This is a genomic window from Ruegeria sp. C8 (genome assembly GCF_056537565.1).
In genome coordinates, this window is record NZ_JBQFRV010000023.1 from 1 (window position 1) to 57671 (window position 57671).

General features: G+C 53.0%; 38 protein-coding genes (1 of these 38 running past the window's edge). 6 read left to right on the plus strand and 32 right to left on the minus strand.

Features of this window, described 5'->3' with window-relative positions:
* The first annotated feature begins 109 nt into the window (after positions 1-109).
* Entirely contained in the window at positions 110-2809 is a 2700-nt protein-coding gene (locus ACR0KL_RS20960) for a PA14 domain-containing protein (protein ID WP_480555557.1), read from the plus strand.
* Positions 2810-2963: 154 nt separating this feature from the next.
* Here ACR0KL_RS20960 and ACR0KL_RS20965 read toward each other — a convergent pair whose 3' ends face one another.
* The 17 genes from ACR0KL_RS20965 to ACR0KL_RS21045 all read right to left on the minus strand — a co-directional run bounded on the left by ACR0KL_RS20965 (position 2964) and on the right by ACR0KL_RS21045 (position 24458).
* The gene (locus tag ACR0KL_RS20965) at positions 2964-3743 is read right to left on the minus strand and encodes an SDR family oxidoreductase (protein WP_170681476.1); all 780 of its coding nucleotides are present in this window, start codon (positions 3741-3743) and stop codon (positions 2964-2966) included.
* Positions 3736-5304, minus strand: a complete 1569-nt coding sequence (locus ACR0KL_RS20970; RefSeq protein WP_480777466.1) for a GMC oxidoreductase — start codon at positions 5302-5304, stop codon at positions 3736-3738. Before ACR0KL_RS20970 ends, ACR0KL_RS20965 begins: the two co-directional genes overlap by 8 nt.
* 321 nt (positions 5305-5625) lie before the next feature.
* Positions 5626-7092: a hypothetical protein gene (locus tag ACR0KL_RS20975; RefSeq protein ID WP_170681479.1), complete on the minus strand. Its 1467-nt coding sequence runs from the start codon at positions 7090-7092 to the stop codon at positions 5626-5628.
* A 145-nt stretch (positions 7093-7237) separates the two neighbouring features.
* Complete coding sequence (locus ACR0KL_RS20980) at positions 7238-8443, minus strand: glycosyltransferase family 4 protein (RefSeq protein WP_170681481.1); 1206 nt, start codon at positions 8441-8443, stop codon at positions 7238-7240.
* Positions 8444-8519: 76 nt separating this feature from the next.
* Complete coding sequence (locus ACR0KL_RS20985) at positions 8520-9416, minus strand: hypothetical protein (RefSeq protein WP_170644073.1); 897 nt, start codon at positions 9414-9416, stop codon at positions 8520-8522.
* A gap of 63 nt (positions 9417-9479) precedes the next feature.
* On the minus strand, positions 9480-10331 hold the full coding sequence (locus ACR0KL_RS20990; protein ID WP_170681483.1) for a CpsD/CapB family tyrosine-protein kinase: 852 nt from the start codon (positions 10329-10331) through the stop codon (positions 9480-9482).
* A 14-nt stretch (positions 10332-10345) separates the two neighbouring features.
* Entirely contained in the window at positions 10346-11905 is a 1560-nt protein-coding gene (locus ACR0KL_RS20995) for a GumC domain-containing protein (RefSeq protein ID WP_170681485.1), read from the minus strand.
* On the minus strand, positions 11902-12912 hold the full coding sequence (locus ACR0KL_RS21000) for an ExeA family protein (protein ID WP_480555553.1): 1011 nt from the start codon (positions 12910-12912) through the stop codon (positions 11902-11904). Before ACR0KL_RS21000 ends, ACR0KL_RS20995 begins: the two co-directional genes overlap by 4 nt.
* Before the next feature lie 335 nt (positions 12913-13247).
* Complete coding sequence (locus ACR0KL_RS21005; protein WP_170681487.1) at positions 13248-14552, minus strand: glycosyltransferase family 4 protein; 1305 nt, start codon at positions 14550-14552, stop codon at positions 13248-13250.
* A complete protein-coding gene (locus ACR0KL_RS21010; RefSeq protein ID WP_170681489.1) occupies positions 14549-15595 on the minus strand; it encodes a glycosyltransferase in 1047 nt (348 codons plus the stop codon). Before ACR0KL_RS21010 ends, ACR0KL_RS21005 begins: the two co-directional genes overlap by 4 nt.
* 7 nt (positions 15596-15602) lie before the next feature.
* Entirely contained in the window at positions 15603-16949 is a 1347-nt protein-coding gene (locus ACR0KL_RS21015; RefSeq protein ID WP_480777467.1) for an oligosaccharide flippase family protein, read from the minus strand.
* Positions 16950-16960: 11 nt separating this feature from the next.
* Entirely contained in the window at positions 16961-19066 is a 2106-nt protein-coding gene (locus tag ACR0KL_RS21020) for an NAD-dependent epimerase/dehydratase family protein (protein ID WP_170681493.1), read from the minus strand.
* A 17-nt stretch (positions 19067-19083) separates the two neighbouring features.
* On the minus strand, positions 19084-20064 hold the full coding sequence (locus ACR0KL_RS21025) for a glycosyltransferase (RefSeq protein WP_170667801.1): 981 nt from the start codon (positions 20062-20064) through the stop codon (positions 19084-19086).
* A gap of 102 nt (positions 20065-20166) precedes the next feature.
* Positions 20167-21423: a glycosyltransferase family 4 protein gene (locus tag ACR0KL_RS21030; protein WP_170667800.1), complete on the minus strand. Its 1257-nt coding sequence runs from the start codon at positions 21421-21423 to the stop codon at positions 20167-20169.
* Positions 21420-22391, minus strand: coding sequence for an NAD-dependent epimerase/dehydratase family protein (locus tag ACR0KL_RS21035; RefSeq protein ID WP_170667799.1), 972 nt, complete (start codon positions 22389-22391; stop codon positions 21420-21422). Before ACR0KL_RS21035 ends, ACR0KL_RS21030 begins: the two co-directional genes overlap by 4 nt.
* Complete coding sequence (locus ACR0KL_RS21040; RefSeq protein ID WP_170681494.1) at positions 22379-23500, minus strand: Gfo/Idh/MocA family protein; 1122 nt, start codon at positions 23498-23500, stop codon at positions 22379-22381. Before ACR0KL_RS21040 ends, ACR0KL_RS21035 begins: the two co-directional genes overlap by 13 nt.
* Positions 23501-23600: 100 nt before the next feature.
* A complete protein-coding gene (locus ACR0KL_RS21045; RefSeq protein ID WP_480555548.1) occupies positions 23601-24458 on the minus strand; it encodes a glycosyltransferase family 2 protein in 858 nt (285 codons plus the stop codon).
* A gap of 162 nt (positions 24459-24620) precedes the next feature.
* Between ACR0KL_RS21045 and ACR0KL_RS21050 the strand changes: the two genes are divergently transcribed.
* Both ACR0KL_RS21050 and epsE read left to right on the plus strand, forming a co-directional pair.
* The gene (locus tag ACR0KL_RS21050) at positions 24621-25409 is read left to right on the plus strand and encodes a WecB/TagA/CpsF family glycosyltransferase (protein WP_480555545.1); all 789 of its coding nucleotides are present in this window, start codon (positions 24621-24623) and stop codon (positions 25407-25409) included.
* An 86-nt stretch (positions 25410-25495) separates the two neighbouring features.
* The gene (gene epsE, locus ACR0KL_RS21055) at positions 25496-26713 is read left to right on the plus strand and encodes an exopolysaccharide biosynthesis GT4 family glycosyltransferase EpsE (protein ID WP_170681496.1); all 1218 of its coding nucleotides are present in this window, start codon (positions 25496-25498) and stop codon (positions 26711-26713) included.
* Between the two features lie 142 nt (positions 26714-26855).
* On the opposite strand, the gene ACR0KL_RS21060 is transcribed toward epsE, so the two are convergent.
* The 13 genes from ACR0KL_RS21060 to ACR0KL_RS21120 form a co-directional block, all read right to left on the minus strand.
* The gene (locus ACR0KL_RS21060; protein ID WP_480555543.1) at positions 26856-27734 is read right to left on the minus strand and encodes a 2OG-Fe(II) oxygenase; all 879 of its coding nucleotides are present in this window, start codon (positions 27732-27734) and stop codon (positions 26856-26858) included.
* A gap of 161 nt (positions 27735-27895) precedes the next feature.
* Positions 27896-29989, minus strand: coding sequence for an autotransporter domain-containing protein (locus ACR0KL_RS21065; RefSeq protein ID WP_170681500.1), 2094 nt, complete (start codon positions 29987-29989; stop codon positions 27896-27898).
* Between the two features lie 95 nt (positions 29990-30084).
* The gene (locus ACR0KL_RS21070) at positions 30085-31020 is read right to left on the minus strand and encodes a hypothetical protein (RefSeq protein ID WP_170681502.1); all 936 of its coding nucleotides are present in this window, start codon (positions 31018-31020) and stop codon (positions 30085-30087) included.
* Between the two features lie 66 nt (positions 31021-31086).
* Entirely contained in the window at positions 31087-35706 is a 4620-nt protein-coding gene (locus ACR0KL_RS21075; RefSeq protein WP_480777468.1) for a MupA/Atu3671 family FMN-dependent luciferase-like monooxygenase, read from the minus strand.
* Positions 35707-35708: 2 nt separating this feature from the next.
* Positions 35709-36719 carry a glycosyltransferase family 2 protein gene (locus tag ACR0KL_RS21080; protein WP_170681506.1) on the minus strand — a complete coding sequence of 337 codons (1011 nt, stop codon included), beginning with the start codon at positions 36717-36719 and terminating at the stop codon, positions 35709-35711.
* A 2-nt stretch (positions 36720-36721) separates the two neighbouring features.
* The gene (locus ACR0KL_RS21085; RefSeq protein WP_170681508.1) at positions 36722-43159 is read right to left on the minus strand and encodes a type I polyketide synthase; all 6438 of its coding nucleotides are present in this window, start codon (positions 43157-43159) and stop codon (positions 36722-36724) included.
* Between the two features lie 363 nt (positions 43160-43522).
* Positions 43523-44215, minus strand: a complete 693-nt coding sequence (locus ACR0KL_RS21090) for a sugar transferase (protein WP_170644103.1) — start codon at positions 44213-44215, stop codon at positions 43523-43525.
* A 445-nt stretch (positions 44216-44660) separates the two neighbouring features.
* Positions 44661-45530, minus strand: coding sequence for a glucose-1-phosphate thymidylyltransferase RfbA (gene rfbA, locus ACR0KL_RS21095; RefSeq protein ID WP_170556555.1), 870 nt, complete (start codon positions 45528-45530; stop codon positions 44661-44663).
* Positions 45531-46403 (minus strand): dTDP-4-dehydrorhamnose reductase, encoded by an 873-nt coding sequence (rfbD, locus tag ACR0KL_RS21100; RefSeq protein ID WP_170681510.1) that lies wholly within the window; start codon positions 46401-46403, stop codon positions 45531-45533.
* Positions 46400-47440 carry a dTDP-glucose 4,6-dehydratase gene (gene rfbB, locus ACR0KL_RS21105; RefSeq protein WP_170681512.1) on the minus strand — a complete coding sequence of 347 codons (1041 nt, stop codon included), beginning with the start codon at positions 47438-47440 and terminating at the stop codon, positions 46400-46402. Before rfbB ends, rfbD begins: the two co-directional genes overlap by 4 nt.
* Entirely contained in the window at positions 47437-48006 is a 570-nt protein-coding gene (gene rfbC / locus ACR0KL_RS21110; RefSeq protein ID WP_170644134.1) for a dTDP-4-dehydrorhamnose 3,5-epimerase, read from the minus strand. Before rfbC ends, rfbB begins: the two co-directional genes overlap by 4 nt.
* A gap of 963 nt (positions 48007-48969) precedes the next feature.
* Positions 48970-50997, minus strand: coding sequence for an acyltransferase family protein (locus ACR0KL_RS21115; RefSeq protein WP_170681514.1), 2028 nt, complete (start codon positions 50995-50997; stop codon positions 48970-48972).
* Between the two features lie 16 nt (positions 50998-51013).
* A complete protein-coding gene (locus ACR0KL_RS21120; RefSeq protein ID WP_480777469.1) occupies positions 51014-52897 on the minus strand; it encodes an ArnT family glycosyltransferase in 1884 nt (627 codons plus the stop codon).
* On the opposite strand from ACR0KL_RS21120, the gene ACR0KL_RS21125 reads away from it, so the two are divergent.
* The 3 genes from ACR0KL_RS21125 (at position 52874) to ACR0KL_RS21135 (ending at position 56030) form a co-directional block, all read left to right on the plus strand.
* Positions 52874-54349 carry a UbiA family prenyltransferase gene (locus tag ACR0KL_RS21125; RefSeq protein WP_480777470.1) on the plus strand — a complete coding sequence of 492 codons (1476 nt, stop codon included), beginning with the start codon at positions 52874-52876 and terminating at the stop codon, positions 54347-54349. The genes ACR0KL_RS21120 and ACR0KL_RS21125 overlap by 24 nt on opposite strands.
* Entirely contained in the window at positions 54346-54714 is a 369-nt protein-coding gene (locus ACR0KL_RS21130) for an EamA family transporter (RefSeq protein WP_170681527.1), read from the plus strand. Before ACR0KL_RS21125 ends, ACR0KL_RS21130 begins: the two co-directional genes overlap by 4 nt.
* A gap of 230 nt (positions 54715-54944) precedes the next feature.
* Positions 54945-56030: an acyltransferase family protein gene (locus tag ACR0KL_RS21135; RefSeq protein ID WP_170681529.1), complete on the plus strand. Its 1086-nt coding sequence runs from the start codon at positions 54945-54947 to the stop codon at positions 56028-56030.
* Positions 56031-56414: 384 nt separating this feature from the next.
* Here the strand turns inward: ACR0KL_RS21135 and ACR0KL_RS21140 are convergent, their stop codons facing one another.
* Both ACR0KL_RS21140 and ACR0KL_RS21145 read right to left on the minus strand, forming a co-directional pair.
* Entirely contained in the window at positions 56415-57440 is a 1026-nt protein-coding gene (locus tag ACR0KL_RS21140; protein WP_170681531.1) for a ParB N-terminal domain-containing protein, read from the minus strand.
* Positions 57441-57559: 119 nt separating this feature from the next.
* Positions 57560-57671, minus strand: the 3' end of a protein-coding gene (locus ACR0KL_RS21145) for an AAA family ATPase (protein ID WP_480555537.1). Its footprint extends 1328 nt past the window's final position; 112 of the gene's 1440 nt are visible here — the last part of the coding sequence; its start codon lies off the right edge, out of view; it ends in the stop codon at positions 57560-57562.

Sequence of the window (57671 nt, forward strand, 5' to 3'; positions counted from 1 at the left end):
GGGTGATACCGGCGGTGACACGGGGACCGGGGACAGCGGGTCGGGTGATACCGGCGGTGACACGGGGACCGGGGACAGCGGGTCGGGTGATGCCTGGACAAGTGGACTGATGGCTCAATACTTTAGTTTGTCCCATGGCGTCTCGCGGCTTTCAGATATTGATTTTGATGCGCAACCTTCCGCAACAGAAAGCGTTGACAGATTGGCGACACGATACGCTGAAGGTAGTTTCTGGAGAGGGGGGGCTACAGATAATTTTGCCGCGCGCTATACCGGCAATCTGAATGTTGCCACGGCGGGCCTCTATACATTCTTCCTGACCTCGGATGATGGTTCCGCACTTTATCTCAACGGCGAGCCGGTGATCGACAATGACGGTCTGCACGGCGATGTCGAACAGCGCGTTACGCTGGAGTTGGATTCCGGATCGCATGATATTGAAATTCGCTATTTCGAGCGGGATGGAGATGCGTCCTTACAGTTGGAATGGTCCGGTCCGGACAGCAGTGACCAGCGTCAGGTCATCGAAGGTGAGGCGTTTAGTCATAACGATGCTGGTGGGAGTGCCAACTCGGGTGAGACCGGGGGTGGCGGAGACACAGGATCAGGCGACGCCGGTGATAATACTGATGGTGCCGACACAGGGTCAGGCGATGCCGGTGATAATACTGATGGTGCCGACACAGGGTCAGGCGATGCCGGTGATAATACTGATGGTGGCGACACAGGGTCAGGCGACGCCGGTGATAATACTGATGGTGGCGACACCGGTGGTCTCGCGGGCAGCACTGGTTCTATTTCCGACCCGTCGATCGGAGTCGGATTGACAGGGATTATCGATTGGTCAACCGAGAACCCTTTCATTGATGTATTTAAAACGGCTCGAGAATGGATAGGGCATGAGCCAGATCGGTGGGGAGGGGTCGAATATCAAGAGCTTTTGGATGCCGGTGTTTTGGATGAGAATGGTTGGCCTATGGAAATCCCAAGCGGTGTCGACCGGATCGGAACACATATTTTGTCGGTCCAGCCGGCTGAGGCGACATCACTGGCTGGGCGCTACCGGCTAACTTACGATGGCGAAGGCGAAATCGCCATTAACGGTGCGCGTAATATCGAATATGGAAACGGCGAAATCTGGTTTGAATATATTCCGGGCGAGTTTGAAACTGTTGGTATAGATATCTTGCGGACCGGTTCGGATGGTAACCACATCCGGAATATTTCGGTCGTTCACGAGGACAATATTTCAGCGTTCGAAGCTGGGGAAATTTTCAACCCTGACTTTGTGGAGTTGATTGAGGATATGCGGTCCCTGCGCTTCATGGACTGGATGAATACCAACAATTCCACTCAGTCGGAATGGGCGGACAGACCAGAGGTAGACAGTTTCAGCTGGACCGGAGGGGCCGGGGGTGTTCCGGTCGAAGTTATGGTGGAACTGGCCAATCTGACCGGCACCGATCCATGGTTTAATATCCCTCATCTTGCAACGCCCGAATATGTAGCAAACTTTGCCACATATGTTCGTGACAATCTTGATCCGCAATTGAAGGCACATTTCGAATATTCGAATGAGGTCTGGAACTGGATGTTCGAACAGACTCAATGGGCGAATGAAATGGGGCAAGAGCTTTGGCCAGGGCAGCAAGATGCGTGGCTACAGTACTATGCGTTGAGATCTGTGGAAATGGCAGAGGTCTTGGACCAGGTTTATGGGGCAGATGCAGACGGACGTCTTGTTAAAGTGATTGCGACGCAAACCGGATGGCCTGGCCTGGAAGAACCGATCCTGAATGCGGCTCAATGGCTTGCAAGCGATGCTGATCAAGATCGGGCACCTCATACCTATTTTGATGCTTATGCAGTAACGGGTTATTTTGGTGGTTCATTGGGCAATGAGAAAGCAGCAACCGTCAGGGAGTGGGTTGTCGAGTCAATCAGCCGTGCAACGGCGGATGCTGATGCGCTTGGTCTGACCGGCGCCGAGCGCTCTGCCTATCTTCTAGAGAACCAGTATAACTATGCAATGGAACTGGTGGTTCAGGAGCTTCGTGATGGCTCGATAACGGGCGATCCCTATGGGTCACTTCAGGAATTGTTCGGAGAGTTCGCTTATCACGCGCAAGTCGCTGAAGCCCATGGAATGACCATGGTAATGTACGAAGGTGGCACGCATGTTGTCAGCGGATTCGAGTGGGTGAATGATCAAGTTCTGAGCGAGTTTTTCCAACACCTTAACTACTCCGACGAAATGGGCATGCTCTACATGGAACTGCTTGAGGGATGGAGAGATGCGGGCGGAACGATGTTCAATGCTTTCGTTGCTGTTTCGGGCCCCTCGCAATGGGGCAGCTGGGGCGCGCTCCGCCACCTCGATGATGAAACATCTCGTTGGGATGCCCTTGTCGAGTTTAACGCGCAGAATCCTGCGTGGTGGGAAGTGCGGGCAGAAGGGACATTCTCGGATGCTGTGGCCTCAGAGGAGAGCATGGCGTATGATGCTGAAGGGTCCGACCCTGAACAGCTAACAGCAAATGATGACACCGCGACCACTATTACAGATCAGGCGGTATTAATTGATGTTCTTGCAAATGATGACAACCCGTTTGATGTTCCTATGGACCTGATCGAACTGGGCACCCCCAGCAACGGTACTGTGCTCATTCAGGACGACGACACGGTCCTTTACACTCCGGATTCCGAATTTCTGGGAACAGACAGTTTCGACTATTGGATTTCGGATGATCAGGGAACCGTTTCACAAGCGACAGTCACGGTTACGGTAGAAGAAACCTGGGATTTATAGCAAACCCCTCTGTACGTGGCATGCCTTCCATACCGTATCAAGTTCCGCTTGATGCGGTATGATCACAGAACGCTAAAGCTTTTGGTAGTCGAGCAGGCCAATGAACTAGGCTGTTCCGAGCTCACAGGAGGAGTTCTTCAAGCACCCACGGGTATTAGGTGGATGTTTCAGGCGCTATGACGCGCGGCCTAGGTCTTTTGAAGAGTAGTAGGTCTTTTAGACTTTGTCGAAGGGACCGCGGCGGTAATATTTCTTGGTTTCGCTCAAATATTGTTCCCATGAGACTTCTATCGTGGGTCAAGGCGAGATGTGTTCCCCAGATGGCCGCGTCGTCAGGGGAAATCCCGGTGGGAGCACCCATATCAGTTGCAAGTATGCCGGGCATCCATGTACTGATGATAATATCGGGGTAGCGGTCACTGAGATCAGCGATTAATGCTTCGCTGAAGATACGTTGTGCTCCTTTTGAAACACTGTAGGCGCTACGTGTTGGCTGTGGTGCATCTCCAGCAAAACTCGACACATTGAGGATACGGCCAAACCCTGTTTGCACCATGCTCTCAAGAACAGCGCGGGTTACTGTAACAGTACCGCCTAAATTTATAGATACCGTTTCTGCAAAGCTATCTGCTGTCTCATCCAGAAAATCTCTTTGGGGATTAACCGCAGCATTGTTTACGAGAACGGTGATTGTACCCAGAGTTGCGTTGATGTCGGACACAACCTCGCATACTCTTTTATTATCTGTGATATCAGCATGATACGGATAAAACATGCGTGACCCGGCTAAGTGCCGTGTTTGCTCAAGGGTTTCAATCCGTCGGCCAAGACCAGCGACGCGGATACCGCTTTGACATAGTCGCAACGCTAATGCTTGACCCAGGCCGGAACCGGCTCCGGTTACAACTGCAACCCCTTCCTTCAAATCAGCCATGTGTTTCCTCGCCAAAGCTTTTTAGAATGCTGTCGGCAACACGCAAGGCGTTTGAGGCGATCAACAGACTGGGATTCACGCCGGTGGATGTTGGCATGAAGGACGCATCAATCACATAGAGGTTCTTGATATTATGTACTTGGCAGTTCTTGTTAAGAACACTTTTTCTTGGGTCATTTCCGAAACAGAGAGTGCCTGTAGGGTGCCCATAGTTTAACTCGGGCCGTGGGTTTAAGAAGAGAGTGTGCAAACCCTTCATTTTCTTAGATATCTTCTTCCTAAATCTTTTCCGCCGCGCCAGAAGCTCTGGTGAAAAATTATATTGGAACCTCACAACATCTGGGTCAGATGCCTTGAGAATTCTATTTTCCGGATATGGATAATCTTCAAGTGAACCCACAAATATTTGGGCGCTACCAAGCATTTTTATTAGCACTGCAGCTGGTATTCGATTGAATTGACGCAAGACAGGAACAAAGCGTAAGAAAGAACGGTCATACATCTGATTGAGGGCATGAACGATCTCACCATAAGATGCGGTGGTTCCAAGTGCTTGTACAAGCCCATAATGCTCGGCATCAAAAGTATAAAAATCCCGCACTGTTATGGTCTTGGTTGTTGCTTGCGTGTGGCTTGGCAGCCAGAGAGCGAATACCTCATTGAGGTGGAACATCAGATTTCGTCCGACGAGGTCATTTTCGTTGGCGCATCCGTTTGGCCAGTATTCTGAAGCTGACTGCAAAAGCACATGGGGGGATCTTAGCGCCCCTGCGGACAGGATGTAACGGTGTGCCCTGAAGGTCAGCACCTCTCCGTACCTTCGGGTCTCAAGTTCCGAAACGCTGCTGCGGGTGCCTCTTATTCTGGTTACATCGCAATTGTCCAGAAGAGCCGCGCGACCTGTTGACAGGGCGGGTTCCACCCCTGCAGAGCGCCCGTCTTGTTTGCAATTATAGGGGCATTTTGAGCCGAAGCAATTCTTGCAGTCTGAAATTGCCTTTACTGCAGTGTGGCTCCGGTATGGATGCAATCCGGCCTCTTGCAAAGAGGTTATGATTTCCCGCTCGACGTCAGTATCCTGCGGTGTAGGACGCAAGTTGACAGGTTCAGATGCCAACGGATTTTGCTGACCGAACACACTGTAGAGCGACCGCGTCTTGTCAAAATACGGCTTAAAGTCGTCGAAACACACCGGCCATCCACCCGTCGGGTGTGGTATTTCATCAACGTCGTCTAGATCGTGTCTTTCAGGCTGTTCAAAAGCTGCGGCATAGAAATTTGATGAGCCTCCAACGCCAGACCCTAACGGACCAAAAAACTCGACTGATGTGTTGTCTACGACGGCTTGAAAAGGCTTTGGCCAATAACCGCGCACCTCTCGAGCTGCTGGATCGGAAAGCGCGTAGGAAAAGGATTGTTGTTCGGCCCCTGAACCCTTTCGGCCTTTTTCGAGAAAAAGTACTGACAAGCCCGCCTCCGACAAAGCTCGTCCGATCGTTCCGCCACCGATGCCCGTCCCTATGACAATCACATCCCAAATTTTCTCGGTGAGCTCTTTCATGCGGCCTCTTTGGAGATTGAGAGACAACTTCTAGCGAAATACATCACGGCGTAAACTATGATGGGGTGGAGGGGAAAACAAAACCGTCTCTGCACCTTCGTAACCATCAGCTTTCCTGATTTCTTAGCGACAGCGACTTCTGACGAGGGCGGAGGAAACTGCGACATGGGAAACTCTGACTTATATTAGCTTTTGCCCTCAATACTTTAACAGATTGCTCCAAAAATGTACGATTTTCAAAAGCCTACTGTGCGTAGAGCTTGGATCTGATGAAGCACTCAGCAGGCTGGGAGAAAATAGAAACTCTTAACTCTGCATTCTCTAACTTCGACGTGTCCGTGTTATTGGCGTTCTCGGTTTTGGCTGTATCTTCTCTGGCAACACTTTCTCTTGAGAAGGGTTATTGTACAGGTTTTTTCTGCAGTATCCGATGAGAGCGCCAGAGATTAGGTACATGACAGGACTCAAAGCAGCATTTGGAATGGAATCGATGAGATTTGCTGCCAAAACGAGCGACAAACCGACCGTGGCAATCGGTAGCGGAGTCTTTTTGCGCCGAGCGTACAGAGTCAAAATCGGAAACGCGAGTAAGCCAAACAGGGAAAGGTATCCCATCCAGCCAAAGGCGCTGATCGTTATTATCCAAATACCATCAGAAACTGACAGGTTCTGACCTGTTTGCGGATCATATACTGCGCCACGGCTCCACAGTCCCCACCCAGCCACAGGTTTTTCCATGGCTCTTTCTAAAAGGGAGTCCTCCATATCGACACGATATTCAAGTGAGCGTGAGCGTTCCTCATTAATCTTGGCCGCGGTCTCTACGAAAAACCGGGTAGGAACAATATCGTGATGGCGCAGTAGTGGATAGCTTACCAATAGAATTGAAGCCAAAGCTGGTATTATTAAAGCTCTTTTTACTCCAAAAAAAGAAATGAAAAATACCGTAAATACTGCAATAATAAAGGCGCCAAAGTTCTTGGATAGAAAAAGAATTATAAGAAGGTAAGTGGTTGCGTAGAAATACAGTATGCCATTTTTTGATTTCCCATATTCCTTCCATAGAACAGCTGAAGCGATGGTTGCTTTACATAGAAATATTCCGACCCACAATCCGTGCAGAAGGAATACAATTGGCCTATACCCCCCATTTCGAATGTGCTGTTGAAAGCTATGTGGGAAATACCCATAAACCCATCTGTTTAACTGCGGGCTTAAACGAACTTCCAGCAAGACTAATGCGGAATATAAAAGGGCCGCAATGCATAGTGCTTTTAAGAGAGCAATATGACTTTCCGGTGTTGCTAAATATTTATCAGCAAGTAACAAGGGGAGTATTGTGAATAGTAGTAGTCCACACAATCCAATAGCGTCATAAAAGCTTTGACCGGGTATATATGTCGGACCAACAATGATCGGTTCAAAGTTGGTTACTACAGTCACAAACGGGGTAATGAATAGAAAAAATAAGAGAGATCTATATACTAGATTCGCGCGGTTCGCTTTTGGCTTCTCTGATATGGCTACTTTTCTTGCCGATTGTTTTCTACGCTTGTCAAAGAACAAGCATGCAAAGAAGCAGGCTAGGCTTGGGATTGTGGTTTTGTCCAATATAGGAATAAGAGGCATATCCAACCCGAGCCTACTTGGGAGCAATAGGTAGCCAGTCAAAATAGAGCTAATAATAGCGGTTTGAATTTGCAATTGCTTAAAAAGAATAAATACAATGACCGGCCATCCGAATAGTGCGAGATAGGCTAGAAGATTTGGCGTAATATCATCAAACATTCTTTTATGCTTTTACTGTGCCCGGCTTGCTCTCTTCATATCATACGCTTGTGGATAGAGTTGCTCTCATGCTACGTATGCGCTGATTTGCTTTACCATCAATTTTTCTGTTGTAGCACTCGACTGTTTTCCTTCACATTTTCGGCTAGATCACCCCATCAAAACCCTTTTTCGTTACGCCACGAGCTGCGATTATCGAGGCAATCTGTTTTCCCCATGCGTCCCAATTTAGCCTCTCTTCATACTCTCGTCTGGTTGATTTGCGCAATTCCCGGTATGAGGCCGGGTCGTTAACATATGTTAGGATAACGTCTGAAAAGTCCTCGGAATCGGATCCTTCAGCTAAGGCATGTCCGTTAACGCCATCTCGTACAGGTACGCCTCCCACGCGCAAACAAAGTGATGGTAGAGCATAGGCAGACGCCTCGCAGAAGGCGAAGCCGTAGCTTTCAAATGACGGTTGAAGCAAAAAATGCGCTTGCTGCAAAGTCTTCTCAAACTGCTTGAATTGCTCGGGGTCATTTTTGTTGAGATGCCCATATAACTTGACGTGTTCATTTATGTGCTCTTCTGGCGGCGTTGTGCCAATGACTTCCAGTCTGGCATCAATGCCTCTGGCGCGCAAAGCCATCATTGTTTCAAAAGCAAGTTGCCCGCCTTTCGCTTTCCAGTCCCGGCCAATCAATAGCAACTTGACAGGCCCAGTTGACGAAAACTCAGATACATCACTTTCATATCTGGTTGGCGTGGTATTCGCGCCCCAAGGTACCATGACAGATTGAGGAGGAGCCAGACCATAACGAGCATCAGCGATAGACTTCATCCACTGTGAAGGCCAAAGTAGAAGATCCATTGAATTAAAGACTTTCCTTTCAGCCCTATAAAATAAGGGGTCCAGATAGCGGGACAGTCCAAAATAGCTGCCAAAAGCTTGCCCAATCTCGGACTCTCTATACGTCGTCATCGTGGCGTCTGATGTATAAACTCTAAATACATCGGATGAACTGACTACATTTGCTAGTGAATGAAACGAATACGCCCCAAATAACAGGTCATATTTTTTCTGCCTGAGCTGTCTGTTTATGCCGATTGCAATAATGCGCGAAAGCAGCACATGTACACGCCATTTCAAACGGATGTTTAGGGCTTCGGGTAAAGCCTCGATCAAACGATAAATCGGCTTCGCCAATCCCCAGTCGTTGTTCAAGATGTGAACTTCACCTACATGCGTTTCCAATGCTTTGAATATCTGAGCGTTACCACCTGAATAGACATTTTTGTCCAAGGGCGATCTATCGCATAGATAGGCTATTTGCAGACGTTGTGGCATTGATAAGGCGTCTATTTCCATTTTTTGATCAAAATTGACCCAAGGAAACACCACCTTTCGACTTATCGGCTAAGGTGGTATTCCCATCTGTTTCTGGCTACAAACCGTATTCGGCAAGTAAGTCTGGTATTGTATTGGCGATTTCAGAATATGCTTTTGCGACAACAGGATGCACCGATTGAGGAGCGACAAACTCTGATGGCAGCGGACTGTCGAAAATAGCCGCGTAGGTGATCATTGCCGCAAGGAAATACAGTGTAGGCGTGCCATGCGGGGCGTCATCTAGGTAGAGATCTTGAGGAGTTAGCTGATCCAGTGGCGTGCTTGTCAGCAATTGTGAAAGGACTGTCGCCACCGGGATAAGTTCGACAGTATGCTCTTTTGGTAAACCGTCGATATAATCAACGTACCAGTCATGGTATGCGCCGGCATTGTATGAGTAGTACTCTTCCATACCGCTTGGTCCGGGAGGGAAGCCGTTGCCGAACCCGGCAAGTTCCGCCCATCCTTCATAAATATAGAATTTGGCAGTGGGGCGCGCCTTTGCAACCAGCCCCATGAGCTTTCCGGTTGCCTCTACCGGGGATGTCTTTTCTCCGTCGTCCACATAAAGTGCATCTGGGGACTGCCATTGGATGAAATTGGCCGGAACAATGATGATCTTATTGATACCGGATCTGGAAAACCGGGTCTGCTCACTGTCCCAACCCGATCTAACAGCCTTGAAAGACCAGTTTGGAATGGGTTCGGGATTGGATGCAAAATTTCGGAGGAATCCCCATTCACCGTCCAGAGTAAAGCGCTGGCCTTGTTGGCTGGCCAATAAGGCCAGCCAATGCGGAACCGTGGTGGTATCGCTGTCGCTCAGATGATGAAAGAGGCTGTTTCCGAAAACATAGATTTTCTGCTGTTGTGCCTGCACCGATAAGGCCGGCACAAAGCTTAGGAAAGCGCCAAGGAAAACCACTCGTTTGATGATCTGTAAGATAAACACTCTGAACTCCACAGTAAGGTTTATTGACCTTGCCAATCGTATAACGCGCGACTTCTGCAAGGATTAGTAACCGTAGCTATCCTCTCGATTAAGATACCTACATTTGTTAAGAACAACCCCCATCAGGTTACTGCGCGTCTCAATCTCCTGCTTGCATTTTTCAAGCTCTTCCAACGTGGTGTTCTCGGCGGCTGCCACCAGCAACACCCCATCAATCTGATCGAGGAAAGCGAATGTATCATCGCATGCAAGCATTGGTGGCGTATCAAACAATATGACATTCGGCATATAGCGCGCTTCTAGATCGTCGATGACATGCGCGGCGCCTTTTTCTTGTAAAAGCTCGGCAGGGCTTTCCGCTGGCTGGCGCGTTACAGCAAAAATTAGCTTCTCATCGTAGCACACCATATGTTCTTCCGGCGCGCTATTGCCTCTGAGCGCATCGGGAAAGTTCAGTTGCTGAGCAAGCCCTAGTGCTTGGGCAATGGAGGGCTTGCGCATATCCAGATCCACCACCAATGTCCTGAGGTCGCGCTGGCGCGCTAATGCAAAGGCCAGATTCATGCAAAGGGTTGTTTTTCCGCAGGCACTGCCTGGTGAAGTGATCGCGATGCGGCTCCATTTGTTGGCGCGCATTTGGTGCAACATACGTGTTCGCAATGCATCAAAAGGCGCAGTAGCTCCTCCCGCTTGATCCGTAACAATCTGGGCGTTGCGCAGGGTTTTGGGCTGTAGGTGTAGTTTTGGTAGCTCTCTCCAGAAATGCTTGCTCCCTTCGGTCTCCCGAGCCGGAGTGGCTTGCGGTACTCCGGTTGCAAGTGCCGTAGCTTTTTCGGAAACGAAATCCTGCTGCTCGGGAGAACTCTGTTCTCTGGCTTTGCGGGCTTTCTGAATGGCTGACTGAATACGCTCCATATCAGTACTCTCTTTTACCCAGCTTCAAAGCGGCCAAGGATCTCTCCAAATCCTAACTTTTCCACCAAACCATCGGCTATCAGATTAAATGGCATATAATGCAGGTGGATCAAATAAAGGCTACCGCACGCAATAACCCCCATAACAACAAACAATAGTGCTACTTTGCTACGTCGTAGAGCGGCTTGCTTCGGTGTCTCCATGTAGGGGACTGCGCCGAACACCTGTAGACCCAGCTGTGATGCCACATCCGAAGGCCGCCGAATTGTGCTGTTCAGCAGTTCCATGAGCAGAAATATCCCGCCAGCCAACCCCAAGCCACCGGCCAACCCTGCGGCGACAATGAGTTTGCGCTTTGGTTCTGCTGGGCTTGTTGGCACAATGGCTTGTTCGGCCACCGATATTCTTTGCCCACGTGACTGTGCTTCAATCTGATCTCCAGTACGTGCATCTGCGAGGCTCGCAGTGGCTTGGGTATATTGTAACCGTAAATTCTCGTAGTCGCGTTCCAATGTGCCTAGCGCTATAGCATTGGTTGGTGTTGCATCAATGGATATCTTGAGAGCGTCCAACTCTGACAGAATGGTGTCTCTCTCTCCTTCAATGAACTCGATTTGCCCATCTATGTCCGATAGCTGCAATTCAAAAGCTGTGATGTTCGGAGCAGTTTCGGTCCCTAAACCAAGCTGGATATTCGCAGCCTCCAGCGCTGCGATCTGAGCTTGTAGGGATTTGATCCGAGGATTCTCCGGAGAATAGATTACCAATGCAGAAGCAAGCTGGTCTTGGAGCTGCCTAAGTTGACGCTGCTCTGGAGTTAGACTCTCACCAAGGATATCCGGTCGACCTGTTCGTTCATATATCTCAACCAGGCGAGAGCGCCTGTCACGCAAGCCTGATAGTTCACGCTCAAGTTGCAGAACACGCTCTTGCAATGAGGATTGCCGGCTGCGGCGATAATCCAAGCTATCGGGCAGGGCATCTTTATGTGCCTCTTTGAACTCAAGTATTTTTGCCCCCTGCACGCCCAATTCGTCATCCAGCCGGGCCACCTCTTGAACAAAAAACGCCAGCGTTTGCCCCGTCGCCGAAGTTCGCATAGCCATGTTTTCTCGTAGAATTTGCTCCGCTAGCTCGTCAACAACCAGTGCCGACTTCTCACCCGTTGAGGCGTCAAACGATATCGGTACAAAAGAAGCCCGATTGCCCACACTGAAAAATGGCAGCTCAATGCGGATGCGCTCCCGCATATCTTCAACGATTTCCTCGGACGACAGGCCTGGTTTGTCCGCATGCAAATCAAAGCGTTTTGATAGCTCCAGAAGATTGTCCTGGGTCATAATGCGCTGTTGGATAACTTCGAGTATTTCGACGACGCTGGCCTGAACGGTTGACGATGCCAATTCGCCGGGAATTTGTGGGGATTCGACCACAAGTCGTGTTTGTGCCCTGTAAACCGGGGGTAAGGTGACCGCTACAAACACCCCGGCAATCGTACAGACTAAAACTATGATTGAAAGATAGGGCAGTCGTCGAAGAAAGAGCGACCAATAAAAGCGGATTTCGTCCATCATGACTCAAGGTCGTCCTTCCGGTCGTGCAAGCTGGCTGCAAAAAATGCCCCATCATCCAAAACGCGCTGAATCGTCTTCACATCAACTCTCTTTTGTCCTCGTGTGAATGCGTAAACCATTGCGAGATCACATAGCTGGTTAACGAGGCGCGGGACACCACCAGTCATCTCATAAACCAACTGGGTCGCGGCCGGACTGAAAAGGTTTTTCATAGCACCGGCGACCTTCAACCGATGTCCGACATATTTACGCACTGTACGCGCATCCATTGCATTAAGATGAAAACTGGATGCGACGCGTTGGGCGAATTGTCTTAATTCGACACGGTTAATGATGTCTCGAAGCTCTGGTTGCCCAACAAGAACAAGTTGCAAAAGTTCATCTTTATTTGAGTTGATGTTCGTAAACATCCGCAGCTCTTCCAGAGATTCCGAGTTTAGGTTTTGAGCTTCATCAAAGATCAGGATGACCCGGCGACCTTCAGCGTAGACCTTGATCAGATAGCTCTGAAAAGCTGCAAATAGATCGACATAAGTCGCGTTGGGAGGGGCGGGTTGATCCAGGGCCATCAAGACCCAACGCAGTAGTTCGCCACGATCACCATGTGCATTGGCTATCAAGCCAATTTTTACATCATGCTCTACCGAATTCAGAAGATGATGCAAAAGCGTCGTTTTACCTGCACCGACATCTCCAGTGATCAACGTAATCGGAGCGCGAGTCAAAATGCCATATTCCAGCATGGTATAAGCGCGCTGATGGTTTTCAGACCAGAACAGAAATTCAGGGTCCGGTAACAACGAAAACGGGCGCTCGGTCAGTCCAAAATGTTCATTGTAGATATCCAACGACGAGCTACCGCGCGCGGCAGCTTGATGGTTTTCTGGTTTATGGCCAGGGTCGATACTCAATGTAGTTTGCCCGCTTTGCCCGGAGCGCTTCGTCACTGTGCCAATCCGAGGCTGGCTGACGGGCGCAACGATATTCCCGGTTGCAACTTTACCCAACTGATACACCTTATCACACAACACTTTCCCGCACACAGTATGCGAAACTCACATCGGGTCTTATACACCCAAATACTTCACCCCATCTTTGTCGAAGACGGTACTAACCTATGCCCCATCATAGGACACGGGAAGACGTACATGCATTCACTTCTTCGTCGCACGGAGCGCATGAATATTTATTTCAGACGTGTCAGGCGCAATTAATATTTACTGCAGAACACATCAGTGTATCACGCCGAGATAAAAGTACATTTTTGATCGCTTTGCATATCAATTGGAAACAAATCTCTAACACGTCTCGGGCCGCTTATTAAGGTGCCTCTTATGGCAGACTATTCAAACGGAGTGGGCCGCTCTCCTCTCTGCCCCAATACCCACTCATACACTTGAAGCACCTGTTCGGCCTTTTTATCCCAAGTGTACAAGTCAAAAACGCGCCTTCGCGCCGCCTGCTTCCTTTGAACAAGATCTTCAGGATTAGCGATGGCCTTCTCTACGATTTTACGCAAGTTGGCAACAATACTGTCCCGGGATCCAATTGGAACAATGAATCCGGTTTCCTGTGTAACAAGTTCTCCAGGCCCACCATAGCCGACCACAATTGGAACCACACCCAATGACATTGCCTCAAGAACAACGCCTCCACCAAATTCTCGGACACTTGGAAAGGTAAACAGATCGCAGTCACGTGCGATGGTCTGCACCTGTTCATGTGCAACAAACCCATGGAAAGTGACACGGTCTGCAATACCAAGGTGATCCGCGAGTTTTTCGAGGTCCGCGCGCATCGGACCATCACCGATAATGTCGAGTGTGACCTGTCCAGATGATAGAAAACCGGAAATTGCTTCCAATAACATGTCCGGCCCTTTGTACGGAACCAAGCGGCCGATAAAGCAGGCGCGGATCGGGTGTCCGATATCTGGCTTTGGGCCAAGCGAAAAGCGGGCAGGGTCTATCGCGTTTTCAGGGATGTAAGTGCATTTGTGTTGTTGGTTGTGGGGGATTTCACTTTGTGTGTGCCGCGAGCCGCAAATAATGGCGCGCGTCGCGTTCAAAGAGCGCCGTCGACCTGGGGCAAACCTATATATTTTGCGAATATAAGATAGCCATTCCCGCTCTCTCCAGCGTTCGGTCTCAAAACCGGCTGGCCAAGGGATGCCACCGTTGATCGGGCCTATCATGAATGGCGTATCCACATGTTCACATTTAGTAGCAAGCGGGCTGACTACAGTTGGACTGAGAGGCGTGATCCGATGAACGAGATCAAACTTTCCCTGCTCTATATCGGCGCCAAATTTCTCGAACACCAGTTTTTCAAAGAACGGATATGCCAAGGCTCCTAGTGCCATGACTGTTGTCCAGCCTTTGCCTCGCCCCATGCGCAGCGCTGTTCCGATCTTGTCAGCCTTTGCGGCCCATTGCTCACTATCAATGGCTGTAAAATCTTCACCTTCAATCAGTCCAGCCCTCAGAAAGGCATCGCGATTTCTAATCTGTGTAACAATATGTGCATTGGTTCTTTGAGCAATAGCACGGGCAAGCGACCACCCGACAAGCGGGACGCTGACCCATTCTGGATTGGCCTCTTCTGCAATTAAGAGAGGCCGGATTTTTAGGTTGGTTCGATCGCTCACAGGGCTATCACCGCAATAGCGTCTACAGCCGCTTCTCTGAGATTCGATCGCCCACTACCATTGCGGCGTAGGGAACCAATATAGTCTTTGTTGAGCATCCCCAAAAGCCGCGCTGGAATGCTCCTCTTTTTAAATATATTCAGCCGGCAATTCATGTAGTCTAATTCTTGTTGATAAGCTTCCCTGACATGTGGGCTTATCTCGTGACCGTTCTCCACCATCCAGTCGATTGTCTCTAATGCCTGTTGCAGAATTAGAGAGTGAACCTCTGCCTGTTTCATTCTTTCAACTGCTTTGGCGCGCACTCCACCACGTAGTTCTACCAAGTCGTGCCCGGCTTCAGAAGTTGACGCTGAATGGCGTCTGAACTTGAGTTGTGGTTTCTTTTGGAACAGCAAATCACCAGAAAGGCTAGCTGAGAAAGGGATTGTAAAATCAAAGCAACTACCAAACTCTGAAAACTCAAAGCCTGATTTCTGATACATCAAGAGAAGGTCAGACAAAGCCTTTCGGGAAAAAAGCATCTGGTGCCCCCAGGCATGTACTGCATTGAAAACAGCAGGCGATATCAGGCATTTGTCTCGTTTGACATCATAGTAAATCGGGGCAATTTCCTGCAAGTTGGCATCACAGATGTAACTGGGGCTGCAAATCAGATGCATCGTGTCATCTAAAATTCCATTTTGAAATTGTAGCAACCTATCCTCAAGCCAAACATCGTCCTGATCGCAGTAAGCTATGTAATCCCCGGTGCAACTCCTAAAACCGCACAGAAAATTCTGCACGATCCCCACGTTACGCTCTCGCTCTATAATGTGTATTGGAATGGTCGACGTTTGTGCAAACTCCTTTAGTATCAAGACGGTATCGTCGGATGATGCATCATCCGAACAAATGATTTCATCGGGTGGTCGTGTTTGCGACAATATGGATTCGATGAGCGCGCCGATGTAACGCTCTCCATTGTATGTAGCGATAGCTACGGAAATTTTTTTGTCGCGCATATATTGTGACATAAGGTTGGAGTCCGTTTCTTTTATCAAAATAGTCTCATAACAGACTCAGTTCCGATAACGCGCCTCGATTTATCCAAAGCGCCGCCCCAGACAGGCAAAGACCAGCGCCAAACCATATCATGTCATGCGCCCCATCCCAGGCGGAATGTTTGCGGGCCAGCCAAACAAGAACCGGATACGTTGCTACATGGGTCGCCAGCTGTCCCAGAAATGCCCCAACAAGCCCCAAGGTGCTCACGCCAAACAGAAAAAATGCGATATAGAGCGTGGCTCTTACAAACTGAAATGTAAAATGCCTTTGCGAATCCCCAGCTGCAAGCGCGGCGGGACTGTAAGTTATAGTGATTATGTTTGGAATATTCAGACAGGCCATCACCACAACAATTGGTCCAGCCAGCCAGAAGCGGGAATCATACAGCATTTCCACAATAACCACCCCGCCAAATACAAGAGGCAGTTGAAGTATGAAAAGAAACCCTGTCAGGGCAAACCTAGCCTTTCTGATTTTAGCATAGTTTTGCGCAGAGGCGGCTGGGGGTCTTTCCCGATACATCGGGATGAGCATCTTGTTTGTAACAGCGGCAGCAAGAGCGGTTGGGAAGGTCGCGAGAAAGAAGCCTATGTTGTAGATTCCCAGGTTATCCGCTGTGAGGTATTTCCCCAAAACTGCTTTGTCGCCCTGGGTTAAAATAAACCCACAGAGCGTGCTGAGGAGGATCCATCGACCGAAAGTGACCAGCTCGCCAAGCGCGGCCTTGTGCCACCTGAATCTGTTCCTGTTCCCCTCCAAGAATACTGTCATTAAAACAAGATAGACAAACGCTGAAAATACACCGCTGACGACAAGCGCCCATGTCGACCGGAACCACCAGGCTAAGACAATCGAAAACACCAGACTGATAATCTGCGTCAAAAGCGCAAGAATTGTATAGCGACCGACGGCCAAATGCCGGGTTGCCGTCTGTATCTTTGTGGGATTGAGCCCAGACAGCAAAAGTGTCAAGCCGGATACCGGCAGCGCTACGGCCAAGAAAGGTTCATTGTAGAAAATTGATACAGGCCAGGAGATTGCACAGCATGCGATCCATAACAAACCCCCACGAATGACCTGTAGTGTCCATGCGGTGTTAAGGAAGTCAGGATCGTCTCCATTCTTGCTGCGCTGAATGGAAACTGCCGTTCCAACATCTGAAAACATCTCCAGGCCAAGGACAAAAACCATAATCAAGGCCATCAGTCCAAAGGCTTCGGGGAACAAAAGCCTTGTTAGTATCAGGTTCGAGCCGAAACGAACGGCCTGATAAACAACATGGCCAAGAGCTGACCAAGCCGAACTTCGAAGAAGCCTGGCGTTCAGGCCCGTACCGAAAAATCTTTGCAAACCCCAAGCCATCAGAATCCAAACAGGCTTACACTATCCATACTTTTCGCGACAAATTTCTCTGACGAAATTTCAGGCTGCCAGCCCAATTCCCGTTTCGCCTTCTGATTGTCGAAACGGGAAAAATGTGCCCTAGATTTCCAATCTTTCAGAGAGGTGTAAGGCGTATTGTGCTTGCGTAACACATGTCGTTTTAGCAAGTATTTCAGGCTTGAAGCCATATAATACACATATGGGTTGCCCGCATCCACGCTAATGCGTGCGCCTAGATGCTCGTTGATCGCATCAAAATACCCTCGGGCGGAAAACATTGGCTCGCCTGTCAGATTATAATTCTGACCGATCGCACCTTCCGTTTCGATCATACGCACCAAACCATCGGCAACATCATCGATCAGCACAAAGGGCAACACATTGCGACCGTGGTTCCAGATACGAACCGCGCCCGCCCCGTGCCACCGGCCAATCCCCCAATGCTGCAAAGGACCACCTTCACCGACAACGATCCCAGGGCGCGCGATCGTCAATGGCAGGTTTTGCTGGTGCTGCATATCCAGCAATCGACGCTCAGATTCCGCTTTTGACCGGGCATAGAGGTTCCGATCTGTCATATCGTCAGAAAAACCGGTCTGTTCAGTGATCACTGTATTCGGGTCCGACATATCATACGATGCAATCGTACCGGTGTAGACAAATGCCTTGACCCCGGCCCGCAATGCCGCCTCAGCGATGGCAACTGTCACGCCCACATCATTTTTCAGGCAATCTTCCCATGTCGAATCCAACGACTTGCCCAAGTGGTAGACAGCGTCGATCCCGTGCATCGCCCGATCCAGATCTTCGGGGTTCGTCAACGAAGCGGACATGATTTCAACCTGCTTGGGCAGATCGGCAAACGGTCCCGTGCGTCCCCTGCTAAGGACCCGCACATCCCGCCCTCGTTCGACCAGTGCCCTTGTCAAAGCACGACCGATAAACCCGGTGCCGCCAATAACCAGCACCGATGGCTTGGGATCACGCTCTCGCTTGGGCGCTGCCCCCTGCTTGTCAGGGGGCAGCATGGCCAGTACATCATCTATCGCCTGCATGACCGAAACAGCGCTTGCGCCCGAGAACCTGCGATCGATCGAAGTACCGGACCGTATAGCATCATAGAATGCACCCAGGGCACCTTGAAAGCTGATGTCATAGGGAGATTTGCGATTAAGTGAGAACAGCTGACGCGATGCGTTTGTGGCCCCCTCTCTCAGGTGCTGCCAAGACAAGCCTCCCTGCCTCCGCAAACCATTCACGATAACATCCGAACTGTTTTCAGAGCACCTGACCAACGTATCGTTCGCGTAGTCGAACTGTGCCATGCCGCTGGAGCCGCGAACCGTAACGGACCGGTCCTCAGTTGTTTCAACAAGCGACAGGGAAAGATTCAGATCGACATGTCCAGCCCGCGCCATGATCCGCCAACTCTGTGGACGGACCCCGCCAGCCCCGGGTATTTCAATAGGCTTGCCCAACGAGACGTGTTCGATATCAGGCACCCCAAAGAGATCATTCGCGAAACCAAACAGGTGTGGACCGAGTTCCAGCAGCAAATTTTCTCGGGATCGGAGAAGCCAAAGGCCAAACGGTCCAGACCGTAGCGGTGCCAGTGGCAAATTCCAACGGATATCAGCTTCGGCAATCCGTCCCAGTTGACCTGTCTTGCACAGGTCCTGAAGCCTTTGATATTTCGGGCTTCCCATGAAGTTATGCCCAACCCCCAGAACGCGATCCGCTTTGTCGGCGGCTTCGGTGATATCCCGTGTTTCCACTGAGGACAGGGCAACAGGCTTTTCGATGTAGCAATGCAGCCCGGCCTGGAAAGCCTGCACTGCTAGTTTCCGGTGCAAGGGCGGTGGCGTCAGAATATGAATAGCATCGCATGCCCCCGATGCGATCAACTCATCCAGACTGGTAAAAGCCTGAGCTCCCGTCGCCCCTGCCAGGGCCTGCGCGGCCGAGGCTGACACATCACAGATCGCGGATAAGGCAACCCCCTTGGTGGCGCGGATTGCATCTACATGCCTTGAGGCGATATTCCCGGCGCCAACGATCCCGGTTCTGACAACATGCCCTACCATTGCACTACTCGTTCCAATTATTTGTACTCAATTATGCTCATGTCGCGATCAAAGGCCCGACGCCAGTAATAGACAGCCATACCAATCATGTTTGGTACCTTAGACAACGATAAATAAACGGCGTGATGCCATGCCTCGTGTCGGGGCAAGCCCGCGCTGCTCAACCCTCTGATCGTGCGCCAATAAGACAAAGCGTACAGCCCGATCACGAAAACAAGCAGCAGCCAAGAAATACCAAGCCCGGCCAAAGCAAGCAGAGGCAGTATCAATCCATAGACCCACACCCTCTGGCGTTCCCGTCGGAAGTATTGAGGATGCAACGCCCCAACCTGTGCAAAGCCGTGCCCGCTGCGTATGGCGCGCTGCCACCATTCCGAAAACCGGGTCATGGCAGCATCATGTTGAGTCATCGGGCAGGGTAAGCGCCTTATCTTCCACCCTGCCGCGCGAATGCGGACACAGAATTCGTCGTCCTCGGCTGCAATGACATTCGGATTGAACCCTCCGACCTGCTCCCAAGCGCAGCGACGCACCATCATATCGCCACCACAGGTCAGGATATCTCCAGCAGGGCGATGCCATTCGAAGTCACACAAAGCATTGTAAACGCTTCGATTGCGATGAATTTCAGCGCGCCACCCAGTCACAATCCCTAAAGTGCTGTCTGCACTCAGCGCCTGCACTCCGGCGTCCAGCCATCCGGGAACAAGCGCGCAGTCCCCATCGATAAACTGAACATACCTTGTTTCAACACCACGCGCTTCAAGCGCTTCAAACCCGGCATTACGCGCGCGCGCCGCCGTGAAGGGCCGGGACAAGTCCAGCTCTGTCACAATCGCCCCACGTGCCCGAGCCTCAGCGACACTGTCATCCGTGGATCCTGAATCTACATATGCTACGGGCACATTCTGCTCTGCTAACACATCAAGACAGCGTACCAGCCTTGCGCCTTCATTGCGACCAATGACAACAGCAGATATCAATGTCTCAGCCTGCATATCCTCAGCACCACGTTTTCGCTGTACCAGGCCCCTCAGGCCTGCAATCTGTTACTGGGTCGATAATCTGTCGCATCTTGGGGTACAAAAAATTCAAAGCCATTATTCTGCTTCCGGACGCAATCCCGGCCTTTTGCTCGTATTGTAGTAAGTGGAGATGATGCGCAGAAGCCAGGCAGCTTCTTGCTCTACGTCAAATTCCGCAGTGACTTTCTTGTAGCCTTCGGCCCCCATCCGGATGCGTAAATCGCGGTCAGACAAGACCTGACGCAAGCCGGCACAGAGGGCCGTGACATCCCCCGGGGGGACCAAAAACCCACTGACTTTGTCTTCGACAAGTTCGGGTATGCCTGCAACACGAGTAGAAACAACTGGTAGATTGGCCGCCATGGCCTCCATCAACACGACCGGGACGCCCTCAGCGAAGCTGGGCAAAACAAGGGCATCACTTTCCATAAGGATGGTCGCCACTTCACTTTGCGATTTGTACCCGGCAAACATAATCGCATCGGACACACCCATCTCCTTAGCCTGCTGCTCAAGAACAGCGCGCTCTGGCCCATCCCCAACCAAAACAAGGCGTAGGTTCGGAAACTCTTGCCCAAGATTCCGCATTGTCTCCAACAGCAGCGGAACCCCCTTAACACCAGCCAGTCGTCCAACAAAAAGAAGCTGGTTCCCCTGGCGCGTGACATCCCGGCCTTGATATCGGACCGGATCGACCCCGCAATGAACAATGTGAAGCTTGTCCCAATCATCTTTGTGCGAGAATGCCATAGCCTGTGATCTGCAAAAATGACTGATGCATGCAACAAACTTCGCCTCGGATATCTTGGCATCCAAGCGCCAGCGTTCTGGCTCGAAAAAGATATCCGGGCCGTGCAGTGTGAAACTGAACGGGATACCCGAGACACGGCTGGTCAACATCGCTACGGTGCAGCTGGCTTTTGCAATGTGATTGTGCAGATGGCGGACTCCGTTTCGGCGCAAATGATCAGCCAGAACAACCGCTTCAAAGAAATAGAACAATTGATACAAGAATGCTCTGGCGCCTGGGGCGCTGGTACGAACTGCAAACCTCAGGGCGGAAAAGTATCGTCTGGGGTCCCGGGTCAACGCCCGCAGATGACATCCCGTCAGATATCCCAGGTTACGAGCGGCCTGTATAACATAGAAAGTTTCCGCAGCTTCGGCCCGCTGTTCCTCGCCGACAAGATGCTCTTGACCTGTTTTGCGTATGGAACAGGTCAGAACCGTCACGCCTTGGTCACGTAAGGACGCCACTTCTCGCTGAATGAACGTGTCAGTCGCGCGCGGGTATTCCCCAGTAAGATAAGCGATAGGACCGGAGAATGTCACACATGATCCTTTTCGATAGATCGGTTCATGGCCTGCTCAAAACTATAGCGCGCTGTCCAGCCCAACCTGTTGTGTAGCATGGCATTGGAATATCTTTGCGGCTGCAAGCGCGCGGCCAGTGTTTTGCGCCGGCACAGTCCGGGCGATCGCGGCAACAGCTCACCAATAGCGGCAATCCTTGAGAACAGGCTATAGCGTAATGGGAGAATGAAGCGTGGCCATCCTGTTTTTTGTAAGGCTTTCACGAAAACGCGTCGGTCGGGTAGGTCGTCGTCAATGACATTCACCACGCCGCACCCCTCACGCTGCTCTACAGCAAGAGCAATGGCCTGTGCCGTATGCTCGACAAAACTGAGAGGAAGCTGCCCCTGTCGTCCGATGCGCAAAAGAAAAGGGCCAAATCCCAATCCCAGATGACTGTTACAGAGTCGCCCAGGGCCGAAAATCACCCCCGGTCGCAAAATCGACAGAACAAGGCCGCGGTCTGCCGCAAGTTTGCGGGCTATACTTTCCTGAGCCAGCTTGGCTCGGCAATAGGCATCCCGGCCGATACCGTCCTGCTCCAGCGGCGTGGCCTCATCCAGCACTGCGAATGACGGCACAGCAGATACATCATAAACGGACAACGAGCTGACCAACACCAGATGAGCCCCTTTGGGCATCATTCGTCCGATTTGTTCGGTCATTGGCAGTGTAGAGGCGGCATGATCCTCGTCACTGCCAGACATAAGCGCCGCACAATGAACAACTGCATCACAATCGGTGCATGCCATTTGCAATTCTTCGGCAGGCGAGATCAGATCAGACACTATAATCTGGATGCCCGGATCGTCAGGCCAATCCAAAAACGCGGCGCTGCGCTGTCTGACCAAAGCCAAAACATGATGTCCCCGCTCTCGCAGGGTAGCGACCGTGTGGCGCCCGACAAACCCGCCAGCACCAGTGACAAGGATCTTCATCCCGCCCATGGCAGCAACTCCATCGGTTGGCAGTGGGTTTGCATAATCTGTACACCGTTTTCCTGACCCGCATTGTGAATGGCTAATGTGACTTCATTCAGGTGCAAGGCGAATTCCGGTGTCAGTCGGTTTGGGCGCTGCTTTTCCAGCGCATTGAGCATCTCCATCGGGCCCAGAGCAAAATTCATCGAAGCCGCGCCTGTACGCCTCACTTTGGGGGGCGGCGTTGTTTTCAGATGCTGGCGTTTCCCAATCGGGTTCTCAAGCAGACGACGCCGGATGCGCACCCGGCGGTGAAAGCGGACAGGCGCCCCGTTATCCCATGCCCGGTTTATCTTAAGTACTCCATTGTCCCCCACGACCTTAAGTGAATGGTCATGCGGCGCAACAATCGAACATGTCAGACGCGCAACCATTCCGCTCTCAAAAAACAGAACCGCAACGGACATATCCGGCGCGGATTCTTCCGGCAGCAGGTCGGGTAGAATTTTCGCGGATGCCGCGACCACCCGCTCGACCGATCCAAATATCGCTATAAGCCATGTCAGATAGTACCCGGCATGTTCCAGTGTACACCCGACCTGCATCTCATCCTCAAAGGGCCAGGGGGCTCCCGATACACTCTGCCAATCCTGATGTGGGGCCTGCGGAATGAACCCATCATCCAGTTCGGCGTAAACCAACCGGGGGGTACCAACCACCCCATCCCGAACCGACTGCATAACAACCTGTGCGGCCTCTCCCAGAACGCTACATGGTGCCGAAGCCAACATCAGACCGCGCGCGCGAGCCAGATCGTACAGTTCTTGCGCATGTGACATCTGCGTCGCCAACGGCTTTTCCGAATATACATGAAATCCAGAGTCCAGTGCCCGGCGGGTAACGTCGTAATGCGCGGAGGGGTTGGTCAGATTCAAAACCAGACTACCAGGGGCCTGCATCTGAACGAATTCGCCCCAAGACTGGGCGACCGGAACAGACCAATATGCCCCAAAAGCTTCGGCTCTAGCGGTGTCCTGGTCATAGACGACACAAACCCGGCTTTCTGGAAAGCTTTCAAAAGATTTCATGTAGAGATCGGCGACAAACCCACAGCCGATTATAGAAACTATGCTCATTGAGCAGCACCATTACCTTTGAACGGAATTAATCGAATCTTTCTTAGAATCCCTTTGTGGCAAACTACTGGCGAAACAAACTCGTCGTTTCATACATCCTCTACCGGCCTCGGGTCCACTCCGTTCCACCGGCTCGAAGCCTGACGGTTACATGCACCAGCATATAGACTAAAAAACCGGCAGGAACTTCGAAGAACAACCGGATCAAATCTCTCGTTGAAAGGCTGAATTTCCCTTCATTTTTCTCAAGAACTGGATAGCAGCGGCGCACTTCGGCAACGCCAGCATCCTGTCGGCGACGAACGCGTACCAGGTTCCGGAACCCTTCGACCATTGGCCAATGATAGGCTGCAGGTACTTCATGACGTTCTTCTGGCGAAAAGTGTAGCCGTACAAATGTATCGTCAGAAATGATGTTCGGGAATGCCCCCCAGCGGGCCCGGCCGGTAGAATTCACCGCAAAACAGCCAGCGCCGACTGTACCGCCTTGCACAAACGGCAAACGCACCCACATATCAGCATAGCGTCGTGTGACCCAAGTTCGCGCACGAGTGACTTGCAAGGTTCCTGTCGCATAACGTGGTCCGGGCGCATCCAAAGCCGCTCGGAGCTGTTCCAGCAACTCGGGATCACACAGCACATCTGCATCCAGATAAAGACGTGCTCCACCCGCAATGATCTGATCCGCATTGTTAAATGCATTCAGCTTGCCAGCTTCAGGGATATCCAGAACATGCAGCTGCCAACCTTTTGCCTTGAAGGCGCTTCTGAATGTTTCCACAATCTGAACTGTTCTATCCGAACAGGCATTCGCCGCCACAACAACCGCTAAATGGCCAGATGAAATTGTCTGCCTTGTCAACGCTTGCAAGCAGGCAGCGATGTAGTTCTCTTCATTATGGGCCGCTATAATGACAGTCAGACAATCTTCTGATTTATTTGCAAAGGAAGACTTCACGGATCCCTCATGCACATTTCTATTCACCTGTAATGCTTTCGATTAAATCAAATCCCGTTTGTGATGCCAGAGTTTGAAGACACATCAAAGCATCATGGACATCTCATATTCTGTTATTCATCAAAAAAGAGGGATTTCCCAGTTCAGTGAATGAGTTCCGCAATGAGTGAAACTGTTATGGCGGCCCCGGCGCCCCTTTCAACTGCAGGGCTGTTAGCACTTGTGAACATACCCACACGCGCCAAGCTGTTGGAGAGCATCCAGATTCACTGGAGCAGTAACCGAGGCTTCACTGTGGCCACACTCAACCTAGATCACATTGTAAAATTACGAAGCTCGGCCAGTTTTTCATCGGCGTATCAATCTCATAGCCACGTTGTTGCGGATGGAAATCCGATTGTCTGGCTCTCCCGACTAGCTGGGAAAAGGATCGAGCTTGTCCCAGGATCAGAACTGATTCAGCCACTCGCGGCGCTGGCCGCGCAAAACAAAATCCCTATCGCCCTGTTGGGCGCGACACAAGACACGCTTGATACAGCTGCCGAGAGACTGGCACAGGAACATACCGGATTGCAGGTTGTCGCACGCATAGCCCCCCCGTTTGGATTCGATCCGGAAGGCTCAAATGCCGTTTCTATATTGGAAACTATAAATACTTCCGGCGCAAAACTGTGCTTCATTGCATTGGGCGCTCCGAAACAGGAGATACTCGCTATAAAGGGCAACACGATCGCGCCGCAATGCGGGTTTGTCTCAATTGGGGCGGGGCTGGATTTTATCGCTGGAACTCAAAAACGAGCTCCCAAATGGGCGCAAACACTGGCGGTAGAGTGGGTCTGGCGCATGTTGCACAATCCCCGCCGTCTTATGCTTCGTTATGGGCGCTGTATCCTGATCCTGCCTCATTTAACCTTTGGTGCACTCCGCGCACGGTTCCTTCACAGCAAATAAAAGAGCTAAAGAGCGGCGTAACTACAACTGTTCATAGCGCCACCCTAGTATCAAACTCAAACCATCGGATAACTCTGGAAGCACCTATGGCAAACTGTATCCCTCGCAAAATAGGTTTTCTTATTCCGGAATTTCCCGGGCAAACGCATTCCTTCTTCTGGCGAGAAATCCAGATCATTCGCAAAGACCACAATCTAAACGCTGAAATTATCAGCACCCGGCTGCCCGCACAGCCAGTCACCCATGAATGGCTGAAAGATGCTGATCCACATTACCTCTATCCTTTCAGCCTCAAAGACTGCGCATTTGCCCTGTTTGACTTTCTCCGACGGGTCCCAAAATTTCTCGGTCATAAAGACAGTTGGCAAGTCTTGCATAAGCCAAAGGCTTGGGCGCTTTTGGCTATGGCCACAAAGTTGGGAAGGCAATGCAAAGCACTTGGAATTGATCATTTACATATCCACTCATGCGCGGATTCTGCGTTGTTGGGCGTGATGTGCCATAGAATTTATGGTTTGCCTTACAGTCTTGTTTTACATGGCCCTTTTTCCGACTACGGCGCCTACCAGGATTATAAGTGGCGGCACGCAGCGTTTGTATTTGTCATAACCGACCTGCTGTACCAAGAAGCATTAGACCGGATGCCGGATTTGGCAGATAAAATCCACATCGCCCCCATGGGTGTTGATACCAATCATTTTGTACCTGCCCAAATTGTCCAGTCAGACAATTTTGATGGTTTCACCTGGTTTTGCTGCGCCCGGCTGAACAAGGTGAAAGGTTTTGATACACTATTGCCGGCCGTCAAACAGCTTGAACAGGATTACCCGGATCTGAGGTTCCGACTGATAATTGCGGGCGAAGACGAGCTAGGGGGCAACGGGTATCGAAAAGTCCTAGAGCAAGAAATCAAAGCGAAAAACATAGAAAGCAAAATAACTCTACTAGGATCCGTACCTCAGACGAAAGTTTTAGAGCTCATGCAGTCCAGCGATGGATTCGTTCTTGCCAGCAAACATGAACCGTTGGGCGTCGTTTACATGGAAGCTATGTCCTGCGGCCTGCCGACACTTGGGACCGATGCAGGCGGAGTGGCAGAGTTAATCGACAACGGAGAGGATGGATTGCTAGTCCCACCCAACGAACCAGATGCTCTCGCGCAAATGATGCATCACGTGATGATTTCCCCTCAATTGAGGGCTTCACTGGGCCAAAAAGGACGAAGAAAAATCCAGCACCATTTCTCGTCCTCCCGCAGCGCAAAGCTGATGTCGGATATACTACTGGACCAGCACATTGAATAATGTTTGAAATTTAAACCTGCGCATTTGAGGAGCACAAAGCGATTGATCGTGCTCCGATAGAGTACTGACTCCAGTCCCGACGTTCTCAAGACATCTTTTTTGTGTTCACGTATCAATAATACGGAAATAATACATCTTAACCCTAGGTGATATGTAGCTTGCGCATCACTTTCTCCGCAAACGGATGCAAAACAGGAGGGGTGTATTTTCGCATCTTATGCAACCGGTTTTCTCGATGCTCAGTTTTGTCAGATGAACCAGGGCGCACACGAAAAAGTGTGGAATGTGCGACATGGCTGTCGGACCAAGTAGCCGTATAATAATAAAGCGCAATTGATAGGCGGGGGATGCCTTCTGGATGATTAATTGGCTCTGGGTTTCCATGCATACTTGTCGAACTGGTCGAGAAGCAGCACATGCGATTCATAACTGGAGGGTAAGTTGCAATCTGTTCCTGCATATCATCCGTCCAGATCTCGAATGCGCCTCCGTATTCCGGTTTCCAATCCGGGTTGAGGTAAATCAGGACATTCAACCGACGCTCAAGATGCATTGGCTTGTGATAATTGAAATCTGCGTGAATACCCAAATAACCGCCGTTATTGGTTCTGTGAATTCCGGCGCCCAAAAAATAAGGATCCGGGACAAGCCCTTTGATGCCCGTCATTTCTTCAAGGAACTTGAGAAACGACTTAGAGTTTAGAGCATTAAACACAGCACGTGAATATAGAGGAAGAATATCTGGATTGTAGGACGTCTTCAGATGCTCTTGTGGACTGAGATGCTCCGGGGCTTTCTCACCTTGCGATAACGCCTCCTGCCTTACTTTTTCGACAACAGATTCAGGCAGAAAGTTATCAATGCCTATATAATGATACGGTTGCCCTGATTGATATTCGGTTGCAAATTTCTTTCCTATATCCGCCGCCTGCTTCGCATCAAGATAAAGAGTATCGCAATCAAGCGGGTAAACCGAAAAATCCTTGTCGTCCCCTGCCAGCGTTTCAGAATAATCTGTCACCATAAAACCTCAATCAACAATGCAATATACTCTGGAAAATAAAGTGCACGGCAGCCATGTTCAGTGTCAACAAAGAAAGCTGCTGGCAACGCCGCGCATTTTTCGAACTTTCCAACAGTGATGAGCGCCTTTCCTGATCAGAAAACACATGGAAATTCGCCCTAGAAACGGAACTCCAAACCCGCATAGGCTGAAACCTGATATGAGCCCGTGCTCTCGATGATCCCCTCAGCGCCTGCTTCGATATTCATGCCATTTGCCATCAAGTACTCTCCGGACAGACTTAGATAGCCACCCAAAACACTATCGTCACCGCCTGGATTGAAGCTGATATCTTGGCCCAACAAAGCGCCCTCAATGGTATCCCCGCCAAAATTGGTTCGGGCCTCCAAACCTGCGCGCAGACGATAGCTTAAGAAAGAGCCGTCTGCGGAAACAGACTCGAATGGAGCCGCAATCTGCAAGCGCATCACGCCTATGTGCACGTTCCGGCTGTCTACCGTTTGATTGGCCGTAGCGCCGCTTTCCGTATATCCATCCAGAAAGAGGCCCGCGTAGCGCAGCGCAAGGCTCCCCTCCAGACGGTGCCCGGCAATCTCAACCGGTTTTGTCACCGTCAATGCGGGCGACACAAACCAACCATCAAAATCCGCAGTCGCCGTTTCCACGCCACCCGTAGCGAGATTGTTGAGAACCTGTCGCTCCTGGTCAAACGATGAATAGCCAGCGGTGAGCGCCAAATCGAACGTCAGCCCCGCTCCCTGTGTGGTGGCATACGTACCAACAAAAAAACTCTGACTATCCACGCTTTGGCTATCTGTGTCCGTCTTTACCCTACCTTTGGAGCCGCCAACAAAGAAGCCGGTCTGCACTCCACCAATATCAACAGGGTCTGTGCCCAGCATCAACCCGCCAACCCATTGGGTATTTGGCGTCACAGAGCCATCGGAATCCTGATTGCGATACGAACCAAACGTATCAATCCACACCGCCTGAGCAGAGGCCGGTGATGCACCCGAGACAGATGACAGGCTTCTGGTCGCCGTTTCCTGACGTTGTGATCTTAAACCATAGAACCGACTGTCTAGGACCGACGCAATACCGCCCGTCAGGTCAGCAAGCTGTTCATCCTGCGTGGAGAAAATGGTTGAATCCACAGCTGCGAGGCGATTTCCGGACAAGATGAAGGGGGCACCATTTGTCATGATGCGATTTGGGGTCGCGGAAAATGTGTAATCGAGGGATAACCCGTTTCCAATTTCCAAAGTCTGCGTTCCCCCGCCTTGGAAAGATATGTTGCCTTGAATAATGGACCCCGGCAGCACAGCCAGAGATGCACCAGAGCCAAGAAAGGTGATACTATCCGCACCACTGCGCCCAATGGACCCTGAGTTGATCAACTGAGTATTGTCGCCTGCGCTAGAAAATGATCCGATTGAGCCGGAGTTGCTTACGCGTGCGCCAACAGCAGAACTGCCAACAGATATAAAGCCTGCCGTCCCGGCATTGATAACCTCTGTTTCTGGCCCGACCGTCAGGACTTGCCCTCGAACAACACCAAAATTGCTGAAGCGCGTATTTCGACCTCCGATGGCAATCGCGTCATCAAACATGCCGGTGTTGGACGCGCCAACGGTACCGGTGTTTTCCACAACCGAGTTTTCACCAACTGTTTGTATGAACCCGCCGATGGAATTCGTATTCGTGACCCTCGTTCCCGATCCAAAGGTCAAAACATTCCCGTTGATGGTGCCTGAGTTTGCAAACGTTGCACCCATCTCATTGAGCGTGACATTCTGAACAACCGTCCCGGAATTTGTTACACGAGCATTTGCAGCCCGAGCAAACACCTCATCAACACTGCCGCTATTGGTGATTGCAGAATTCTCACCTCTGGTCTCAATGAAACCCGCAACCGTGCCCGCGTTAGAAATATTGGAACCGTCCCCCGATGTTCTGATATTACCCCCGACACTGCCCACATTGTCGACCCCGGATAAATCATCAAGGGTGTCGATATCTCCATCAACCCTACCCAGATTCTGGACACTCGACCCATTACCCGTTGTTTCCACACGCAGGATTGTTGTTCCGCTTGGAACAACACAAGAGGACGTGTTGCTTAGGCCGCAGACAGACTGTGCAGACGCATCAGATACACTGATAAGAAGGGGAAAAATCGTCCCCGCGATAGCCGCACTTAATATGCGAACCCAGGTGCCATGCAGCATCATTTCACTTGTTACCAACTTCAAAACGTTATCTGATGAATTTACACAATTCACTGCCTGCGGGTCAAACGACCGCTGCGATTGCACGGGGTTAACTATTTAGTTGTTGTGTGATTGCGTCATTGCTGCGAACGAATACCGGTAGGTCTATATTTTGTCACGACATCCCAAACAGTTTCTTGCATGAGTTCCGCCGCTTCAGGGCTGGGACTGTCAAAAAATGTACCATCAGTTTTGGTCAGTTCATATGGCAGGCCAACCGGTGATGTCTGGTACAGAACGGCATAGTGGGTCAGGGCCACAAGATAGGTCCCGTAGTCAGTCAGGTGAATCTCGTCGGAGAACAGATCACTGCGATCATTTATCGGCCCGACACCTCCGAGGCGTTCGACCTCTCGTACGAACTGCGCCATGACCTGACCCGCTGGGATGATATAGACTGGCGCGGGATGGTCTTCATAGGCGAGGGCGGAGCGCAGGATTCCTTTTTCCCAATAGCGCTCCAAATCTTTGTCGAGTCGCTCAAGCCAGCCTTCTGCATCGTCTAGAGGGTGCCAGGTTTCATAGAAATAAATGCGTATGTCCGGATTGGACTGCCGGCCAAGCTGCACCCATTCATGCAGATATTTTGCGCTGTCAAAATATTTGATAGCTGCTTGAATCTCGACCATCTCGGTCAATATCAGAGTATTGTAATCCCCTGAGGATATTGCCTCTTTGGCATCCTTAAATTCAGACGGCATGTTTCTCAGTTCAAATCCATTGATCGGTTCATCCGGCTCCCAGTGGGCTTTCAGCGGCGTTCCCCAGCCCAATTGGCTGCTGTAGTGGTGCTTTTCTCCGGCCAATTGCTGCAACATCACCGGCATGTCAGGGCCGACAAGGCTGTGGCCCAGATGAAAGACATTCTGTGGCTTTGTCGGCGGAGGAGCAGGTGCGTCGTACAAAATATCAAACGCCGCTACATCAATGGGCTTAGTGGCCCCAAATCGCACCAACCCAACCACTGCTGCGATACCAACCAAAAGGAAAGCCGGAATAAAACGTTTAATCATGATGCCAACCTCTTGGCGCCCTTCACCCTCATACTGATATCCAGGCCGTTATCTCTATCAGCCTGTTTATGCCGACCGTCTGCGGGCGCGCATTTCACGGCGGCGGGCCATGGCATCGCTGCGATTGTTCACTTTGTCCTGCGCTGGTTGAGTTGATCCTGCGTCAGCCGGCTTCACTCCGGTTTTCTTCTCGATGGTCTCGGCCAAGCCTGCCAAAGTCGGGAAGCGGAAGATATCCGTGATGCTGAGGCTGGATACGTTGAGCTCTTTGCGGATTTCCCGATGCGCCTGCACGGCCAACAGGGAATGCCCGCCGAGATCGAAGAAATTGTCTCGTCCGCTGATTTCGGCGACCCCCAAAATCTGCGACCAGATCGCTGCGATCTTCTGCGGAACCGAGCCGCCCGAGACGGGTTCGGATACCGGAGGCGCAACGCGGGGCTTCTGCACTGAAGGGACAGGCAAGGCCTTGCGGTCGACTTTGCGGTTCGGTGTCAGCGGGAAGCTCTCCAGCGTCACGAAATGCGTCGGCACCATGTAGTCCGGCAGTTGCGCTGTCAGTGCCTGACGCAGTGCTTTATCATCCACCGGCTGGTCGGTGGTCATGTAGGCGGCCAGCTGCACTAGACCGGGTGTATCCTCGCGTGCGATGACAACCGACTGGCGCACGCCGGCTTGTGCGTCGAGCAGGCTTTCAATCTCACCCAGTTCGATCCGGTAGCCGCGCAGTTTGATCTGATGATCGGCCCGGCCCAGGAAATCGAGCTTACCATCCGTTTGCCAACGCACCAGATCTCCGGTGCGATAGAGCCGTGCACCCGGCATATCTGAGAACGGGTCAGGCACAAACCGCTCGGCGGTCAGGTCTTCGCGTTGCCAGTAACCGCGGGTGACGCCAGCGCCGCCGATATACAGCTCTCCGGCCACGCCGATGGGAACGGGGTTTCTGTGTTCGTCCAGTACGTAGACCTGCGTGTTGGCGATCGGCGTGCCGACATTGATCACGCCTTCGGCAGAAGCGGCGGTTTCGGTCGTTGACCAGATCGTTGTTTCTGTCGGCCCGTACATGTTTTCGATATGCGCAGGCGACAGCTTGTTGATCTGTTTGACCAGCGAGCCGGGCAGGGCCTCGCCACCGATCATCATGTGCTTGATCTTAGACAAAGCAAACCGCGCCTCGTCGCTCATCAGGATCATTTGCGCCATGCTAGGAGTACATTGCAGATGGCTGACATTGTGGCGAATGATCTGGGCGGCAATGGAATAGTCATCCTCGGCCAGCTCTGTATCCTGATTGGACAGGCGCAGAACCTCGGCCAGAGGCTTCAGACCCTCCATCACCTCGTCGACTGAGATGCCGTAGTCGATCAGGCATGCGATTTCATCCACGCCGATGCGTTTTAGCTCTTCAACCCGGTTCAAACAATCCTCGACGGTGCCGAACAGGCCGGAATCCTCGAAATAACGCAGGAAAGCGAAATCGAGGATGCCTTCCAGTTCCTCGTCAGACAGGCTGCCCAAATCCAGCTGGAATGGGTTCGCCACACCTTTGGGTTTCTTGAAGGCTGGGAAGGCCCAGGCATATTGCTTGATCAGCCCGGCGGCCGAGCGCAGGTAGTCCTTCATCGGCTCGCGCGCGACCTCGCGCACCTCTTCCCGGTCCTGACCCACATAGGTGTGCAGCATCAGGGTGACCGTGTGATCATCGGGGTCATGGCCCGCTTCGCGCAACGCAGCATGGTAGATACCGATCTTGTCGGCGACTTCGTCAACGCTCTGGCCCAGAAGGTGGGTCAGCACGTTGGCACCGATGGCCCCGGCCTCGCGCCAAGTGTCTGGATTGCCCGCAGTGGTGACCCAGACGGGCAATTTTTTGGAAACCGGGCGCGGCTGTGTAACCACGCCGTGCATATCCCCGGACTTGGTGGGGAATTCCACTGTCTCGCCAGCCCAGAGCTGTCGCAGAGTGCTGATCGCCTCAAGCATCGCCGGTTTGTTTTCCGGCGGCGTGTTCTCGGGCCGTAGGACAAAATCATCAGGCTGCCAGCCAGAGGCGATGGCAAGCCCCGCGCGCCCGTTGGTCAGGTTGTCGATCACCGCCCATTCTTCGGCAATGCGCGCGGTGTGGTGCAGAGGTGCGACGCAGCTGCCCGCGCGGACACCGATATTCTCGGTCACGGCGGCAACGGCTGCGCCCGTCACGGAAGGGTTGGGGTAGGGGCCACCGAAGGCATGGAAATGACGCTCGGGCGTCCAAACGGCGCAGAAGCCGTTCTGATCTCCGAACTTTGCGCCCTCGAGCAGCAGCTTGTACTTGTCGCGCCCGACACCATCGTCGTTGCCCCAGTAGAACAGGCTGAAATCCATCCCCTTGCCGGTGATGGATTTCCCGGCGGTCGCATCGCCTGCGACCAACGCGCGGTTTTCATCATCGCTGAGGACAATCTTGAACCCGCGCGCCAGCGTCCAGAACAGCTCGAGCACCGAGATGTCGAAAGACAGGCTGGTCACAGCCAGCCAGACCCCGGCCGGATCATGACTGATGCGATCATCCATGCCGGTGAAGAAGTTCGACACGTTGCGATGTTCGACCATGACCCCCTTGGGGCGTCCGGTCGAGCCGGAGGTATAGATCATGTAGGCGAGGTTCTCCGAACGCACGCCGCTGTCGACATTGTCCGTCGCAGCTGTTCCCAGCCGTGGGTCCGTGTCAAGCAGCAAGGCTTGCGCGCCGTGATCAGGCAGGCTTGCGGCTAGCGCGGATTCCGTCAGCACCACCTTCGCCCCGCTATCCTCAAGATACAGCGCCGTCCGGTCCGCAGGGTAAGCCGGATCCATCGGCACATAAGCTCCGCCCGCCTTCAGGATCCCCAGCGCCCCGATCAGCAACAGCGGGGATCGTTTGACATGCAAACCCACCAGCGTATCGGGGCCTACACCCATCTCACGCAAAACATGCGCAACCTGATTGGCCAGAGCGTTCAGTTCGGTATATGAGAAGCTAAGGTTCTCAAAGACCAGCGCCGGGGCATCTGGCGTGCGTACGACCTGCGCCTCGAAAAGCTGATGCACGCAGGAGGTCTGATCGTATGCGGTTTCGGTATCGTTCCAGTCCTGCAGGATCTGAGCACGCTCGGTCTCGGGCAGGATCGGAAGATCCTGAATCGTCTGACTGCGCTGTGCCTCACCGGAGAGTGCCACCAGCAGGTTTTCCAGCCGGGCCGCAAACAGGTGCAGAGCGGCGTCCGAGATATGTCCGCTGTCCACAAACAGCGCGGCCTGATCCCCGGATGCGGCAAGAGTCAGGCTTGTGCCCGGAACCAGACCAAACGAGACGTCATCGGACAAACCGATCGCAGGCGTTTGCAGCGGAGTTGATCCCGGCATGCGCGCGGGTAAATCGCAGGCAAACGGACCCATCTCGCGGGCCTGTGCGATGGTTTGGCTCAGCCCCTCTTGCGCCTCTGCAAAGGCCTGATCAGCCGCAAAGCGGATCGGAACCCAGCTGTTGAGATAGGGTGATGCTGCATCCGATAGCCGCAACGCCAGATCAAGGCCCACGGTATCACCGAGCCGCGCCATGAGGGCCGCCAGAGCCGTTTTGGCGGTGATATCGTCAAGGCCAGTTGGAAGGTGCAGCACTTGCGACCGAGGCGCACCGGACGGAGCCGCTGCATTGATCAGGGGGATCTCGATCGGTTGCAGCGCCTCAAGGCGGATGCGCCATTCGGGTTCAGCGGACAGAGCGCTTGAAACATCGCGGTCGATCTGCGCCACCTGATCTGCGGTCGGTACGGGCAAAGCGCTGCCCCCGTTCAACAGCCCATCGGTCGAGACCGAAGCCCCCAAACCATTGCGCAATCCGCTAATCTCAACCACTCCGTAACCTGTTGCAACGGTCAGGCTGTCGGCTGTGCTTGCCAGAATGGTGCCAGGCGTCGCGTCACTTTGCTGATCGCTGACTTCGACCGAGCCGACCAGCCAGATCTGACCATCACGCTCGATTTTCGGACAGCAAAGCGGGTTCCAGTATTCTCCATGATCCAACGCGCGGGCCAGAGCCGCCAACTCAGTAGCGGGCTTGGAGAAATCCAGCCGCGCCGCTGCCGCTGGACGGTCGTTCTTGGCGAAATAGCTGCGTTGAGACAGATCTTGCGGGGTCGTGGGCTGATCCGCCTCAAGCGCCCGGATGACATTACCAAAGCTTTCGATGGCGGCGCCATAGCATTTGGTGTTCAGGGTCAGGGCGGTCTCACGGTCGCTGATATCGAACAGATTCTGGGCGACAATCCCGCCCTCATCGACACCGCCCGAGATCTTGTGCCAGGTGATCCCGTGTTGTGCCTCACTGTTCAGAATGGCCCAGACCGGCGCGTTCAGACCGGCATAGCGTGGCAGCGGGCCGTCATGAAAATTGACCGCGCCCTTGCTGGCCTTGTCCAAAATCGTCTGCGGCAACAGATCGAGATTGGCGATACTGAGCAGCCAGTCAAACGACACACCCTCAATCCGGTTTGACAAATCCTGACCAGGGGCATGCAGGGGCAGGGAATGCGACTGTGCCCAGGCCTCGACATCCGGGTTGCGGGTCGCCACCCCCTGAATACTGTGCCCCGCCTCCAGCAGCATTTCCCCGCATTGAATGACAAGGGATTCATGGCCGATAAGGAATGTGCTGAAAGGCATCGTTACTCTCCAATAACTGGCTTGGACGTGCTGTCCTGTGTGGCTTTGCGAGAGGGCGCGCGAAAGCAGGCGGACAGGTCATGCCAGGCCAGGGTACGCAAAAAATGGGGTGGAACACCGCTGTCCTTACGGGTGATCAAACACCGCAACCAGTGCAGGAAACCACCGGTCAAATGTACGCAGGTGGCACCGGCCGCATAAAACCGGCCGTGGTTTTTGATGAAATAATGCAGGCGCGAGTCGAACCAATAGGTCGGCACCCGGCTCCAGCTTTTCATACCGGTGGAGACGGACCCGATATGCATGACCTCGCTGGGGCGCAGGTAATCGGTGCGATAACCCGCCAGCGCGGCGCGGCGGCACAGGTCGGTTTCTTCGAAATAGAGGAAGAACTGTTCGTCAAAGAGGCCGATCTCATCCAGAACGCTTTGACGCATCATCAGGCTTGCCCCGGCCAGCCAATCGACAGGGCGGGTCTCAGTGGGGATGGGAATGGGTACGATCCGGTTCTTGAACAGCCGAGTAACGGGGCCAAAGTTAATACCGCTTTCAAATTCACTTGCGATTGAAGGGAAGCGGAAACTGGTCAAATGCGGATCACCGTCTTCGCCGTGGATATAACTTCCCACAAAACCCGCCTCTGGCGTGGCTTCCAGATGCCCCATCAACAGGTGTATGGCATCCGGTGCTGGAAAGGCATCTGAATTCAGGATGTAGATGTAGTCGGGTTGCGTACCATCGGACAGGCCCGTTCGGATGCCCACATTATTACCTGCACCAAAACCGCCGTTATACCCCGATTGGACGACCCGAACGCGATTGTCCTGATCCCAGCCCTGATCTGCAACATACGCCGAAATTGCCTCGAAAGACCCGTCCCGTGAATCATTGTCGACAACGATGATCTCGCCCGCGATGCCCTCCATTGACTGCCGTGCGGATCTGACGGATCGCAGGGTCATGTCCGGCGTTTTGTAATTCAGAATAACCGTCAGGAGTTTGGGATCAGCCATGGTCATTCCGCCGCCTGCCGGAGGGTTGGACGCGGGATCTGACGCTCGGCATTTTCCAGACAGGTCTTCATCTGCGCTGCCAGCACCCGGACATTGGGCTCAAGCACCATCGAGTCATGATCTCCGGGCACCTCGAACACTTCGATATTGGGGACCCAGGGCGTCCAATCGTTGTCGTGGGTCAGGTAATAACGCTCGTGATGCACCAATTTGCCCGGCCCCAGTTCCCATTTCCCGACCAAAGGCGGGCGGAACAGGGTCAGGGGGCCATCCCATGAATGCAAGGGATAGCTGTTGACGCTTTCCAAGAACGCAGCCTCGATCTCGGTGTCATGGAATTGCTGGCCGGTCTCGGCTGTTTCTTCCTTGGGTTGGCGTTTCTGGATTTCCCATGCGATCCGGTTTTTGGCCCATTTAATGGGGTAGCTTGCGCCTTTGTTCCGCATCTCCTGCAACTGAATCTTCAACCGATCCGCTTTGCTAAGCGGGTGCCGTACCGGTAGAGGCGTATCCAGCATGACCAGCGCTGCGATCTCTTCGCCCGCTTCAGTCAACTGGCGCGCAATCTCATAAGCCGTGATACCGCCACCCGAGAAACCGCCCAGCATGTACGGCCCCGAGGGCTGCACCTGCCGCATCTCGGCGATGTAATCCTTGGCGGCTTCGCGCAGATCGCGGTGCGGTTCCTCATCACCATACAGACCGCGCGCCTGCAGGCCGTAGAATGGCCGGTCGGTGCCCACCAAATGCGCCAGATGGCGCAGGTTCAGCACGTTGCCAAACATGCCTGCCACTAGGAAGAACGGAGTCTTTGGTCCGCCCTCGCCGGAATGCATTGGCACCAGATGGGTGAAGCGACGTTCCGGTGTCGCCGGGGCCGCTGCTGGTGCGTCCCCTTCGTCGCCATCTTTCGGCACGCCGCGGGCAGCGATCAGTTCGGCGCATTTGCGGATGGTCGGGGCCTCGAACAGGACCGAGATCGGGAAGTCCACATTATAGGCCTTCCGGATTTGCGCGAACAGGCGCACCGCGATCAGGGAATGCCCACCCAGATCGAAGAAACTGTCCTCGACACCGATCTCATCAACACCCAGTAATTCCTGCCAGAACCCGGCGAGGCGGCGTTCGATGTCATTTTCCGGGGCGACGTAATCAGAGTCCAACTCGGGACGTTGGAATTTCTGATCCGAGCTTTCGGTGGACGCACCGCTATCTGCGGCCTGCGCGATCAAGCCGTCCAAATCCAGTGAGGACAGGATGATCTGCGATTGCCCGCTGGCCAGTGCCTTGAAGAACAGATCGGCCCCTTCTGTCGCCGGAATACCCTGAGACAGGTTGTGGCGCAGCCGCTCCTCGGCCGGGGACAGGGGCGCCGGGGCGTCGACCTCAGAGGTGATCGCCGGGGCGCTTTCGGTGAAGGCAAAATCCACCGCATCTTCCATCCGGCGGATCGAGAAGCCCTCGACCTCGATACAGATCGTGCCGTCCGGGGCGGCGATGGTGACATCGAAACTGGCAGCCTCGCCTTCGGCCCGGTTGTCGCCCGCGTTGCGGACCCAACTGACGATCTGCGCGGGCAGTGGTGCATAAACGCGGACCGAGCGGTAGGAGACCGGCACCCACAGGTGTGCGGCCTGATATCCCGCGATCAATTCCATCGCCCAGCCCGTAGCCAGATCCATCAGGGCAGGGTGCAGGTGGTAGCCTGCCTCGATATCCGTTTGCAGGGCGTCCGGCAGCGCTAAATGAGCCAGACCTTCATCCTGCCCCAGTGCAGTTGAGGTCAGCACCCGCCAGCGCGGGCCGAAATTCAGATGCGCCTCCTGCGGGGATCGCAGGCGCCCTGCACCTTCGGCCTGATGGGTCGAACCGCAACGGGCGGTGATGGCCTCCACATCCAGCGGTGCGGGCGCGATTAGCGGCAGCAGAGACAGGCTGGCTTGGGCGTTAAGTTCGAACGCATCATCCGATCCACTCTCAACCGTTAGGTCATAGCCCACATCGCTGCGTGGCAGGCGCAGACGGACCTGCTGATCTTCGCTATCGGACACCGCAAGGGGGCGGAGGAAATACAGATCGCGAATTTCAAACGGACCGGTCTCGCCTTGCATACGCAGTGCCTCAGACGCCAGCTCCAGATAACCGGTGCCGGGGATCAGAGCATGCCCGGCCTTGGTCCGGTGATCGTTCAGGAACCAGCGGTCATGGGCGTTGTAAGTCGCACTCAAAAGGCGGTTGCCCGCGTCATCAAAGCTTGCCTGATCCAGCATCGGAACGTCCGCCGAGGTTACGGGCGCGGGCTCTGCGGTGCCTGTCCGAGCCTCCATCGCATCCGCGGCCATGCCCACATCGGCCCATATACCCCAGTTGACCGACACAACCTGCGTTTTGTCGCCCGAACGCGCGCGCGCATAGGCGTTCAGGTAGTCATTGGCGGCCACATAGTCGACCTGACCTACAGGTGCCGTTGCGGTTGAGCTGGATGAGAACAGAACCAGCCAATCCAACGATCCGTCCGGGAAGATCTGGTCGATGACCTGCGTGCCATGGATCTTGGGTGTAAAGACATCCTCGATTTCCATCATGGTCTTAGTCATGATAGGCGCGTCGTCGATCAGGCCAGCCGCATGGATCACGCCGTTGATCTGGCCGAATGCCTGTGTGGCACTTTCGACGCAGCGGCGCATCTCTTCAACGTTGCTGACGTCGACCGGCATCGGCAGTACTTTGCCGCCTGCGGCTTCTAGCTTTTTGATGGCCCGGATCCGGCGGGCCGTTTTGTCCTGCGGGGCCGAGTTGTTCAGCACGGTTTCCCACTGGTCCCGTGGTGGTAGGTCTCCACGCGCAAGCAGGACGATGTTGGCATTCACCTTGGCAATCAGCGCTTCGGCCAGTGTCAGGCCAATGCCGCCAAAACCGCCGGTGATCAGATAGGTGCCGCCATCGCGCAGGGGCAGATCGTCCAGAGACGGTTCCGTCAGAGCCTGCGGGCGATAGCCCTGTTCAAATCGCTTGCCCGCGCGGATCGCCGCCGTGAACGAGGCGGGCGGAGCCAGCAGGTCTTCCATCACTTGATCCGTCAGCCCCTCGGGCAGGGCAGGCGCGCGGCGTTTGCTCGCGCTTTGCGGCAGGTCGATATCCAGCAGCGCACAAGTCAGGCCAGGGAATTCGCGCGGGATCACGCGGGTCGGGCCGGTCACGGTTGCTTTTTCCGGGTAGGGCAGGGCCTCACCCCTCACCTGCAATGCGCCCGAGCTAAAGACATGGAGGTGCAGAGGCATCGGCAGATCTTCGTCCCCAATGGCCTGCGCCAGGAAGAACAAGCTGTAAAAGCCCTGTTCCAGATTGCGATGGAAGAAACTACCGCCGGGGCGGAAGGTCTCGGCCTGTGTCAGCAGCCAGCCATGCACAATTCGGGTTGGGAGGTGTTCCTGCGCGACGAGATCACGGATCAGCGCGTCATAACTTTCGCGCCCGCGTTCGGGGGCCAGTTGATAGTGATCGTCACTGATGCGGGCAAAGGCATCGCCGGGCGTGACCGTGACAACCTTGTGACCGGCTTGCCGCAGGCGTTCGGTCAGGTTGGTACACAGCCCAGCCTCATCCGCAAAGATCAGCCAGCTTTCCTGTGCCGCATCCGACAGATCGCCGGTGACATCGACATCGCAGGCTGCGTATTTCGGTGTCCAGGCCACGCGATAGCCCCAATCGGCGGGGTCTTCGGTGCGCATCAGCCATTGGCTGGCTGTCTCGGTCTGTGTCGTGCCGGGTTCGATGAAATAGGGCGAGCGCTGGAAGGCATAGGTGGGCAGAGGCACGCGGTTGCGCCGCGCCTCGCCCCAGATCTGTTCCCAGTCGAACGCGCCGCCCAAAGCCCAGATCCGGCCCAGCATGGCCATGAAATAAGCATCGTCAGCCACATCATCATTTGGATGACGCAGGCTGCTGATCACCTGATTGGCGTCGACCTTGTCATGCTGTCCGGTCAGAGAGGCCAGCGCCTTGCCTGGGCCGACCTCAATGAAGATACGCTCTGGGTTCTCGGATAGCGTGGTGATGCAATCGGCGAAATGAACGGTGTTGCGCAGATGGCCGACCCAGTATTCGGGATCGGTCGCCTCAGCCTCGGTGATCCAGTCACCGCTGCGGTTCGAGGGGAACGGGATCTGCGGTGCCTTCAATTCGATCGAGCGCAGATAGTCGCCGAATTCCTGCAGGATCGGCTCCAGCATCCGCGAATGCGCGGCGATATCGATCGGGATGCGTTGGCAGTCGACACCCTGATTGCGCAGACGTTCCTCCAGATCGTCCAGCGCCGCCTGTGGTCCGGTTGCGACGCTCAGGCTGGGGGCGTTCACGGCACCCAGATCGAGGTCATCGCCCAGAAGCGGCCGCAGATCATCGGCGGGCAGGGGGACACTCAGCATGCCGCCGGCGGGCACCGTATCAAACAGTCGCCCGCGCAGATGCACCAGACCGATGCAATCCTCAAACGACATAACACCGGCCACGCAAGCGGCGGTGTTTTCGCCCATCGAATGGCCGACCAGAGCGGTGGGCTGAACACCCCATTCCATCCAAAGCTGCGCCAGCGCATATTCGGTGATCATGATCAGCGGCAGTTGTACCGAGGGCGTTTTCAACCGCTCATCCGCAGCCTCTTCCTCGCCCGGTTCGGGCAGCCAGATCGCGCGGATATCATAGTCCAGCTTGGCCTGCAGGATATCCAGACCCCGATCCATCCAATCGGCAAAGACTGGCTCGGTCTCATAGAGGTCGCGCGCCATACCGGCGTACTGAGCGCCTCCGCCGGGGAACATAAAGACATGCTCAGGCGCGTCCGAGATCACCGTATGGGTGAAAACCCGACGCGGATCGTTTTCCTCAAAGATCGCGGCGGCTTCTTCATGGGTTTCGGCGACGATGACGCGCCGCTTTTCAAACCCACGTCTTCCGTTTTTCAGCGTCCAGGCGATATCGGCCAAATCTTGTTCAGGATTGGCCCGAAGATACGCTGTCAGTGCTGCGCTGTTGGCATCCAGCGCTTTCTTGCCCCGCGCCGAGACCGTGAGGATCTGAAACGGCCAATCTGACGGCTCGGATGCGGCTCGCTCAGGCGCTTCCTCCAGAATGGCATGCGCATTCGTGCCGCCGACACCCAGAGAATTCACCCCGGCGCGGCGCGGGCCCTTATGCGAGACCCAATCGGTCAGAGTGTCATTCACCCGGAACGGGCTGTTCTCGAAATCGATCGCCGGGTTGGGTTTCTCGTAGCCCAAGCTGGGCGGGATCTGCTTGTGATGCAGGGCCAGCGAGGTCTTGATCAGGCTCGCCACCCCGGCGGCGGTATCCAGATGGCCGATATTGGTTTTGACCGAGCCCAGCCGGCAGAAGCCCGTTTCCTGTGTGGTTTCCGAAAACGCCTGTGTCAGCGCGGCCACTTCGATCGGATCCCCCAGATAGGTGCCGGTGCCGTGGCATTCGATGTAGTCCACCGTGTCGGCCCGAACATCGGCCATCACATGGGCCTCGGAAATCGCGGCGGCCTGACCATCCACAGATGGCGCCAAGTACCCGGCTTTGGCCGCGCCATCATTGTTGATCGCCGTGCCGCGGATCACGCCCCAGATATGGTCGCCATCCTCGATCGCATCAGACAGACGCCGCAAAATGACAGCGCCAGCGCCCGAGCCAAAAACAGTGCCTTGCGCGCGATGATCGAAGGCATGGCAATGGCCATCGGGTGAGAGAACCTCACCCTCTTTATAAACATAACCTCTGTTATGAGGGAGTTCGATCGTAACCCCCCCAGCAATCGCCATATCGCACTCACCAGTCAACAAAGCCTGCGTTGCATAGTGAGTTGCGACCAGCGAGGTCGAACATGCTGTCTGTACATTCACGCTCGGCCCCTTGAGGTCGAGGATATGGCTCAGCCGGGTCGACAGGAAATCCTTGTCATTGCCGGTATGGCGCAACAAGAACATGCCCACATCGTCGACCAGATCCCGGTTCGAGCAAACATTAAAATAGAAATAGCTGCCCATGCCGCAGCCTGCGAACACGCCGATAGGTCCGGGAAAATTCTCAGGCGGATGGCCAGCGTTTTCCAGTGCTTCCCAAGCGACCTCCAGAAACTGGCGGTGTTGCGGGTCCATGATGGCGGCTTCTTTTGGGGAAAGACCGAAAAACTCGGCGTCAAATTCCTCGAACCGATCCAGCGGCGCGGCAAACGGCACATAGTCGGGCCGCTCAAGCAAATGCGGAGTCTCACCATTCGCAATGAGCTGTTCCCTGCTGAGCTGGTGGATAGATTCCACCCCCTCGCGCAGGTTAGACCAATATGCCGCAATCGAAGACGCACCGGGCAAATGCGCGGCCATGCCAACGATTGCGATGTCGCCGTCCCTGGCAGAAATACTCACAGTAGAACCATCCATAAATAAACCGGTTTGAGTGTAGGCGGCATAGTTGAGATTGCCAAACGAATCCGTAAGAAAACCTGGCCCGTCAGCCATTCAAATTTGTATGGATACCCTGTTGACCGGGTTGGGTTTTCAATCAGTCTACCGGCTTGTCGCATAACATGAAGCCACGACATGAAATCTATCACCGGCGCCTTATGTGTTTCCGGTTTGCGCACAATTCAGCACCATCTCTGCCATTGAGCAGTTTTTGCGCTTAACTCATCACGGCGGGGAAATAGGATTTGAGCAGCCTCTTGTGATTGCCCTGCAACAAGAAAGGATTCATCGCCCTTATCTGATCAGCCCGTCACTCAAAGACAGAGGGTCGGGTATGAATCAGTACCCGGTTGCCCGTACAACAACGCCCACTGTGGCATAGAGAATGCCAACATCAGTTTTGAACGTCAGATCTTCCGCATAAGAGGTGTCAAAATCCGCGCGGCTTGCAAATGTGCTGGCGTTGCGTTCGGACACTTGCCATGAGCCGGTCAACCCGGGCCGTAGCGAGAAATATGCTTTACCGGGATAGAGTTTCTGCTGCTCGGGCATCATCGGACGAGGTCCAACCAAGCTCATTTCACCGACAATCACATTCCACAGCTGTGGCAACTCATCCAGTGATGTCTTGCGGAGAATCTTGCCAAATGGTGTAATCCGAGGATCATCCTTGAGCTTTTGCGTCTGCTCCCATTCAAGCCGCGCCAAGGTATTGTGGGCAAGATAATCATCCAGAAGCGATTGTGCGTTGGGCACCATCGTGCGCAGCTTCCACATTGTGAAAACGCGACCGTCCCGGCCAATACGCTGTTGTCCATAAAACGGGCTACTACCATCCCGGGCGACCAGAACTGCAAGCAGGGCTACAACGGGCAGAACAATCGGCAATGCTAGCAGAACAAAAGCTACATCCAGAAACCGTTTAAAAATCTTGCGATATAGCTGTGTGGAGTGAGCCGTTGAGCTCCGCGCACGAATGGTTGTACTACAAGGCCGAACCTCAGCGGAAATATTCGTATCCTGAATAGACATTTTTTACCTTTAAACCCAAAGCCTTAAATACGGCTTCACCACTAACCCACACATTGCGGGGCACAAAATGACCCAGCGCCTTTGATACATCGAAACACTTCAGATGGACAACTATGGCGCCTTTTTACTTAATATTGAGATTATACGTATATGAACTCCATCACAACGAAGCAATTGCGCCAGGATGGCAAATTCTAGCCTTACTCTGGCTACAATTTTGCAAAGTGCCTAAAATTGTTTACCTCACCACACGGCCTGTCAATCTGGGGTTGAATGCACGGAGCCCCTACTCTTTTTGCGTTTTTCTCATCTTTAGAGAAAATAACAAATGGCAAACGTGGATGGATATGTTCTCTAGGACCCAACCCCTTGATTCGCGCGTCTCCATCTGCTTCCGAGACGTCATGCACACAAGAGGCGCTGACGCCTTGAAAAGCGCGGGCCGTCAACTCAATAGCAATTTTAGATAGTGACCATATGTGGATTTGGCGAATAGCTGAGCCCGCTCTTCAAGCGCTTCATCATTGATCCAGCCATTGGCCCAAGCGATCTCGTCCAGGCTGCCGGTTTGCATACCTTGGCGATCCGTCAGTGTCCGTACGAAGTTCCCCGCATCCAGCAGCGATCCATGCGTACCGGTGTCCAACCAGGCAAAGCCGCGGCCCATGGTTTGAACATTCAGCAGCCCTTCGTTCAGGTACATCTCGAGCAGGGATGTGATCTCCAACTCACCGCGCTCGGACGGCTGGACCTGACGGGCGCGCGCAGGGGCGTCACCGTCGAGGAAATAGAGACCGGTCACCGCGTAGTTTGAGGGCGGTACTTTCGGTTTCTCGATGATGCCACGTACTTTTTGACCTTCGAAATCGACCACGCCGTAGCGTTCGGGATCGGCCACACGATAGGCGAAGACTGTTCCGCCGCTCTCTTGCGCATCTGCTGCACGCAACAGATCAGGCAGGCCGTGGCCGAAAAAGATATTGTCCCCCAGGATCATCGCGGATGGCGCACCTGCCAGAAAATCCTCGGCCAGTGTATAGGCCTGCGCCAGACCGTCTGGCGACGGCTGCGTGATCCAGGTCAGCGACAGGCTGTACTGGCTGCCATCGCCCAACAGACGCTGGAACTGCTCCTGATCTTCTGGCGTCGTGATGATCGCGATCTCACGGATCTGCGACAGCATGAGCACGCTCAGCGGGTAGAAGATCATCGGCTTGTCATAGATCGGCAGCAGCTGCTTTGAGACCGCCATGGTGATCGGATACAACCGCGTTCCCGAGCCGCCAGCCAGAATGATACCTTTGCGTTGCATGATCTATCCTTTCAAAGCAGGGCTATCAGTGACCTTCAGCTCGGCCAGCACCTGCGCCAAGCCGGCTTTCCAGTCAGGCCGCCCAAGCCCGTAAATCTCATTAAGCCGCGAACACTCCAGCCGCGAATTGAGCGGTCTGGGGGCTGGGGTCGGGTAATCTGTTGTTGGAATATCGGTGATCTGAGTGGCCAGACCCGCCTGCGAGACAATTTCGCGCGCGAAACCGGCCCAGCTGACATCGGGTGCCCCGGAATAGTGAAACACCCCGCCTTCGGCACGCCCTCTGGCCATGGTCAGCAGCGTCTTGGCAATATCCGTGGCCGGGGTCGGCCCGCCGATCTGGTCGGCCACGATAGTCAGGCTATCTCGGGCCTCAGCCAACCTCAGGATGGTTTTGACAAAGTTATGACCGTGCGCTGAAAACACCCAGCTCGTCCGCAGGATCGCATGCCATCCACCTGCTTGGGCGATCTGGCGCTCTCCGTCCAGCTTGGTTTGGCCGTACACACCCAGCGGACCGGTCGGGTCTTGAACAGTCTGGGGCGAGGCCCCTGCCCCGTCAAAAACATAGTCGGTCGAGATATGCAGAAAAGGCAAATCACGGTCTGCCGCAGCGCGTGCCATGGCACCCGGCGTATCACCATTGATCATCCGCGCAAGCTCGGCCTCATCTTCGGCCTTGTCGACCGCCGTATAGGCGGCTGCGTTGATGATCACATCGGCATCTGTGGTGCGGATTGCGGCGGCGCAGCTTTGTGGATCAGACAGGTCCGCTTGGGACCGGTCCAGCGCCTCGATCGTGATGTCATGCGCCGGCGCATGCCTGCGCAGTTCCGTGGCCACCTGTCCGCTATGCCCGAAGACCAGCGCTTTCATCCGGCCACCCCGAGCCGCTCTCCGACGCCGCTGCGGTCCTGCAGAGCGGCCAGCCATGCACCATTGTCCAGATACCACTGAACCGTCTGCTCCAACCCGGTTTCAGGTGTGTACGAGGGTCGCCAGTTCAGTTCTTCCCGGATACGGGCCGGGTCGATGGCATAGCGACGATCATGGCCGGGGCGGTCGGTGACAAAACTGATCAGATCGGCATAAGGCATTTTGCCCGGCTTCAATCGGTCGAGGATCGCGCAGAGCATTTTGACCAGATCGAGATTGGTCATCTCGTTTTCACCGCCAATATTGTAGCTGCGGCCCAGCTTGCCTTGCTCCAACACCAGTAACAGCGCTTCGGCATGGTCTTCGACATGCAGCCAGTCGCGGATGTTGTCCCCTGCCCCATAGATCGGGATCGGCTTGCCGGCCAACGCGTTCAGGATCACCACTGGGATCAGCTTTTCGGGAAACTGGTAGGGGCCGTAATTGTTCGAACAATTGGTCATCACCACCGGCAGGCCGTAGGTTTCATGCCAGGCCCGGACCAGATGATCCGACCCCGCTTTTGAGGCCGAATAAGGTGAATTTGGCTGATAGGGGCTGTCTTCGGTGAAGAAGCCTGTCTCGCCGAGTGAACCAAAGACCTCATCGGTCGAGATGTGATGGAAGCGGAACGTATCGGGTTTGCCTGCCCCGACCCAATAGGCGCGGGCAGCTTCCAGCAGGACGTAGGTGCCGGTGATGTTGGTGTCGATAAACGCTGCAGGCCCGTCGATTGAGCGGTCAACATGGCTTTCGGCCGCGAGATGCATGATCGTGTCGGGCTGGTGTTTTTTCAAGATCGCGATCATCGCGCCTGCATCCCGGATGTCGGCCTGCTCAAAAACATAGCCCGGCGCATCCGCCACCAAGGCAACATTATCCAGACAAGCCGCATAGGTCAGCGCATCAACATTGACGACCATATGACCATCGGCAATCGCGCGCCGGATCACGGCAGAGCCGATGAAGCCCGCGCCGCCTGTCACCAGAATTTTCATTTGATATCCTCAATTGTGAATGGGCTGTCGATGTCCCGCAAAAACGGCGCGATTTTATCTTTATCAGACAATTGCGGTTCGGCCAGATCGAGCGGCCAGTTGATTCCGACATCAGGGTCATCCCACCGAATAGCGCCTTCTGTTTCCGGTGCATAGGTGTCGGAACATTTATAAATGATCTCGGTCTCAGGCTCCAATGTCATGAACCCATGGGCAAACCCTGCGGGCACCAACATCATCCGCCCGTTCTCGAAACTCAGTTCCTCACCGACCCACTGGCCGAATGTGGGTGAACCCTTGCGAATGTCCACGGCAACATCAAAAAGCCGGCCGTGTCCACAGCGAACCAACTTGGCCTGCGCCCTTGGTGGAGCCTGGAAGTGCAGACCCCGTACCGTTCCCACGGCGCCTGAAAGCGAGTGGTTGTCTTGAACGAAGACTGTGTCGATGCCTTGGGCTGTAAAACTGTCCAGATTATACGTTTCTTCGAAAAAACCACGCTGATCCCCAAAACGCTCGGGCGTGATTAAAACAACTCCCGGGATAGCAAAAGATACTAAATTCATAGGCACAATCACTTCATTCCACTATACCGATATATCACTCTATGAATCGTAATATCGACGGATCATACATCGTCAATCAAATTGTCACATTGCTCTGCAGTGCCGTCCAAAAGATCATATAGTTTGTAAGTGTCCATCTTCAGAGTTTTTCGCACCCCTGCGACGATCGACATCGGCGGGTGTTAGGCTACAAAAGCTCGTAGTATCGTCAGCTGTTTCCGTGATCGACAAGGGCTCCGATCTGGTATTCGAGGGCTCCCGGCAGAAAGTCGTTTTTCAACAAGGCTTAGCTTTGTCGTCTGATACAAAAGCCAAATCTCGTCCCGGGATCTACGGGCGACTTGGCGGGCCTCAAAAACGTGATCCATGCCGTTGTGTTCAAGATACTCAAGCATCGGCTACGACGTAAGACGAGTTGTTATCACTTGGCAAATAAAGCTGGTGAACAACCGTTGTCTGATCGCGCGCCGAGACCTCCAACACCAGGTTTTGCGGCAATCCCGCCGAAAATTAGTGGTGCTCGCAATTCTTGCATTTGACGTCACTGACCAACTTGTCAGTGACGTTTATTCTCCGGGCCTCTCGTTCATCTTCGCTCCATGTAAGCTACGACAAACTAGAAAGCCTCGGTTTCTCAAACCCCTAAATCTGTCCGAAAGTTGCTGACGTCAGACAGATTGGTGGTACTACTTTTTCAAGTCACTCAGCCGCTCGCTCTTGGTGAGTATGACAGGATAAGGTGTTTGTGTTACACAAACATACAATATGACAGTTTAAAAGTTGCAGTAGTGACCGCAAAGAATTTTCGCATCCAAATAGTCGGAGATGGTTCCTTTTTTCCAAAAGCTAGGTCGGCCAATCATACGTATGCTGGAGAAGTTCAGAACTCCTCGCCCACCTTCTATCTTCTAGGCGATGGAAGGTGGGGCAAGCCGCCAAATGTAAAAAATACAATCCAGAGGATTACTGAGCACTTTTGTGATGCAGGGCAACGGGAATGAATAAACTAGATATTCGCGGCACCATGGCAGCTGCCAGATGGTTGTTGTCGAAATAAAGGGGTGCGCCATCCATCATAAGAGAGCATGTATCGTCGCCGCAGAGGCTGTCATGCGTACGCAAAACGGTAATATCCCCCTGCCGTTCAAGCCGGTCAAGAAGCCCCATCATCGGCCCCTGACGCGCAAGCAACGTCTCTACATCGACAATGCCAAACGCTGCTATTTCATTTTCCGATATTCTTCCGGTTAATTTGTTCATGACAAAGGTACGAGCACTGAATTCTGGGAACTCAGGGGGTTGCTCTATCACAAAGACTTTCAAGCCTTGCTGACGTAGCGTGTTGATCGTTCGCTCAAAACTTTCGATGTAGACTTCGTATTGATCAGCTGACGGATCGAACGCCTCTCCTTGCGGCCAAATTTTGATTTCGTTCTGAATATCTGCACCGATCCCAGTACCCTGCCCGTAATAAGACCAGCGCCCTAGGATAATCACCGCATCGATCCGCTTGTCTTCGGTCACGAGACGTTTGACTGCGGCATTTCTCTGCTCACATTCGCGATCTGTCGCTGCGGTCGCAACATATTCATCGACTCTGATATCAAATAGTGCGGGGCAACCGCCGCTCCACACGATAAGCGCGTCAGCGTCTGGTAGAGTGTCCCGGAAGGCATGTCGATATGTTGGCGAATGAGAGTCGCCCCAAATCAGCGTGTAATGCTCCGCCTCAAAAGGGGATCCGATTTCACAATACTCTATATCCTTGAGGCGCGATTGCGCACTGTCCAAAACACAATCCTGCGAAATGTCACCAAACAAATCAGTCGCCGCAATTGCTGCGCGCGTTTGTTCGTCAAATCTGTTTGGCATCCCATTTTTCTGGAACACGAAGAAGCCTGCCGCCATCAGTACCGCAGACATCGCTATGGTCGACGTGAAAACCGTTTTCTTGGTGGAGTATATTCCATAGGCTCCGGTGCGAAATGGCGTCTCAACATAGCGATAGGTAAGATAGGACACAACAAGCGTGAAAAGCAGAATGGCTGTGATTTCCAAGGCGTCGGTTCCGTTTGTGTCTGTGTAGCTGTAGAACACGAACAGCGGCCAATGCCACATATAGAGTGAATAAGACAGTGTACCGATGAAAACCATTGGCTTCAGGGCAAGGAACTTTTGAACCGAAGTCAGGCGTTCAGCATCAAGCTGAATGATGAGCCACGTTCCAATACAAGCAGGTACCGCTGCCAGTCCTGGAAATTTCATTGTCGGCTCGTAAAGAAACATCGGGACCAAGATCAGTGCAAAACCAGACCAAGCGAGAACTTCCCTTGTAAAGGCAGACTCGAACTTGGGAAGCGTGTAGCAGCCTGTGGCGATTAAAATCCCAAGCCCCAGCTCCCAGATGCGTAGAGGGAACATATAAAACGCAAAGCTTTTATCGACAGTAACCACGACAACTGCAGCCACAAAAGAGACAATACTGAGACCCAAAAAAACGAAAAAAAACTGGCGGCGCGACATCCATGCCAGAAAACTCACGACAATTGGGAAAAACAGATAAAACTGCTCTTCGACAGAGAGAGACCAAGTGTGCAGGAGCGGCTTGAAGTGAGCTGCTGTGTCAAAATATCCGGTCTCACGGTAGAACTCTACGTTCGAAAGATACACGGTGGCTGCAACGAAACTCTTGGAGAAGCTGCGTAAATCCTCTGGCAACAATAGAAAGTAGGCCAACAACAGCGAAACGCTCAGCATGAGGAAATAGGCTGGGAACAAACGGCGAACTCTGCGATAGTAGAATTCTGAGAATACAAACTCTCCCTTTTCTACCTGATCAAATATCCGCGTCGCGATCAGAAACCCGGACAAAACAAAAAACACCTCTGGGCCCGTGAACGCACCTCCAAATCCGGGGATACCAAGATGAAAAAAAATGATCGTGATAACTGCTACCGCGCGCAGGCCATCAATGTCGGGACGATACGTCAAAGCCGTGCTTCCTTTTTCAACACTCGAACACTGTAACGGGACGCTCTAGAAAAAGCGGCTTGCGGGTTTCAAATGTTTTGACAGCCAAACATTCTTCGGTGACGGACTGGTAATAATCCCGCATCAAATCCGACGGAACTTCGGTCAAAAGATAGTCAAGATCCCGGACCACCAAGATTCTAAAACCTTTGTCTCGCCAGTATCCAAGCTGCCATTCTTCTTTCTGAAGTGGCCAACTGTGGGCTTTGACCTCATAGTTGACGTCCTCTTCGTCGACATCCTCCAACCCGTACATTGCGCTTGGGGCATTGACGTAAAAAAGCGCGTTCGGGTTGGTATTCCGTATCAGGCGCTCAGGCGCCATTTCCGGTAGTTCGACACTATATTTTTTGGCAAGCCTGTCTAAGCGTTGCAACTCCATTTCTTGCGCCAACGCATGCTGCTGCACCCCCAAAGGTTGAGACGTCAGTATACGGTCCGCACCGAAATTCCTACTCAGATACGCTTCCAGATCTTCCGTTACAGGTACCGCCATAGCCTGGCTGACGGGAACAGCTGCCCCCACAACCGCCAACAGGGTAGCAACGCCCCCCACACTCAGCGCAGCAATACGCCAGCCCCTCTCTGCCACCGCCGCAGCGCTCCCGAGAACCATACATGCAAGCAGCAAAAAACCAGCAAAATTTGCGATCCAGAGATGCTCAGGCTGCCTGGATCCCGTGATATAGGCTGTCATGAGACTGCCAACCATCAATGATCCCCAGATCACCCAAAGAACATCTCGATTTGGAAGGTAGATTACCCTCCTTGCTAGCAACCCCAATGGCGTCAACAAGACAAGCAGGGCAATAACAGGGTTCAGGCCCCAATATAAATCGAGTGACCGTACCGCCAGGGTGGTCAGCCCGACAGCAAAGCCTTCCCCCTCCTGAACAGACATCACGGATTGAATCTCCTGGTATTCAAGGAAATTCTCAAGGTCGAGCAAAATTCCAATATTCAAGATGGGCCAGAGGATCAGAACGCCTACCCCTGCCCGCAATGCCGAGGCTAAACATGACTGCATACCTTCCCGCCGCAACAGAATGATGATCCAGCCAATCGCGAGCGGCCCCAGTATGAAAACAGCCGAATGCTTGAAGCTGACCGCCAGAACAACACCCAACCCGGTCATAAAATCCCACCGCTTCGGGTACTTCGTTTCTACACGTTTCCACAAACAGAAAAATACCCAAACAATCGCAACAGCTAAAGCGCTGTCTCCCTTGGCGATATGGGCCATGAAAACGCCCAGTGGAAACAGGGCCCCCATCAGACCGATCCACACCGCTATTGGGGTCTTCAATTGCGCTTGACGGGCAAAGGCAAAAAACAGGGGGGCCATCAATGCACTGATCATCGCTGTCGTATACCGAGCGGTCAGATAGAACGGCGTCGGGTCCTCAAAATACGCGGCCCGAAACTCACCGGGAGAACTCCACATTCCCGTCCCCAGACCAAACGTGAACAGTCCAGCAAAAGCCACAGCATTGAGATAGTTGATCAGCGGCGGATAAAAGTGTTGGCCGGGAACCAATTGCCCTGTCATAACCTTCGCCGCATCGTTTATGCGCTCATCCCCATGAAAATAACCATAATCCGCTCCGCTGGCCCGCAGAACCAAAGCGATCAGGTAAAGACATATACTCAGCACAATTATAGCTGTTTTTTGGTCAAATTTATTATTTAACATGAAACAAGTCGTACCCGGGTTACCTTTTAAGAAACTACTATGTTCTCTGAAATGAAAGCAATTCGCACAAGGTTGGCCCATATCTTCATCCCTCACAATGCATAATGCGCCAAGTAACGGTGGAATAGTTTGCAAAACAGAAACATGATACCAAGTTCCGAATTCCATCAGCAAAACAGAGATGTTCCCCTTTTTGTAGATCTAGACGAAACACTTGTGCGCACCGATGTGGCACTGGAACTTCTGATACGCGGTTTGCGTCACAAAGATTGCGTGAAGATGATCGTCCCTACCCTGGCGCGCGGGGATCGTGCTGATCTTAAACATCAGCTTGCCAAGACAGTGGAACTACAAGCTGAACTGCTGCCATACAACCAAACTGTCGTTACGTATCTACAGGCTGCCCGAAACGCCGGTAGGACTGTTATACTGGCGACCGCTGCGGATATTTCAATCGCACGTCAGGTCTCAGATCACCTAGGACTGTTTGATGACATCATTGCCTCTGGACCCGGTCACAACATGAAGGGACAGGCCAAGCTAGAGGCCATTCAAAATTACATAGAAGGCCAGAGTTTTGAATACATAGGCGATTCAACAGCGGATCTGCCAATCTGGCGCGTCGCTACGCTGCGGGGGTTTGTGAATGCTCCGCTCAAGGCAAAAGAATTGATGGAAGAAGACCCCAAATTGGTTTCTATTCTGCTGAACGACAAGGAACCCACGCCCCGCCCATTGATACGTGCAATGCGCCCGCATCAATGGAGCAAGAATGCCCTCCTTTTTCTGCCCTTGCTCTTCTCGCACACCTATACCGAACTGCATAATCTAGTGTTGTCGGTTCTGGCCTTTCTATCTTTCTCGGCCTGTGCCTCAGCCGTTTATCTGTTCAACGATTTACTGGATATCGAAGCAGACCGGATGCATCCCAGTAAATGTCGCCGCCCTTTTGCAAGCGGTGCACTGACTTCCACCACAGGTCTGCTGGCTGGGGTTGCCTTGTTTGGCCTCGCGCTGATCATAGCCTTCTTTGCGGTCGGCCCCATTTTCGGCCTGGTACTGATCGGCTATATTATCATGACTAAATGCTATTCGATCTGGCTCAAAAAATATTCGACAGTCGATGTTGTCGCCTTGGCACTTTTATACACAGTTAGGATACTCGCCGGAGCGGCAGCTATCATGGTGCCGGTCAGCCCCTGGCTTCTTAGTTTCTCACTCTTTTTCTTTCTCAGCCTCGCGTACATGAAACGCTTTATAGAACTGAGCCAAACAAAGAACGGGCAACCACTTGCCCAACGGGGTTACAGCCCATCCGATTTGATTATGGTGCAAATCTTCGGAATCTCCAATGGAGCCGTAGCGCTGCTCACGCTTGCACAATACATCAACAACCCAGGAATTGTAGAACGTTATCAAACCCCAGAATTACTCTGGCTAATTGTCCCATTGATGATGCTTTGGGTTTATCGTGCATGGATGTGGGCCAGCCGTGGACGCATTGACGACGACCCAGTTGTCTTTGCTTTGAGGGACCGTTCCAGTCAGGTGACAGCGCTACTCGCAGGCGGAATAATTTTGGGCGCACGTCTGATTGACATGAATTGGGTATTACAATGAATCTCACGAGCTTTGTCATTGTTTTTGCCAGCGTGTCTCTATCCGCGCTGGCGCAGACATCATTCAAAATTGGGGTAGAACGGGTCCGCTGGGGTGCGGACGCATCCATACTTGGTAAATCTCTCGCAATGCTCTTGTCGCCATATGTCATTGGAGGCCTTGCCCTGTACGGTGTCGGAACCATTCTTTGGCTATTTGCGTTGCGCCAGCTGGAACTCTCTGTTGCTTATCCGTTTGTCGCAATGAGTTTTGTAATGGTACTGGCTTCTGGAGTGTTCTTTTTGGGTGAGCCACTCTCAGTTGGGCGCATCATAGGTGTATGCTTGATTGTCTCAGGACTGGTGGTGATTTCTCAGTCAACATGAAAAATCAATACCGCATTAGACAGAGATAAAACCACCACGGGGTTACTCCTTGACCTACAATTATGTGATTAGAAACCTCCCGCAAGCAACGATATCCCCACACGTTTCAGCGCATTGGATTATGGCCCTCTATGCACTGACACTACGTTTGTGTCCGCCATATGCGATCTTTCAACCACATCTAACACATAGCAATGAAGCATCAAAATTGTGCTTGGGGGGTATGATCAGTGTCGAAAACTAGAAGCGGCACAATTGAGCACTTTTACTGGGTTGATGCGTTGCGAGGTATAGCAGCAATAGCCATCGTAATTTTTCACTATCACCATTTCTATCTCGCTGATGCGATGAGCCGCTCGACACTTCCACCAGTCGATACCTTTCCGCACTCTCGATATCTATCGCCTTTGTTCGGACCTTACGCCGCACATGCTGTGGAATTATTTTGGCTTATCTCGGGGTTTGTTTTTGCCCATGTTTATATGCGACGCAGTGTGACCCTTCGGTCATTTAGCGTTGCTCGCTTTGCAAGACTGTATCCACTCCATCTCGCAACCTTGATCTATGTCGCCTTCTTACAGTGGATTAGCCTAAGTCAAACCGGGCATTGGCAGATCTACGGCAACAATGATCTCAGGCATTTTGTGTTACAACTTTTGATGGCATCAAACTGGCCGGTATTTGCACACGGACTAAGCTTCAATGGACCTATTTGGTCAGTCTCACTAGAGATTCTGGTCTATGGTCTTTTCCTAGCTTCACTGCCTTTAATCAAACGCAGTCCGTTTTTTGTTACAGCAACCCTAAGCATACTGAGCTGGAGCTGGTTTTTCCTCCAACCTTACCCAGTTCTATACATTTCCCGCGGCGTTTTTGAATGTGGTGGATATTTCTTTTTGGGATCGCTTTTATACGCACTTAAACTGCAAGAAAACTTGCTCAAGGCAATCCCTCTATTTTTGTTGGGCGTGATCGCCGCAGCATGCGGGTTTGCCGTTGAAAGTACCCAACTATCTGTCATAGGCGTGTCGGTAGCGACTCTGACCCTTTTTGTTTCCTTAGATCGCATGGCTCCAAAATTTGGCAGACGTTTAAGAATTTTAGGAGACATCAGCTATAGTTTATACCTTATTCATGTCCCAATTCAGATGGCCATACTGCTGGTCGCCGATATTGCGTTTGACGGAACCCGAATATTCGCCAGCTATTGGATAACCTTGCCAGCTTACTTAGCGGCCTCTATTGCAGCAGCATTCGCCACATACCGCTGGTTTGAACGTCCTATTGGAAAAGCAATTCGGTCAAAGTTGAGTTGAACAATGACTCACCCAAACGAACAATTTATGATCCTTCGTACAGATGTTTCGCGTGCGAAACTGGGTTCATTGTGGGATCTTTCGGCTTCTTTGATTTGGTATTTTGCCACAAAGGGGTCATCCAGCTCTCTAGTCTAGGTCGCTTGGCTGTAAAAACCGTTCTTGTTTCTTTCTCGTGATTAGATTGTGATCAAAGCTTGCTGAGCGGCTCCCTTGGGCAGCTCAAGCAAAGCAGGCCGTATGGACAACTTCCTAATAAGAATAGCGTCTTTAGCACTCGCAGGAAATACAATGCTCTCGACTGGGAAAGCCCGTCAGCTTATGAAACGAAGACTGCACAATTAAGCCTTCAAATAGGAACAAAAAATACCGCAGGTCCGAACATTATCTGATCTCAGTTTGCAGCCATGTTTTCAAGCGCTCGACAAACTCAGCGTCGAGACGGGAGCCACTGAGCACCAGTTTTCGTTTATCCACATCATGTTGGACTTGAACACTTCCAATTCGTTCAGAGGTTTTCTTGGCGTCTGTGTCAGGTTCTTCTCGGTCCTGCCGGCCTCGTTCTTTCTTAGCAAGAAAACTTGAGATCACCTTAGCTTCTGCTGCGGGGGTCCCAAGAGGAGTATTCCGCAGTGTTTTGGAAATACGCAGTCCCAGTTTAGGCTCATCTTTGAGAGCTTTGGACAGAGCCAATCCCAATCGCTCTGGTATTGCAGCTGCAAATCCCAATTCTTCATCGAGCGCATGATAAATCGCAATGAAAGAACCGATCTTCGAACGTTTGGCACGGCTGGCTGTAGCGAATAGCTCCCGCAGAGCGCTGCCTTCATCCGGATATACCCCCTGCTCTACTGCACGTGCGACGATCCGTGCGCGTTCATAATAAGACAACCCAACTCGGATTTCGTTTTCCTCGACCATCGCCAGATACGCGTCTGAGGCGCTCTCTGGGCGTCTTAGCAGCGCCTGTACGGTGGCGAAGCGGTCTTCTCCAGTTTCCGCGTACAACGCCTTCAGCGCTGTCAGGCGTCGCCAGCCGGAAATCAGGCCGAACCGATCCTCGGACAACTGAACCACTTCGATAGGGGTTTGCTGGCCGCGGGCGCGGATGCTTTCGACCAGGGCTGACATCTCTTCCCCATCCACTGCAATCCGGTCGCGTACCAGATGGGCCTCCTCGATGGCCATCAGTGGCACCTGCTGTACCAACCTGCCCTCGGCCCGGGCAGTGCGGATCTCAGCGCTCAGATCATCAACAGCAGCCTGCAGCGCCGTATCGCCGGCCACTTGCGCGATCGGGGGCGCAATTTGAACGGACGGGAACATGGATTTCGTTTCCGGTGCGGTGCCCGGGGTTCCGGCAGACTGGAAATCGGCGCGGGCAGGGGTCAGTCGTTTGCGTTTTGCCATGTCAAATCCTCCTTATCTGCCGGTCATAGACTCTGTTGCATGTCGTCCGACCACCGATCCGTACGGTGTGCGTGGCAGGCGTTTCGCGCGCGAAACATTCATCAGGCAGGGCAGGGGGGTCATACCGCCACCTCGGGCTGCTCTTCAGCGATCCGGGCCAGCTCCTCGCGTCGCCAGATACCTAGAACCAACCGCTTGAAGGCGGCGTAGGTTTCATCAAAGGTCTCGCGG

Bases quoted from the DNA above. Each gene is read 5' to 3' on its own strand.
- ACR0KL_RS20960 (WP_480555557.1), top strand. From the start codon at position 110: ATGGCTCAATACTTTAGTTTGTCCCATGGCGTCTCGCGGCTTTCAGAT.
- ACR0KL_RS20965 (WP_170681476.1), bottom strand. From the start codon at position 3,743: ATGGCTGATTTGAAGGAAGGGGTTGCAGTTGTAACCGGAGCCGGTTCC.
- ACR0KL_RS20970 (WP_480777466.1), bottom strand. From the start codon at position 5,304: ATGAAAGAGCTCACCGAGAAAATTTGGGATGTGATTGTCATAGGGACG.
- ACR0KL_RS20975 (WP_170681479.1), bottom strand. From the start codon at position 7,092: ATGTTTGATGATATTACGCCAAATCTTCTAGCCTATCTCGCACTATTC.
- ACR0KL_RS20980 (WP_170681481.1), bottom strand. From the start codon at position 8,443: ATGGAAATAGACGCCTTATCAATGCCACAACGTCTGCAAATAGCCTAT.
- ACR0KL_RS20990 (WP_170681483.1), bottom strand. From the start codon at position 10,331: ATGGAGCGTATTCAGTCAGCCATTCAGAAAGCCCGCAAAGCCAGAGAA.
- ACR0KL_RS20995 (WP_170681485.1), bottom strand. From the start codon at position 11,905: ATGATGGACGAAATCCGCTTTTATTGGTCGCTCTTTCTTCGACGACTG.
- ACR0KL_RS21020 (WP_170681493.1), bottom strand. From the start codon at position 19,066: ATGGTAGGGCATGTTGTCAGAACCGGGATCGTTGGCGCCGGGAATATC.
- ACR0KL_RS21025 (WP_170667801.1), bottom strand. From the start codon at position 20,064: ATGCAGGCTGAGACATTGATATCTGCTGTTGTCATTGGTCGCAATGAA.
- ACR0KL_RS21035 (WP_170667799.1), bottom strand. From the start codon at position 22,391: ATGGGCGGGATGAAGATCCTTGTCACTGGTGCTGGCGGGTTTGTCGGG.
- ACR0KL_RS21040 (WP_170681494.1), bottom strand. From the start codon at position 23,500: ATGAGCATAGTTTCTATAATCGGCTGTGGGTTTGTCGCCGATCTCTAC.
- ACR0KL_RS21050 (WP_480555545.1), top strand. From the start codon at position 24,621: ATGAGTGAAACTGTTATGGCGGCCCCGGCGCCCCTTTCAACTGCAGGG.
- epsE (WP_170681496.1), top strand. From the start codon at position 25,496: ATGGCAAACTGTATCCCTCGCAAAATAGGTTTTCTTATTCCGGAATTT.
- ACR0KL_RS21070 (WP_170681502.1), bottom strand. From the start codon at position 31,020: ATGATTAAACGTTTTATTCCGGCTTTCCTTTTGGTTGGTATCGCAGCA.
- ACR0KL_RS21075 (WP_480777468.1), bottom strand. From the start codon at position 35,706: ATGCCTTTCAGCACATTCCTTATCGGCCATGAATCCCTTGTCATTCAA.
- ACR0KL_RS21080 (WP_170681506.1), bottom strand. From the start codon at position 36,719: ATGGCTGATCCCAAACTCCTGACGGTTATTCTGAATTACAAAACGCCG.
- ACR0KL_RS21085 (WP_170681508.1), bottom strand. From the start codon at position 43,159: ATGGATGGTTCTACTGTGAGTATTTCTGCCAGGGACGGCGACATCGCA.
- ACR0KL_RS21090 (WP_170644103.1), bottom strand. From the start codon at position 44,215: ATGTCTATTCAGGATACGAATATTTCCGCTGAGGTTCGGCCTTGTAGT.
- rfbD (WP_170681510.1), bottom strand. From the start codon at position 46,403: ATGAAAGCGCTGGTCTTCGGGCATAGCGGACAGGTGGCCACGGAACTG.
- rfbB (WP_170681512.1), bottom strand. From the start codon at position 47,440: ATGAAAATTCTGGTGACAGGCGGCGCGGGCTTCATCGGCTCTGCCGTG.
- rfbC (WP_170644134.1), bottom strand. From the start codon at position 48,006: ATGAATTTAGTATCTTTTGCTATCCCGGGAGTTGTTTTAATCACGCCC.
- ACR0KL_RS21125 (WP_480777470.1), top strand. From the start codon at position 52,874: ATGATACCAAGTTCCGAATTCCATCAGCAAAACAGAGATGTTCCCCTT.
- ACR0KL_RS21120 (WP_480777469.1), bottom strand. From the start codon at position 52,897: ATGGAATTCGGAACTTGGTATCATGTTTCTGTTTTGCAAACTATTCCA.
- ACR0KL_RS21130 (WP_170681527.1), top strand. From the start codon at position 54,346: ATGAATCTCACGAGCTTTGTCATTGTTTTTGCCAGCGTGTCTCTATCC.
- ACR0KL_RS21140 (WP_170681531.1), bottom strand. From the start codon at position 57,440: ATGGCAAAACGCAAACGACTGACCCCTGCCCGCGCCGATTTCCAGTCT.